The 57,671-nt window shown below is 60.3% G+C and carries 46 protein-coding genes and 2 pseudogenes (2 of these 48 running past the window's edge); 18 read left to right on the top strand and 30 right to left on the bottom strand.

The features are described from left to right. From AC1DWG_RS25270 to cmoB, 6 genes are all read left to right on the top strand, one after another. Positions 1 to 1,650, top strand: partial view of a glucose/quinate/shikimate family membrane-bound PQQ-dependent dehydrogenase gene (locus tag AC1DWG_RS25270; protein ID WP_477763326.1) — the 3' portion only. It extends 762 nt beyond the left edge of the window; 1,650 of the gene's 2,412 nt are visible here — the last part of the coding sequence; its start codon lies beyond the left edge, outside the window; it ends in the stop codon at positions 1,648 to 1,650. Positions 1,651 to 1,965: 315 nt separating this feature from the next. Further along, positions 1,966 to 4,383 (top strand): endopeptidase La, encoded by a 2,418-nt coding sequence (gene lon / locus AC1DWG_RS25265; RefSeq protein WP_477763325.1) that lies wholly within the window; start codon positions 1,966 to 1,968, stop codon positions 4,381 to 4,383. 218 nt (positions 4,384 to 4,601) lie between these two features. Further along, positions 4,602 to 4,994 (top strand): protease inhibitor I42 family protein, encoded by a 393-nt coding sequence (locus AC1DWG_RS25260; protein ID WP_477753492.1) that lies wholly within the window; start codon positions 4,602 to 4,604, stop codon positions 4,992 to 4,994. A 2-nt stretch (positions 4,995 to 4,996) separates the two neighbouring features. After that, positions 4,997 to 5,638, top strand: a complete 642-nt coding sequence (locus AC1DWG_RS25255) for a lysoplasmalogenase (protein WP_477788478.1) — start codon at positions 4,997 to 4,999, stop codon at positions 5,636 to 5,638. 166 nt (positions 5,639 to 5,804) lie between these two features. Further along, on the top strand, positions 5,805 to 6,548 hold the full coding sequence (gene cmoA, locus AC1DWG_RS25250) for a carboxy-S-adenosyl-L-methionine synthase CmoA (protein ID WP_477763322.1): 744 nt from the start codon (positions 5,805 to 5,807) through the stop codon (positions 6,546 to 6,548). After that, complete coding sequence (gene cmoB, locus AC1DWG_RS25245) at positions 6,545 to 7,501, top strand: tRNA 5-methoxyuridine(34)/uridine 5-oxyacetic acid(34) synthase CmoB (protein WP_477763321.1); 957 nt, start codon at positions 6,545 to 6,547, stop codon at positions 7,499 to 7,501. The genes cmoA and cmoB overlap by 4 nt, the downstream gene beginning before the upstream one ends. Positions 7,502 to 7,630: 129 nt before the next feature. Here cmoB and tadA read toward each other — a convergent pair whose 3' ends face one another. The 7 genes from tadA to treP all read right to left on the bottom strand — a co-directional run bounded on the left by tadA (position 7,631) and on the right by treP (position 17,153). Continuing rightward, positions 7,631 to 8,128, bottom strand: a complete 498-nt coding sequence (tadA, locus tag AC1DWG_RS25240) for a tRNA adenosine(34) deaminase TadA (RefSeq protein ID WP_477788477.1) — start codon at positions 8,126 to 8,128, stop codon at positions 7,631 to 7,633. Next, complete coding sequence (locus AC1DWG_RS25235; protein WP_477763319.1) at positions 8,128 to 9,504, bottom strand: multicopper oxidase family protein; 1,377 nt, start codon at positions 9,502 to 9,504, stop codon at positions 8,128 to 8,130. The genes tadA and AC1DWG_RS25235 overlap by 1 nt, the downstream gene beginning before the upstream one ends. 170 nt (positions 9,505 to 9,674) lie before the next feature. Further along, complete coding sequence (locus AC1DWG_RS25230; RefSeq protein WP_477763318.1) at positions 9,675 to 9,965, bottom strand: PTS sugar transporter subunit IIB; 291 nt, start codon at positions 9,963 to 9,965, stop codon at positions 9,675 to 9,677. A gap of 2 nt (positions 9,966 to 9,967) precedes the next feature. Next, positions 9,968 to 12,502 carry a phosphoenolpyruvate--protein phosphotransferase gene (gene ptsP / locus AC1DWG_RS25225; protein ID WP_477788476.1) on the bottom strand — a complete coding sequence of 845 codons (2,535 nt, stop codon included), beginning with the start codon at positions 12,500 to 12,502 and terminating at the stop codon, positions 9,968 to 9,970. A 145-nt stretch (positions 12,503 to 12,647) separates the two neighbouring features. Continuing rightward, positions 12,648 to 13,871, bottom strand: coding sequence for a carbohydrate porin (locus AC1DWG_RS25220; protein ID WP_477763316.1), 1,224 nt, complete (start codon positions 13,869 to 13,871; stop codon positions 12,648 to 12,650). A 107-nt stretch (positions 13,872 to 13,978) separates the two neighbouring features. Continuing rightward, complete coding sequence (treC, locus tag AC1DWG_RS25215; RefSeq protein WP_477763315.1) at positions 13,979 to 15,628, bottom strand: alpha,alpha-phosphotrehalase; 1,650 nt, start codon at positions 15,626 to 15,628, stop codon at positions 13,979 to 13,981. Between the two features lie 82 nt (positions 15,629 to 15,710). Next, positions 15,711 to 17,153, bottom strand: coding sequence for a PTS system trehalose-specific EIIBC component (gene treP / locus AC1DWG_RS25210; protein ID WP_477763314.1), 1,443 nt, complete (start codon positions 17,151 to 17,153; stop codon positions 15,711 to 15,713). 237 nt (positions 17,154 to 17,390) lie between these two features. Between treP and treR the strand changes: the two genes are divergently transcribed. Beyond that, positions 17,391 to 18,095: a trehalose operon repressor gene (treR, locus tag AC1DWG_RS25205; RefSeq protein ID WP_477753502.1), complete on the top strand. Its 705-nt coding sequence runs from the start codon at positions 17,391 to 17,393 to the stop codon at positions 18,093 to 18,095. Positions 18,096 to 18,201: 106 nt separating this feature from the next. On the opposite strand, the pseudogene AC1DWG_RS25200 reads toward treR, so the two are convergent. The 10 genes and pseudogenes from AC1DWG_RS25200 to AC1DWG_RS25155 all read right to left on the bottom strand — a co-directional run. Continuing rightward, positions 18,202 to 18,564 (bottom strand): annotated as a pseudogene (locus tag AC1DWG_RS25200) (Fic family protein); the annotation flags it as partial. Between the two features lie 42 nt (positions 18,565 to 18,606). Then, complete coding sequence (locus AC1DWG_RS25195; protein ID WP_477763313.1) at positions 18,607 to 19,299, bottom strand: hypothetical protein; 693 nt, start codon at positions 19,297 to 19,299, stop codon at positions 18,607 to 18,609. Between the two features lie 178 nt (positions 19,300 to 19,477). Next, complete coding sequence (guaA, locus tag AC1DWG_RS25190; RefSeq protein ID WP_008053207.1) at positions 19,478 to 21,055, bottom strand: glutamine-hydrolyzing GMP synthase; 1,578 nt, start codon at positions 21,053 to 21,055, stop codon at positions 19,478 to 19,480. Positions 21,056 to 21,154: 99 nt separating this feature from the next. Further along, a complete protein-coding gene (gene guaB / locus AC1DWG_RS25185; RefSeq protein WP_008053208.1) occupies positions 21,155 to 22,624 on the bottom strand; it encodes an IMP dehydrogenase in 1,470 nt (489 codons plus the stop codon). A gap of 190 nt (positions 22,625 to 22,814) precedes the next feature. Further along, the gene (locus AC1DWG_RS25180) at positions 22,815 to 23,363 is read right to left on the bottom strand and encodes a hypothetical protein (RefSeq protein ID WP_046040989.1); all 549 of its coding nucleotides are present in this window, start codon (positions 23,361 to 23,363) and stop codon (positions 22,815 to 22,817) included. A gap of 205 nt (positions 23,364 to 23,568) precedes the next feature. After that, entirely contained in the window at positions 23,569 to 24,750 is a 1,182-nt protein-coding gene (gene purT / locus AC1DWG_RS25175) for a formate-dependent phosphoribosylglycinamide formyltransferase (RefSeq protein WP_477788475.1), read from the bottom strand. A gap of 77 nt (positions 24,751 to 24,827) precedes the next feature. Continuing rightward, complete coding sequence (locus AC1DWG_RS25170) at positions 24,828 to 25,295, bottom strand: preQ0 transporter (RefSeq protein WP_477763311.1); 468 nt, start codon at positions 25,293 to 25,295, stop codon at positions 24,828 to 24,830. A 136-nt stretch (positions 25,296 to 25,431) separates the two neighbouring features. Further along, positions 25,432 to 25,647 carry a DUF1289 domain-containing protein gene (locus AC1DWG_RS25165; protein ID WP_477763310.1) on the bottom strand — a complete coding sequence of 72 codons (216 nt, stop codon included), beginning with the start codon at positions 25,645 to 25,647 and terminating at the stop codon, positions 25,432 to 25,434. Then, positions 25,644 to 26,168 (bottom strand): gamma carbonic anhydrase family protein, encoded by a 525-nt coding sequence (locus AC1DWG_RS25160; protein WP_218429474.1) that lies wholly within the window; start codon positions 26,166 to 26,168, stop codon positions 25,644 to 25,646. The genes AC1DWG_RS25165 and AC1DWG_RS25160 overlap by 4 nt, the downstream gene beginning before the upstream one ends. A 51-nt stretch (positions 26,169 to 26,219) precedes the next feature. Further along, on the bottom strand, positions 26,220 to 26,819 hold the full coding sequence (locus AC1DWG_RS25155) for a CoA pyrophosphatase (protein WP_477763309.1): 600 nt from the start codon (positions 26,817 to 26,819) through the stop codon (positions 26,220 to 26,222). A 147-nt stretch (positions 26,820 to 26,966) separates the two neighbouring features. Here AC1DWG_RS25155 and AC1DWG_RS25150 point away from each other — a divergent pair, with 147 nt between their 5' ends. From AC1DWG_RS25150 to AC1DWG_RS25140, 3 genes are all read left to right on the top strand, one after another. Further along, the gene (locus AC1DWG_RS25150) at positions 26,967 to 27,518 is read left to right on the top strand and encodes an NUDIX hydrolase (RefSeq protein WP_477753510.1); all 552 of its coding nucleotides are present in this window, start codon (positions 26,967 to 26,969) and stop codon (positions 27,516 to 27,518) included. Positions 27,519 to 27,639: 121 nt separating this feature from the next. After that, complete coding sequence (locus AC1DWG_RS25145; protein ID WP_477753511.1) at positions 27,640 to 28,143, top strand: L,D-transpeptidase family protein; 504 nt, start codon at positions 27,640 to 27,642, stop codon at positions 28,141 to 28,143. 303 nt (positions 28,144 to 28,446) lie between these two features. Continuing rightward, a complete protein-coding gene (locus AC1DWG_RS25140) occupies positions 28,447 to 34,191 on the top strand; it encodes a membrane-targeted effector domain-containing toxin (protein WP_477788474.1) in 5,745 nt (1,914 codons plus the stop codon). An 86-nt stretch (positions 34,192 to 34,277) separates the two neighbouring features. Here the strand turns inward: AC1DWG_RS25140 and AC1DWG_RS25135 are convergent, their stop codons facing one another. Together AC1DWG_RS25135 and purL are read right to left on the bottom strand one after the other, a co-directional pair. Continuing rightward, positions 34,278 to 34,589 carry an NGG1p interacting factor NIF3 gene (locus tag AC1DWG_RS25135; RefSeq protein ID WP_477788473.1) on the bottom strand — a complete coding sequence of 104 codons (312 nt, stop codon included), beginning with the start codon at positions 34,587 to 34,589 and terminating at the stop codon, positions 34,278 to 34,280. Between the two features lie 20 nt (positions 34,590 to 34,609). After that, positions 34,610 to 38,506 carry a phosphoribosylformylglycinamidine synthase gene (purL, locus tag AC1DWG_RS25130; RefSeq protein ID WP_477763306.1) on the bottom strand — a complete coding sequence of 1,299 codons (3,897 nt, stop codon included), beginning with the start codon at positions 38,504 to 38,506 and terminating at the stop codon, positions 34,610 to 34,612. A gap of 285 nt (positions 38,507 to 38,791) precedes the next feature. On the opposite strand from purL, the gene mltF reads away from it, so the two are divergent. Further along, a complete protein-coding gene (gene mltF, locus AC1DWG_RS25125) occupies positions 38,792 to 40,252 on the top strand; it encodes a membrane-bound lytic murein transglycosylase MltF (protein ID WP_477753515.1) in 1,461 nt (486 codons plus the stop codon). Positions 40,253 to 40,335: 83 nt separating this feature from the next. On the opposite strand, the gene pdxJ is transcribed toward mltF, so the two are convergent. From pdxJ to lptF, 8 genes are all read right to left on the bottom strand, one after another. Next, a complete protein-coding gene (pdxJ, locus tag AC1DWG_RS25120) occupies positions 40,336 to 41,082 on the bottom strand; it encodes a pyridoxine 5'-phosphate synthase (RefSeq protein WP_477753516.1) in 747 nt (248 codons plus the stop codon). Positions 41,083 to 41,134: 52 nt separating this feature from the next. Continuing rightward, a complete protein-coding gene (gene recO / locus AC1DWG_RS25115) occupies positions 41,135 to 41,824 on the bottom strand; it encodes a DNA repair protein RecO (RefSeq protein ID WP_477763305.1) in 690 nt (229 codons plus the stop codon). Between the two features lie 121 nt (positions 41,825 to 41,945). Continuing rightward, on the bottom strand, positions 41,946 to 42,848 hold the full coding sequence (era, locus tag AC1DWG_RS25110; RefSeq protein WP_007973959.1) for a GTPase Era: 903 nt from the start codon (positions 42,846 to 42,848) through the stop codon (positions 41,946 to 41,948). Continuing rightward, the gene (rnc, locus tag AC1DWG_RS25105; protein WP_008053221.1) at positions 42,841 to 43,530 is read right to left on the bottom strand and encodes a ribonuclease III; all 690 of its coding nucleotides are present in this window, start codon (positions 43,528 to 43,530) and stop codon (positions 42,841 to 42,843) included. Before rnc ends, era begins: the two co-directional genes overlap by 8 nt. A gap of 184 nt (positions 43,531 to 43,714) precedes the next feature. Next, positions 43,715 to 44,569, bottom strand: a complete 855-nt coding sequence (gene lepB / locus AC1DWG_RS25100; protein ID WP_477763304.1) for a signal peptidase I — start codon at positions 44,567 to 44,569, stop codon at positions 43,715 to 43,717. A gap of 5 nt (positions 44,570 to 44,574) precedes the next feature. Beyond that, positions 44,575 to 46,374, bottom strand: a complete 1,800-nt coding sequence (gene lepA / locus AC1DWG_RS25095; protein ID WP_477759833.1) for a translation elongation factor 4 — start codon at positions 46,372 to 46,374, stop codon at positions 44,575 to 44,577. A 171-nt stretch (positions 46,375 to 46,545) separates the two neighbouring features. After that, positions 46,546 to 47,607 (bottom strand): LPS export ABC transporter permease LptG, encoded by a 1,062-nt coding sequence (lptG, locus tag AC1DWG_RS25090; RefSeq protein WP_477763303.1) that lies wholly within the window; start codon positions 47,605 to 47,607, stop codon positions 46,546 to 46,548. After that, a complete protein-coding gene (gene lptF, locus AC1DWG_RS25085) occupies positions 47,600 to 48,718 on the bottom strand; it encodes an LPS export ABC transporter permease LptF (protein ID WP_477763302.1) in 1,119 nt (372 codons plus the stop codon). Before lptF ends, lptG begins: the two co-directional genes overlap by 8 nt. A 165-nt stretch (positions 48,719 to 48,883) precedes the next feature. On the opposite strand from lptF, the pseudogene AC1DWG_RS25080 reads away from it, so the two are divergent. The 4 genes and pseudogenes from AC1DWG_RS25080 to AC1DWG_RS25065 all read left to right on the top strand — a co-directional run. After that, positions 48,884 to 48,964, top strand: a pseudogene (locus AC1DWG_RS25080) (outer membrane lipoprotein carrier protein LolA); the annotation flags it as partial. Positions 48,965 to 49,113: 149 nt separating this feature from the next. After that, positions 49,114 to 50,604, top strand: coding sequence for a leucyl aminopeptidase (locus AC1DWG_RS25075; RefSeq protein ID WP_477763337.1), 1,491 nt, complete (start codon positions 49,114 to 49,116; stop codon positions 50,602 to 50,604). A 60-nt stretch (positions 50,605 to 50,664) separates the two neighbouring features. After that, positions 50,665 to 51,093 (top strand): DNA polymerase III subunit chi, encoded by a 429-nt coding sequence (locus AC1DWG_RS25070; RefSeq protein WP_477753523.1) that lies wholly within the window; start codon positions 50,665 to 50,667, stop codon positions 51,091 to 51,093. Between the two features lie 8 nt (positions 51,094 to 51,101). Continuing rightward, positions 51,102 to 51,497, top strand: a complete 396-nt coding sequence (locus AC1DWG_RS25065; protein WP_477753524.1) for a DNA polymerase III subunit chi — start codon at positions 51,102 to 51,104, stop codon at positions 51,495 to 51,497. Between the two features lie 56 nt (positions 51,498 to 51,553). Here AC1DWG_RS25065 and AC1DWG_RS25060 read toward each other — a convergent pair whose 3' ends face one another. Next, positions 51,554 to 52,318: a sulfite exporter TauE/SafE family protein gene (locus tag AC1DWG_RS25060; protein ID WP_477763301.1), complete on the bottom strand. Its 765-nt coding sequence runs from the start codon at positions 52,316 to 52,318 to the stop codon at positions 51,554 to 51,556. 83 nt (positions 52,319 to 52,401) lie between these two features. Here AC1DWG_RS25060 and xseA point away from each other — a divergent pair, with 83 nt between their 5' ends. The 3 genes from xseA to leuA all read left to right on the top strand — a co-directional run bounded on the left by xseA (position 52,402) and on the right by leuA (position 56,617). Then, positions 52,402 to 53,781, top strand: coding sequence for an exodeoxyribonuclease VII large subunit (gene xseA / locus AC1DWG_RS25055; protein ID WP_477788472.1), 1,380 nt, complete (start codon positions 52,402 to 52,404; stop codon positions 53,779 to 53,781). A 3-nt stretch (positions 53,782 to 53,784) separates the two neighbouring features. Then, complete coding sequence (locus AC1DWG_RS25050; RefSeq protein ID WP_477763300.1) at positions 53,785 to 54,606, top strand: peptidoglycan DD-metalloendopeptidase family protein; 822 nt, start codon at positions 53,785 to 53,787, stop codon at positions 54,604 to 54,606. A 331-nt stretch (positions 54,607 to 54,937) separates the two neighbouring features. After that, positions 54,938 to 56,617 carry a 2-isopropylmalate synthase gene (gene leuA / locus AC1DWG_RS25045; protein ID WP_477753528.1) on the top strand — a complete coding sequence of 560 codons (1,680 nt, stop codon included), beginning with the start codon at positions 54,938 to 54,940 and terminating at the stop codon, positions 56,615 to 56,617. 177 nt (positions 56,618 to 56,794) lie between these two features. Here leuA and AC1DWG_RS25040 read toward each other — a convergent pair whose 3' ends face one another. Both AC1DWG_RS25040 and AC1DWG_RS25035 read right to left on the bottom strand, forming a co-directional pair. Continuing rightward, positions 56,795 to 57,586 carry an amidohydrolase gene (locus AC1DWG_RS25040; RefSeq protein WP_477754691.1) on the bottom strand — a complete coding sequence of 264 codons (792 nt, stop codon included), beginning with the start codon at positions 57,584 to 57,586 and terminating at the stop codon, positions 56,795 to 56,797. Next, positions 57,574 to 57,671 carry the 3' end of a pyridoxal phosphate-dependent aminotransferase gene (locus AC1DWG_RS25035; protein ID WP_477788471.1) on the bottom strand. It continues 1,051 nt past the right edge of the window, so the window shows 98 of its 1,149 coding nt (coding positions 1,052–1,149); the start codon falls outside the window, past its right edge; the stop codon is at positions 57,574 to 57,576. The genes AC1DWG_RS25040 and AC1DWG_RS25035 overlap by 13 nt, the downstream gene beginning before the upstream one ends.

Genomic DNA, 57,671 nt, shown 5'->3' with positions numbered 1-57,671 from the left:
GACCCGCAGATCAAGAGCCCGGTGGGCTTCAAGGGCTTCGCCCACATGACCTGCCGTGGCGTGTCGTACTACGACGAAGCGGCCTATGCCAAGTCTGAAAACGCTGCCTCCGCAGTGATTTCCGAGGCCGGCAAAGCCGTCGCCCAGGCCTGCCCGCGTCGTCTGTACCTGCCAACCGCCGATGCACGCCTGATCGCACTCAACGCCGACACCGGCAAGGTCTGCGAAGGTTTCGGTAAAAACGGTGTGGTTGACCTGACTCAAGGCATCGGACCGTTCACCCCTGGTGGCTACTACTCCACCTCGCCAGCAGCGATCACCCGTGACCTGGTGATCATGGGCGGCCACGTCACCGACAACGAGTCGACCAACGAGCCATCCGGCGTGATCCGTGCCTTTGACGTACACGACGGTCATCTGGTGTGGAACTGGGACAGCAACAATCCCGACGCGACCGAACCGCTGCCAGAGGGCGAACACTACAGCCGCAACTCGGCCAACATGTGGTCGCTGGCCAGCGTCGACGAAAAACTCGGCATGGTCTACCTGCCACTGGGCAACCAGACCCCTGACCAGTGGGGCGCAGACCGCACCCCGGGCGCCGAGAAGTTCAGTGCCGGCCTGGTCGCGCTGGACCTGGCCACCGGCAAGGTGCGCTGGAACTACCAGTTCACTCACCACGACCTATGGGACATGGACGTCGGCAGCCAGCCAACCCTGCTGGACATGAAAACCGCCGACGGCATCAAGCCGGCTGTAATCCAGCCGACCAAGCAAGGCAGCCTGTACGTCCTCGACCGTCGCGACGGCACGCCGATCATCCCGATCAAGGAAATACCGGTTCCGCAAGGCGCCGTGAAAGGCGACCACACCGCACCGACCCAGGCCCGCTCGGACCTGAACCTGCTGGCCCCGGACCTGACCGAAAAAGCCATGTGGGGCGCCAGCCCGTTTGACCAAATGCTGTGCCGCATCCAGTTCAAGGAGCTGCGTTACGAAGGTCAGTACACCCCGCCGTCGGAACAGGGCAGCCTGATCTATCCGGGTAACGTCGGCGTCTTCAACTGGGGCGGAGTTTCGGTCGACCCGGTTCGCCAGATGCTGTTCACCAGCCCGAACTACATGGCCTTCGTCTCGAAAATGGTGCCTCGCGCCGAAGTCGCGGCCGGCAGCAAGCGCGAGAGCGAAACAGCGGGCGTGCAACCGAACACGGGCGCACCGTACGCGGTGATCATGCACCCGTTCATGTCGCCGTTCGGCGTACCGTGCCAGGCTCCGGCCTGGGGCTACGTGGCCGGCATCGACCTGACCACCAGCAAAGTCGTGTGGAAACGCAAGAACGGCACGAGCCGCGACAGCTCGCCATTGCCTATCGGCCTGCCACTCGGCGTGCCAAGCATGGGCGGCTCGATGGTCACCGCCGGCGGCGTCGGCTTCCTCAGCGGCACGCTGGATCAATACCTGCGCGCCTATGACGTCAACACCGGCAGCGAGCTTTGGAAATCGCGCCTGCCGGCTGGCGGTCAGGCTACGCCGATGACCTACACCGGCAAGGACGGCAAGCAGTACGTACTGCTGGTCGTCGGTGGCCACGGCTCACTGGGCACCAAAATGGGTGACTATGTGATCGCGTACAAACTGTCCGAGTAAGTTTTAGCGGCAGTAAAACAAAAGGCGACGCCCGTGAGGACGTCGCCTTTTTTGTGGCCGCAGATTTCAAATCCCCCCGGACCACTGTAGGAGCGGGCTTGCCCGCGAAAGCGGTGAGTCAGACGATGTAAATGCAGTCTGGCCCACCGCTTTCGCGAGCAAGCTCGCTCCTACAGGGGCCGTGTCGTGCCGAATCCCAGCTAACCTGTCTCTCTCCTGAACACGCCTGCGAAACACCGCTTCGCAGAAAATGACCGTTGAAACCACCGCCAACCTGCCCCATCTAAGACCCATACCCATTGCGCAGGTGCCCCCATGAGCGACCAGCAAGAATTCCCCGAAGACCCGAGTGAATACGCCGATCCGCAAAGCGCTCCACAACACAAACCCGGCAAAGGCCTGGCCTTGCCCGGCCAGAACCTGCCGGACAAGGTCTACGTCATCCCGATCCACAACCGACCGTTCTTCCCGGCCCAGGTCCTGCCGGTCATCGTCAACGAAGAGCCGTGGGCCGAGACGCTCGACCTGGTGGCCAAGTCCGAACACCACTCCCTGGCTCTGTTCTACATGGACACGCCCCAGGATGACCCGCGCCACTTCGATACCTCGGCCCTGCCGCTCTACGGCACGCTGGTCAAGGTGCACCACGCCAGCCGCGAAAACGGCAAACTGCAGTTCGTCGCCCAGGGCCTGACCCGCGTACGCCTCAAGACCTGGCTCAAGCATCACCGCCCGCCGTACCTGGTGGAAGTCGAATACCCGCACCAGCCCACCGAGCCGACCGACGAGGTCAAGGCCTACGGCATGGCGCTGATCAATGCGATCAAGGAACTGCTGCCGCTCAACCCGCTGTACAGCGAAGAGCTGAAGAACTACCTCAACCGCTTCAGCCCCAACGACCCGTCGCCGCTGACCGACTTCGCCGCCGCGCTCACATCGGCGACGGGCAGTGAGCTGCAGGAAGTCCTCGACTGCGTGCCCATGCTCAAGCGCATGGAAAAAGTCCTGCCGATGCTGCGCAAGGAAGTCGAAGTCGCGCGCTTGCAAAAAGAGATTTCTGCCGAAGTTAATCGCAAGATCGGTGAACATCAGCGTGAGTTCTTCCTCAAGGAGCAACTCAAGGTCATCCAGCAGGAGCTGGGACTGACCAAGGATGACCGCAGTGCCGATCTCGAACAGTTCGAACAGCGGCTGACCGGCAAAGTCCTGTCACCACAAGCGCAGAAACGCATCGAAGAGGAAATGAACAAGCTGTCGGTGCTCGAAACCGGCTCACCGGAGTATGCGGTCACCCGCAATTACCTCGACTGGGCGACCTCGGTGCCGTGGGGCGTCTACGGCGATGACAAACTCGACCTCAAGCACGCGCGCAAGGTGCTGGACAAACATCACGCCGGTCTCGACGACATCAAGGACCGCATCCTCGAGTTTCTCGCGGTCGGTGCCTATAAAGGCGAGATCAGCGGCTCCATCGTATTGCTGGTCGGTCCGCCGGGCGTGGGCAAGACCAGCGTCGGCAAATCCATCGCCGAGTCCCTGGGCCGGCCGTTCTATCGCTTCAGCCTTGGCGGCATGCGTGACGAAGCCGAGATCAAGGGCCATCGTCGCACCTACATCGGCGCACAGCCGGGCAAGCTGGTGCAGGCGTTGAAGGACGTCGAAGTGATGAACCCGGTGATCATGCTCGACGAGATCGACAAGATGGGTCAGAGCTACCAGGGCGACCCGGCCTCGGCGCTGCTGGAAACCCTGGATCCTGAGCAGAACGTCGAATTCCTCGACCACTATCTCGACCTGCGTCTGGACCTGTCGAAAGTGTTGTTCGTGTGCACCGCCAACACCCTCGATTCGATCCCCGGCCCGTTGCTGGACCGAATGGAAGTGATTCGCCTGTCGGGATACATCACCGAAGAAAAAGTCGCCATCGCCAAGCGTCACCTGTGGCCCAAGCAGCTTGAAAAAGCCGGCGTGTCCAAGGGCAGCCTGAGCATCAGCGACAGCGCGCTCAAGGCACTGGTCGACGGTTATGCCCGTGAAGCGGGCGTGCGTCAGCTGGAAAAAAACCTCGGCAAACTGGTGCGCAAAGCGGTGATGAAACTGCTCGACGAGCCGAAAGCGGTGATCAAGCTCGGGCCGAAAGACCTGGAGGCCTCGCTCGGCAAACCGGTGTTCCGCAACGAGCAGGTGCTGTCGGGTGTCGGCGTGATCACCGGGTTGGCCTGGACCAGCATGGGCGGTGCGACCCTGCCAATCGAAGCCACACGCATCCACACCCTCAACCGTGGGTTCAAGCTCACCGGGCAACTGGGTGACGTGATGAAAGAATCGGCGGAAATCGCCTACAGCTACGTCAGCTCGCACCTGAAGTCGTATGGCGGCGATCCGAAGTTCTTCGACGAAGCCTTCGTCCACCTGCACGTGCCAGAAGGCGCAACGCCGAAGGACGGCCCGAGCGCCGGCGTGACCATGGCCAGTGCCCTGCTGTCGCTGGCGCGCAACCAGCCACCGAAAAAAGGCGTGGCCATGACCGGTGAGTTGACGTTGACCGGGCATGTCCTGCCGATTGGCGGGGTGCGGGAAAAGGTGATTGCGGCGCGGCGGCAGAAGATATTCGAGCTTATCTTGCCTGAGGCCAACCGAGGGAGCTTCGAAGAGCTGCCGGAGTATTTGAAGGACGGTATTACCGTGCATTTCGCCAAGCGGTTTGCGGATGTGGCGAAGGTGTTGTTCTGACAGTCATGTAGCGCCAGTACCACCGCTTTCGCTGGCAAGCCAGCTCCTACAGTGGTTGGCGCTGTTCACACAATGTGTGTTCACTGCAAAACCCTGTAGGAGCTGGCTTGCCAGCGAAAGCGTCAGTCCTGGCACTGCAGCCCTTGGCTGGCCATCACACTTTGTCTCATCTTAAGTTATGCTCGCCGTTCGTCGTGAACGCCGGAGCCCCTGAGCCTATGTCCTCCATTCGCCTGCTTGCCCCCTTCGCCCTCGCCCTGCTGGCCGGATGTGCCACGCAACCTGCGCACAACGTGACAGTGGAAAACCAAAGCGAATGTCCGGTGAAACTCACCAACGGGCAAAACCTGATCCTGACCTTGCCGAGCAATCCGACCACGGGCTATCGCTGGGCGATCCAGGATTCGGCCGGCGGCGTGTTGCACGCCCTGGGGCCAGAGGTTTATCGAAACCCGGAAGATGCCGGCATCGTCGGCGCAGCCGGGGTCTCGACCTGGCGCTTTCAGGCTTTTGCGACCGGCACCGGGCGTTTGCGCCTGACCTCGCAACAGCCGTGGGCGCCGGAAGTGCTGCCGGTGGACTCGTTCGACTGCGCGATCTCGGTTAACTGACCGTGGGCTGGCTGATTCTGGCGCTGATGGGCGCGGTGACCTTTCTTTACGGCCTGAGCGTGCATGCGTCTCTGCTGTGCCTGCTGGTCAAACCGCTGCCCGTGCTGGCCTTGCTCGGCTGGTTGCATGACGCTCCGCCCGGTGAATATCGGCGCTGGATCAGCCTGGGGTTGATTTTCTCCCTGGTCGGCGACGTGTTGCTGGCGTGGCCGGGGGACTTGTTTGTATTTGGGCTGGGCGCGTTTCTGGTCGCTCATCTGGCCTATCTGAAAGCATACTTGAGCGACTGCCGGCGTCTGGCGCTGTTGTCGCTGATTGTCGCCCTCGGTGTTGGTGCCGTACTGCTGGGGATCCTGATCAATCATGGACTGGGGCCATTGCTGGTTCCGGTGATCGTCTACGGTCTGGCCATCAGCGCCATGCTCTGGCGCGCACTGGCCCGGCTCGGCACCGAGGTGCCCAAGCGTTCGGCGCTGTGGGCAGCAGCGGGCGCAGTGGCGTTCGTGTTCTCCGACAGCGTGATTGGCATCAGCCGGTTTGTGGTGCCGTTCGATGCCGCGCCTTATGTGATCATCCTCAGCTATTGGCTGGGGCAATGGGGTATCACTGCCTCGGCTTTCAGCAACAAAACGCAACCAGCATGAGAAAAAGATCGCAACCTGCGGCAGCTCCTACAGGGATCGCGTTTGCAGGGTAGGAGCTGCCGCAGGCTGCGATCTTTTGATTTGGCGCTTTATCAGACAACCCGCGCATCCCCGCGCCAACTTGGCTAAAATGCCGGCCTTTTCCACCTGCACCGCTGGAACCGCCGTGAGCAAAGAACCCGATCGCCTTTTCGCCCAGCCTTTGGCCCAGGTGCCTGACTTCGCCTTTAACGAGGACGTGGTGCGGGTGTTCCCGGACATGATCAAGCGCTCGGTGCCGGGCTATCCGACCATCGTCGAAAACCTCGGCGTGCTTGCCGCGCAGTTCGCCCAGCGGGACAGCGTGCTTTACGACCTGGGCTCGTCGCTGGGTGCCGTGACCCAGGCCCTGCGCCGGCACGTGCGCACCGATGGTTGCCGGGTGATCGCTGTGGATAACTCCGCGGCGATGGTCGAACGCTGCCGCGAGTACCTCAACGGGCAGGATTCGATGTTCCAGGAGTTGCTGCCGGTCGAGGTGATCGAAGGCGACATTCTCGCGCTGGAGTTCCAGCCGGCCTCGGTGGTGGCGCTGAACTTCACCCTGCAATTCATCGCCCCGGACCAGCGCACGGCGTTGCTGTCGCGCATCCGTCAGTCGCTGTTGCCCGGTGGTGCCCTGATCCTCTCGGAAAAACTGCGCTTCGAAGACGAGCAGGAACACGCACTGCTCACCGATCTGCACATCGCCTTCAAACGCGCCAACGGCTACAGCGAGCTGGAAATCGCCCAGAAGCGTAGCGCCATCGAAAACGTCATGAAGCCCGACAGCCTCGAAGAACACCGCGAGCGCCTGCTGGCCGCCGGGTTCTCGAAAGTCGTGCCGTGGTTCCAGTGTCTTAACTTTGCCTCGTTGATTGCCTTGCCATGATTGATCTGTCCCCCCTCGCCCGCCGTCTGGCCGGCACCCCGCTGGCCGACTGGGCCATCACCCTGCAGGCACAACTCGACAAGAAAATGGAAAAAGGTCATGGCGATCTGGAGCGCTGGCAAAGCGCACTGGACGCCCTGCCGAAGATCCAGCCGAGTGAAGTCGATTTGCTCAATGGCCTGAAGCTGGACACCGATTGCGACGATGAAACCCGCGCGCAAATGCGCACTGCGTTGATGGGCCTGTCGCCATGGCGCAAGGGGCCGTTCGACCTGTTCGGCGTGCACGTCGACACCGAATGGCGCTCGGACTGGAAATGGTCGCGGGTCGCCCCGCACCTGGACCTTGCGGGCAAGCGCATCCTCGATGTCGGCTGCGGCAACGGCTACTACATGTGGCGCATGCTCGGCGCCGGTGCCGACAGTGTGATCGGTGTCGATCCGAACTGGCTGTTCTTCTGTCAGTTCCAGGCGGTGCAGCGTTACCTGTCCGAGCCGAATGCCTGGCACCTGCCCTTCCCGTTCGAAGACCTGCCGCCAAACCTCGAAGGTTTCGACACAGTGTTTTCCATGGGCGTGTTCTACCACCGCCGCTCGCCGATCGAACATTTGCTGGCGCTGAAGGATTGCCTGGTCAAAGGTGGTGAACTGGTGCTGGAAACGCTGGTGGTCGAAGGCGACAAGCATCAGGTGCTGGTGCCGGAAGACCGCTACGCGCAGATGCGCAACGTGTGGTTCCTGCCGTCGGTGCCGGCGCTAGAGTTGTGGCTGCGTCGTGCAGGGTTCACGGACGTGAAGTGCGTGGATGTGAGCACCACCACGGTCGAGGAACAGCGCGGGACGGAGTGGATGAAGTATCAGTCGCTCAGTGACTTCCTCGATCCCGAGGATCACAGCAAGACCGTTGAAGGTTTGCCGGCGCCGATGCGGGCAGTGATTGTGGCGAAGAAGTAACCCAATCCCCCGAACACCGAATTACCCTGTAGGAGCTGGCTTGCCAGCGAAGGCGTCGGCAAATCAAACATTGATGTCGACCGATTCACCGCTATCGCTGGCAAGCCAGCTCCTACAGGGCTCACTGTCTTATTCAGAAGGTTTGGCGCGGCGGGCCTTGAAGAACTCGCTGAGCACCGCCCCACATTCCTCCGCCAACACCCCGCCTTCATACAACACCCGGTGATTCAAAAAGCCCTGGGTAAAGAACTGCCCCTGGCTCTGCACGATCCCGGCTTTCGGCTCCAGCGCGCCGTACACCACCCGCGCAATCCGCGAATGCACGATCAGGCCTGCGCACATGCTGCACGGCTCCAGCGTCACATACAGCGTACTGCCCGGCAGGCGGTAGTTGCTCACGGCCTGGGCGGCGGCGCGGATGGCGACCATCTCGGCGTGAGCGCTCGGGTCGCTGGCACTGATCGGGCAATTGAAACCGCGCCCGATGATTTCCCCGTTCTGCACCAGCACCGCGCCCACCGGCACTTCGCCAAGGGCCGCGCCTTGGGCCGCCAGTGCCAGGGCTTCACGCATGAAATCGCGATCACGGCTGCGGTCGATGATGGCGGCGGGTCGAATCTGACGCATCACGCCACCTCGATGGCGGCCATCAGGCCGGTTTCCATGTGGTCGATCACATGGCAGTGAAACATCCAAACGCCAGGGTTATCCGCCACCAGCGCCACTTGTGCGCGCTCGTTCTTGCCCAGCAGATAGGTGTCGGTGAAGTACGGAATGACCTTGTGCCGGTTCGAGGCGATGACCTTGAAGCTCATGCCGTGCAGGTGAATCGGGTGTTGGTACTGAGTCATGTTCTTCAATTCGAAAATGTAGCTCTTGCCCTTCTCAAGTTTGGCAATCGGGCGGTCGGCGCAAGTCTTGTCGCTGATGTCCCAGGCCTTGCCGTTGATCTGCCACAGGCTCGGCGGCTTGCCGTTATCAACGTTGACCGATACCGAGCCGACCCATTCGAAATTGAAGTTGAGTTTCTCGGCATTGGCCAGGTCCGGCTCGGCGATCGGGTTGGCCGGCAGTGCCGGCGGCCACTCGGTCGGCGCATCGGCATTGGCCACCGAACGGAACGTACCCAGGCGTACCGGGCCGTTGCGCAGCGACAACTCCTCACCGGCCGGCGGGGCCTTGATCGCCAGGCAAATACGCATGCCCGGACCGAGCCAGTACTCCTTGCCGAGCGGTCGTGGCTCGACCGGGTTGCCGTCCAGTGCATAGATCTGCGCTTCGACGCCGGGAATGTTCAGGCGATAAGTCAGGGTGTTATCGAGGTTGAGCAGGCGTACACGGGTGATCTGCCCGGCCGGCAAGTCGATCATCGCTTGCGGCACACCGTTGATGGTTGCCAGGCGCCCCGCCGTACCGCCACGGGCCGCTTCACGGGGAATGCTGAACTCGACGAAATTGCCGACGTCATCGACATGCCAGCTCTTGAGGCTCAAGGTCTTTTCATACTTGAAACCGGTCGGCTCACGCTCTTCGATGATCAACGGCCCCACCAGGCCACGGCCGAGCTCTTCGCTGCTGTTCACATGCGGGTGATACCAGTAGCTGCCGGCATCCGGCACGCGGAATTTGTAATCGAAGTATTCACCCGGCAGCACCGGCAGTTGCGAGACGTACGGCACGCCATCCATTTCCAGCGGCAGACGAATGCCGTGCCAATGGATGGTGGTGGCGACTGGCAGGTGGTTGATGAAGCGTACCCGCAACCATTCACCCTGGCGCACCCGCAACTCGGTCCCCGGTGCGGACGGGCCGAACGCCCAGGCCTGAGTCTTGTGCCCGGCCACCAGCTCAACGTCCAGCGGCGCAGCGATCAACTCGTAGTCATGACCGGCGTCAGCATCGGCCATCTTGCCCAGCCAGTAACGCGACGCGCCACCGGCTCCGACACCAACGACAACAAGACCGGCCAGGCCACCGAGGATTTGGCGACGGGTAAAGGACATGAACTCAACTACCTCACGTATCAACCACAGGCGAGGGGCCTGCAAAAGGCGAATACGATACACCTGCGGTTGAGAAACAGTAAGGGCAGCGCGGCGGATGATCACAGTCAGATCACAGGTGGCAATGCATCTGTGGCGAGGGGGCTCGCCCTCTCGCCACAGAATTACGGTTACGCCTGAAGACCGGTGATCAAATGAACCACTCCATCCTCCAGCGTCATCACCCCCGGCACCCCCGCCGCCGTCAACGCCTGCCGATCCATCCGCGCCACATCCCGCAGTTCAACCCGAACCCGGGTCAGCGCCACTGGCTGTTGCGTCTTGAGGTTATCCACACCGCCCAGGGCGGCCACGACATTCGGGGCCAAACCGCAAACAGGCTGAGCCACCACTTTCGGCTCATCCACCACCAGGTCCGGCGTCAAAGCTTTCCAGAACGCCCGCTGCATTTTCTCGAACATGCTCAGTTCTCCAGAACCAGTGAAGTATTGACCGTTGCCTCGTGGTGCTGCCGCAATGCCTCGCGTACCTGCTCGGCACTTTCCAGCCCCAGCACCTGCTGGGCGATGGCCTGACAATCCAGCAGGTCCACTTCGCGAACCGCCGCTTTGATCGCCGGAGTCAACGGTACGCTCACCGACAGCTCATCCACGCCAAGCCCCAGCAACAGCGGTACCGCCAGTTTTTCCGAAGCCAGGGCGCCGCACACCCCGACCCATTTGCCATGGGCATGAGCGGCTTTCACGGTGCTGGCAATCAAGCGCAGCACCGAGGGATGAAAACTGTCGGCCTGACTGGCCAGCCGTGGGTGATCGCGGTCCATGGCCAGGGTGTATTGGGTCAGGTCGTTGGTGCCGATGGAGAAGAAATCCACCTCGGGTGCAAACAGGTCAGCCATCAACGCCGCCGCCGGTACTTCGATCATGATCCCCAGTTTCGGCAGTTCCGTGAGCCCTGATGTCAGCGCCTCTTCTTCAAGCAGCTGACGGGCCAACCGCAACTCCGACAGCTGCGTGACCATCGGCAGCATGATGTGCAGGCGAGCCAGTCCGGCGCTGCTCAGAATTGCCTTGAACTGATCGCGCAACAGCTGCGGACGCTCCAGGCACAAACGAATCCCGCGCATACCCAAAAACGGATTGGTTTCGTGGTCCATCGGCACGTAGGCCAACGGTTTGTCACCGCCGACATCCAGGGTGCGCACCACCAGATTGCGCGCGGGCCCCAGGGCGCGGGCGATGGCGCTGTAGGTGGAAGCCTGCTCGTCATGGCTTGGCGCATGATTGCGATCCAGATAAAGAAACTCCGAACGCAACAGACCGACGCCCTCGCCACCCAGCGCCATCGCCTGTTCGGCTTCGGCTAGCGAAGCGATATTGGCGGTGATTTCAACGTGATGCCCATCACGGGTACAGGCAGCCAGCCCTGCATTGGCCAGCTCGTATTGCTGGCGTTTCTTTTGCTGCTGACGATGGGTTTGCAACTGCTCGATGGCGGTCAGTTCAGGATCCAGCTGCAACTCGCCCTTGTCGGCATCGAGCAACACCCGCGTGCCGTTGGCCAGTGCCAGCACCTGAACCGGCAAGCCGCAGATCGCCGGCAAGCCGAAGGCCCGCGCGAGAATCGCCACATGGCTGGTAGCTCCACCGCCGACCGTGGCGAACCCCAGCACCTTGCGCGTGTCCAGACCAGCCGTTTGGGAGGGCGTCAGTTGCTCGGCAATCAGAATCGCCCCGTCCGGCAACTCCATCGCACGATCTTCTACACCGAGAATCAACTTGAGTACCCGTTGACCGACGTCGGCCAGGTCGGCAGCCCGTTCGGCCAGCAAGGCATTGCCCAGGCTTTTGAACAAGGCTGCCGTCGACTCGGTGGCCGCACGCCAGGCGAAAGCGGCGCTTTTGCCTGCATCGATCAGTGCCAGTGCCTGATCCAGCAGGCCAGGGTCTTCGAGCAGTTCCTGATGCGCCTTGAAGATGTCTGCCTGAGCGTCGCCCGTGGCGTTGTCACGCAACTGCTGCAGGGCCAGAACCGCCGCCGCCAACGCCCGGGACAGGTGTTCGCGCTCAACCTGAGGGCTGACGCCGGACTCACTCACCTCGAGGGTCTGCTCCGCAATTTGCACCACCTGGCCAAACGCCGACCCCGGCGATGCACAGACGCCGCGCAGCACCTTCAGCGATGAGGCCTCAGCAGCAACCGTCTCAACCTCTGCCATCACCGTCACGACCTCCCCGCAACCGGCGGCCAGCAACTCGGCCAGCGTCTTGATCGCCATTTCGGCATCCGCGCCCTCTGCGCTGACCTGCAGGATGTCACCATGGCCGGTCTGCAAAGCCATGATCGCCACCAAGGATTTGGCGTTCGCGCTGTTCTGCTGTTTATGCAGGCAAATACTCGCCGAAAAGCCTTTCGCCGCTTGGGCAAACACTGCCGCAGGTCGAGCATGCAAACCGTTGGTATTGGGGAGCGTCACCGGTTTGGAGAACAGCGCTTCGCCCTCCTCCGGCATCGGCTCATCGGCCGCCTCTGCGGATGGATTCAGACTCAGCAGCGGCTGACCGCTTTCCACCACACCCGTTTCGGGTGTCAGCCAGGTGAACGGCTCACCGCTGACCACCAGCATCAAGGTCAACAAACTGCGGGCGTTCAAGGCGATGTAATCGGCGTCGAACTCGATCAGCGCCTGCCCCACTACTACCCGCTGACCTTCCTCCACCAACCGGGTGAAACCCTTGCCGGCCAGGTTCACGGTATCGAGGCCGATGTGCATCAGCACCTGCACGCCATTGTCGTCGGTGATGCTGACGGCATGCCCACTGACCTGCACATTGCTGATCACCCCGGCCAGCGGTGCGCACAAGGTTTGCGAAGTCGGATCAATGCACAGACCGTCGCCGATCACGCGACTGGAAAACACCTGATCGGGCACCATATCCAGCGGCATCAGCACGCCGGACAAGGGTGCCAGCAGTTGCAATTGTTGGGGTGTAGCCATGACGTCACCTGCTGTTTTGTTCTTTATAAAATACGTGCGGTACCCGGTAGGAGCTGCCGAAGGCTGCGATCTTTTGATCTTGGCGTCCTCAAGGACGCCAAAAGATCGCAGCCTTCGGCAGCTCCTACCCGGGGTCATGCGGCGTTTATTTCCACCAATACTCGACCTGCAATCCGACGTTCGAACCGTGTCGCGCCGTGCCGAAGGTGCCGGTGTCGGACAACGCCGAACCCGCCGCCAGTTCGTTGGCCGCCCGTTTGGCCGCCTCGTTCCAGCTGGCATAGGTGTAATACAGACGCACCTCGGGGCGCGCCCAGAATTCCGGGCCCTTGGGCGACCAGGTCGGGGCGAAGGTGAACTTGCTCAGCTTACGCGTCCCGCCCGTGGCTTCGACCTGATCGTGGCCCAGTTCGGTCAGCAGTTTGAACTGCTCGGTGAGCGCATACGCCGGGCGAATCCCAAGGGAAATCCAGTTCTGGTCAGCACCATCCGGGCGAATGTCTTTCTGATAGACCGCTTCGACCTGCCCGCCAAATCGTGGCGTCACTTGCCAGTCAAAGAACTCCACCACCCGGTAGCTTTTGCTGCTGTCGTCCAACTTCACGTTACCGGTATAGCCCAACCCGGTGCCGGGGCCTTCACCGTACTGAAAGGCCAGTTTGTTCTTGCCGCCCAGAAAGCCCTTCTGCACATGCTGGGTGGTGATCGCCCAACCACGATGAGCGTCGCGGCTGTCGGGTTTGTCGATGTAGCTCAGGCCCAATTCCAGTTCGCCGCCCGGGTTGGTATTGAAGCCGGCGACGTTGAAATCGTGACGGTTGATGTAGTCCTTCTGGTACAGGTTGTCCTTGCGCGAAAAAGCGTAGCTGTACTTCAGATCGCCGATCAGCACATCTTCGATACCGCCGCCGGTAGCGCTCTGGTTCCAGTAGTAGAAGTCGGAAATGTGGATATCGTTCCGTTTGTAGTAACGCCGACCGGCCCACAGCGAACCGCCGTTGAGGCTGGGCATGTTCCACCATTGCGCGTACATCTGGGGCATGCGCACCGAGCCGTTGTCACCGTTGAACGTCAGGTCCTTGTCGTACTGGTTATACAGCGATGCCATGCCGTCGACGCTGAGCACCGAACCATCGTCCAGGGTGTATAGATCCTGGCGCAGTTCAAGTTCAGCGTACTGCTCACATTCGTTACCCAGGCGGTATTTGGACTGCGCTCCCTGCAACTGGAAACACTGCTGCTCACCGCTGTTAACCGAGGTCCCGACGCCGCTACGCAAGTAACCGGAGAACTCCAGCGCCTGGGCCGACAGTGGTAATGCCAGGCACACGCCCGCCGCTACAAGGCTGCGATTTATTGTTGTTTTCAAGAACCACCTCATTATTTTTATTGTGTGATGCAGCAAAATCGGCGCGCAAAACTCCCCCGCGCAGCGTTCTGCGTGTTTTTTGAAACGGTGCTTTTATTGGTTAAGGGCTAGTGGTTAGTCAGGTGCAGCACGAACGACTCAAACGGCCGTAAAAACACCTGCTGATTGCGCAGCGGACAGTCCGGGTAGTTGCTGATCACCAGCCGTTGCGCCATCGCTTCGCTAATCACCTCATCCGGCATTTCGACTTCGCACGGCGTGCCGTAGAAGTTGTTCAGCACCAGCAAACGCTCGCCATGGCCTTCACGCACGTACGCCCAGATTTGCGTGTGCTGAGGCAACAACTGCCGATACACACCGTAGGACATCAGCGTTTCACGGCGGCGCAGGGCGATCAGCTGACGGTAGTAATGCAACACAGAATCCGGGTCGTCGAGTTGGTGGGCGACGTTGATCTGCGCCGCGTTGGCCGGCACCCCGATCCATGGTTCGGCAGCGCTGAAACCGGCGTTAGGCTCGGCGTTCCAGTGCATGGGCGTGCGACCGTTGTCCCGGGACTTCTGCATGATCGCCGCCATGTTGTCGGCGTCGCTCGCACCGGCCTCGCGCTTGAGCCGGTGAATGTTCAGGGTTTCGACATCGCGGTACTGATCGATGTGATCGAACCCCGGATTGGTCATGCCCAGTTCTTCACCTTGATACACAAACGGCGTGCCCTGCAGGAAATGCAGCGCCGTACCGAGCATCTTCGCCGACACCACCCGATGCTCACCGTCATGACCAAAACGCGAGACCACCCGTGGCTGATCGTGGTTACACCAGAACAGTGCGTTCCAGCCGCCGCCGGCCTGCATACCGGTTTGCCAGTCGGAGAGGATGCGCTTGAGTGCGAGGAAGTCGAAATCGGCGCGAATCCACTTTTGCAGGTTCGGGTAATCAACCTTCAAGTGATGAAAGTTGAAGGTCATCGAGAGCTCTTTCGACTCTGGCCGTGAATAGCGGATGCAGTGTTCCAGGCTGGTGGACGACATCTCGCCGACGTTGATCAGGTCATGGCCTTCGAACACTTCACGGTGCATTTGCTGCAAGTAGTCGTGGACGTTCGGGCCGTCGGTGTAGAAGCGCCGACCGTCGCTGTTGTCTTCGGGGAAGTCCGCCGGTTTGGAGATCAGGTTGATCACGTCCAGTCGGAAACCGCCCACGCCTTTGTCGCGCCAGAAACGCATCATCTTGAAGACTTCGGCACGCACCTGGGGGTTGTCCCAGTTCAGGTCGGCCTGCGTGTGGTCGAACAAGTGCAGGTAGTACTGACCGGTCTGGGCCTCGTACTCCCAGGCCGAACCGCCGAACTTGGATTCCCAGTTGTTCGGCTGGTCGCGCCAGATGTAGAAATCGCGGTAGGGGTTATCGAGGCTGCTGCGGGCCAGCTGGAACCAGGTGTGTTCGATCGAGGTGTGATTGACCACGATGTCGAGCATCAATTTGATCCCGCGCTTACCGGCCTCGGCGATCAGCAACTCGCAGTCGGCCATGGTCCCGTAGCTCGGGTCGATGGCGTAGTAATCGCTGATGTCGTAACCGTTGTCGCGCTGGGGTGAACGCAGGAACGGCGTGATCCACAGGCAATCGACACCCAGCCAGTGCAGGTAATCGAGCTTGGCCACGACGCCGAGCAAATCCCCCGTGGGGTTGCCGGCGTGGCTGTGAAAACTCTTCGGGTAGATCTGGTAGATCACCGAACGTTGCCAGTCTTGCATGGCGCTATTTCCTTTTTGAATATGTACTGGCCCTGTAGGAGCTGCCGAAGGTTCGGCAGCTCCTACAGGCGAATGCGATCTATCAGGCGACCCGATACCCGGGCCGGACAATCTTCATGCTCAACCCGCAGGTCAGAACAAACGGCACGACCATGGCAATCACCATCCCGATCACGAACATCGGAATGAACTGCGGAATGATCGAGATGAAACCGGGCAATCCGCCGACGCCGATCGCCGAGGCCTGGACCTTGTTCAGCGACAGGAAAATGCTGCCCAGCGCCGAGCCGATCAGGGCCGCATAGAACGGAAACTTGTAGCGCAGGTTGACCCCGAACATGGCCGGTTCGGTGATGCCGAAGTAGGCAGAAATCGCCGAGGTCGAGGCCATGCTCTTGTCCCGCACACTGCGGGTCATGTAGAACACCGCCAGTGCCGCGCTGCCCTGGGCGAGGTTGGACATGACGATCATCGGCCAGATGAATGTGCCGCCCTGAGTGGAGATCAGTTGCAGGTCGACCGCGAGAAACATGTGGTGCATGCCGGTGATCACCAGCGGTGCGTAGAGCAGCCCGAAAATCGCGCCGCCGACCATGGGCGCCAGGTCGAACAGGGTGACCACGCCTTCGGTGATGAGAATCCCCAGATGACGGGTTACCGGGCCAATCACCGCCAGCGCCAGCACACCGGTGACGACGATGGTGGTGATCGGCACCACCAGCAACTGCACCGCGTTAGGCACCCGCGCCCGCAGCCACTTTTCGATCACGCTCATCACGTAGGCCGCCAGCAGGATCGGCAGAATTTGTCCCTGATAACCGACTTTCTCGATCTGAAACATACCGAGGATGTCGAAGTACGGCAGGCTTTGCCCCTCCAGCCCCGCCACTGCTTTGCCGTAGTTCCAGGCATTGAGCAGATCCGGGTGCACCAGCATCAGGCCGAGCACAATGCCGAGGATTTCGCTGCCGCCAAAGCGTTTGGCCGCCGACCAGCCCACCAGCGCCGGGAGAAACACGAACGAGGTGTTGGCCATCAGGTTGATCAGGCTCCAGAGCCCGTCAAGCTTAGGGTAGGCATCGAGCAGGGTCTTGCCCTCGATGAACATGCCCTTGGCGCCGATCAGGTTGTTGATGCCCATCAGCAGGCCGGCAATGATCAGCGCCGGGAGGATCGGCATGAACACGTCGGAAAATACCCGCACCAATCGCTGCATCGGGTGGATCTTGTCGGCGCTTTTTTGTTTAACGTCGGCGATGGTCGAGGCGGCGAGACCGGTTTGACGGCGCAGCTCGGCGTAGACCTTTTCCACTTCGCCGGGGCCGATGACCACCTGGAACAGGCCGCCGGTAAAGAACGAGCCTTTGACCAGATCGATCTGGTTCAGCGTGGCGCTGTTGACCAGGCTCGGGTCCTTGAGGGCCAGGCGCAGCCGTGTGACGCAATGCGCGGCCTGCTCGAGGTTGTCGCTGCCACCGAGGCTGTGCAGCAGCTCAGTGACGATATTCGGATAGTCGTGGCTCATGCTTGTTCTTCCACTGTAGTTTTTTGTTATTGGCAGCACGCCGAAACGAAAAGTACTCGTCTGTACGAGTTATTGCAACAACTCGTACAGACGAGTTTGATTTTGTTTATCCTGAACCTGACAGGCAGCGATATTTCCTACATCCGAAGTCAAAGAAACCCAAAGCCGCATGGACAAACCCCTACCCTGCCCTTAAGGTTCGAAACCTTGAGCACAGCGCGGCATAGAGCCATCCCCATGAGTAAATACAACCAGATCTACAGCGATCTGCTTGCCAGCATCACGACCGAACGTCTGGAACGCGGCGCCCGATTGCCCTCCGAAACCGAACTGATGGACAGCTATCAAGCCAGCCGCGGCACCGTGCGCAAGGCCATCGAGCAATTGCAGGAGCGCGGTTTTGCGCAGAAAGTCCATGGCAAAGGCACCTTCGTGCTGTCGACCAACCCGATCGAATTTCAGCTCGGCGGTATCGTCAGCTTCCAGGAAACCTACCCGCGACTGGGCAACGACGTCAGCACCGAGGTGGTCGAATTCACCCAGATTCCCCTCGAAGGCCCACTGCTCGAACACATCAAGGCTGAAGAAGGCAGCCTGATCACGCGGATCAAGCGCGTGCGGCGAATCGACGGCAAACGGGTGATCCTCGACATCAACCATTTCGTCAGCGACGTGATTCCCGGCCTGTCCCGCGACATCGCCGAACAATCGATCTACGCCTTCATCGAGCAGACCCTGCAACTGCAAATCGCCTACGCCCAGCGCACCATCGAAGCGGTGCCCCTCAGCAAGGACGACCAGCAACACCTGGACCTCGACGGCCAGAGCCATGTGATCGTGGTCAGCAACCAGACGTTTTTGCAGGATGGGAGGCAGTTCGAGTACACCGAATCGCGGCATACCCTGGACAAGTTCTACTTTTCGGATGTGGCTCGGCGCTGAGATGCGCTACAGCCTGATAAGGGGAAATGAAGGCGGTCGCGTGCGTTTAACTTGCACGAACGAATAGGATGGGATGTGCTAGCTGCCTGACACTGGCAGTTAAAAATCAATCGATCTTGTAACCCCTGCGCTTATCGAACTCCTGATACTTCTGCGAAATGGCCGGGTCATCGAAGGTTCCTTCAATAGTGTCCACCGAAACGAGTCCATCAAGCCCCTTAACTGACTGAATGGCAGCTTCCCATTCGCCCGGATCCAGAGGCGGCTCGATAAAGTCTTTCAAGTAATCATCCAGGATTCCCTTGTCGGGCGTCTCGATCTCGCCACTTAACGCCGACAGGTAAGCGGACTTTGTCGTCCGGCTCCACTTGATAGAAAACCCTGCTCGATCACACAACACCGAGTGAACCACGAGCATTGTTCGGCCATTGCCATCCAGGAACGGATGACCATAGGCAAAAAAACCCATCCATTTCTGAGATATCCCTTCGCGTCGAAATCCTTGAATGGGTCAAACACTCTTTCTTTCTCTCAAATAGTTGGCGAGTAGATGAACCGCTTCTGTGCCAGTGACCTTTTTCTCTTTTTTCAACGCAATGACCAACTGCTCAATTGAGTCGGTACGAACATCATCCCCAGCCAATCTCGAGACATTCTCCGCCCATTCATCGGCATATGTTTTGATGTAGGAAACCTTGCTGAGCTCGGCCAGATCCAGCACGTACCGTTTGAGGCCAACAGTCGGAATGATCAAGTCACCGGTTTCAGGATGACGCCTTACTGTATTTTTCGCTTTCCGGGAGAGCGCTCGTTCATTGATGTAAACCACCGACCTTCCGCCCAACGACAATTTGCGACGGATTCGGCGATTGCCCTGCACGCATATTTTCGCTTCCTTGCGGGCGACCGAACGGCGCTGTTCTGAAGGCGTCGTTTGCACTGAAGCGCTCATGCCTAACCGTCTAAATGCTTCGACCGCCAGTGTTTCAAGATCCTCGACAGGCGTAATGAGTCCGGTGTCAGGATTTCTGAGGGCTTTAGCATAAACACCAATGCCCATCCGAACAATTACGCCCTTTTTCTGCAGCTCATCGAGAGCGACGGAAACTTGAGAGTGACCACCCAGCGATGCAACATCCGCGCGCAGGATCACATTACCCGACGTGCGCTGGATGGCCATCCGCACGCGTTCTTCAAGCTTCATGTTCAATCCTCCCGACAGCGAGCGAATACTTTACCACCTGTCGAAATAAAACTTCTGCTGGCCATGTCGCTCACTTTATACGTAACAGAAACAGACGTTTCAAAAGCAGTGAAACACAAAAAAGCCCCTGACCGAGACCGGTTCAGGGGCTTTTCGCAACGATGACTCTAGTGCGGGATCACTCCCACTCAATCGTCGCCGGCGGCTTGCTCGACACGTCGTAAGTAACGCGGGAGATGCCTTCGATTTCATTGATGATGCGGCCGCTGACAGTTTCCAGCAGTTCGTAAGGCAGGTGTGCCCAACGCGCGGTCATGAAGTCGATGGTTTCCACGGCACGCAGGGCCACGACCCAGGCGTAACGACGGCCATCGCCAACCACGCCAACCGATTTCACCGGCTGAAACACCACGAACGCCTGGCTGACCTTGTGGTACCAGTCGGCCTTGCGCAGTTCTTCGATGAAGATGTGGTCGGCGCGACGCAGCAGGTCGGCGTATTCCTTCTTCACTTCACCAAGGATCCGCACGCCCAGGCCCGGGCCCGGGAACGGGTGACGGTAGACCATGTCGTACGGCAGGCCCAGTTCCAGGCCCAGACGACGGACTTCGTCCTTGAACAGCTCGCGCAGCGGTTCAACCAGTTTGAGGTTCATTTCTTCCGGCAGGCCGCCCACGTTGTGGTGCGACTTGATCACGTGGGCCTTGCCGCTTTTCGCGCCAGCCGACTCGATCACGTCCGGGTAGATGGTGCCCTGGGCCAGGTACTTGATGTTGTCCAGCTTGCAGGATTCGGCATCGAACACGTCGATGAAGGTACGGCCGATGATCTTGCGCTTCTTCTCCGGGTCGGCTTCGCCGGCCAGGTTGCCCAGGAACTGCTCTTCGGCGTTGGCGCGGATCACCTTGACGCCCATGTTCTCGGCGAACATGGCCATCACTTGCTCGCCTTCGTGCAGGCGCAGCAGGCCGTTGTCGACGAATACGCAGGTCAGCTGGTCGCCGATGGCCTTGTGCAGTAGCGCGGCAACCACGGACGAATCCACGCCGCCGGACAGGCCGAGCAGGACGTTGTCGGTGCCGACCTGGGCGCGAACCTGGGCGATGGCGTCTTCAGCGATCTTCGACGGGGTCCACAGTGCTTCGCACTCGCAGATGTCGAGGATGAAGCGCGACAGGATGCGGCCGCCCTGCTTGGTGTGGGTCACTTCCGGGTGGAACTGCACGCCGTAGTAACGACGCTCGTCGCTGAACATGCCGGCGATCGGGCAGCTCGGGGTGCTGGCCAGGATGTGGAAGTCTTCCGGCATGCGGGTGACCTTGTCACCGTGGCTCATCCACACGTCGAGGCCGAACAGGCCGTCGGCGTCGATGTGGTCTTCGATGCCATCGAGCAGGCGGCTCTTGCCGACCACGTCTACGCGGGCATAACCGAACTCACGCAGCTCGGAACCTTCAACCTTGCCACCCAGTTGCTCGGCCATGGTCTGCATGCCGTAGCAGATACCGAAGACCGGCACGCCCAGATCGAAAACGGCTTGCGGGCAGCGCGGGCTGTTGGCTTCGTGAACCGACTCTGGGCCGCCGGCGAGGATGACGCCTTTAGGAGCGAATTCGCGGATCGCATCTTCGTCCATGTCGAACGGGTGCAGTTCGCAGTACACGCCGATTTCACGCACGCGGCGGGCGATCAGTTGGGTGTACTGGGAACCGAAGTCGAGGATCAGGATGCGGTGAGCGTGAATATCGAGGGCCATGATTCAGTCTCGTCTAAGTCATTCAGAAACAGTCGTGATTCAGAAACAACTCGGGGCTGAATAAAACAGCCCCGGTTGCTTAGCTTGTTGCTTGAAGGCTCAACCTACGCGGTAGTTTGGCGCTTCCTTGGTGATCTGCACGTCGTGAACGTGGGATTCGGCCATGCCGGCGCCGGTGATCCGCACGAACTCAGGCTTGGTGCGCATCTCTTCGATGTCGGCGCTACCGGTGTAGCCCATCGATGAACGCAGGCCGCCCATCAGCTGATGGATGATGGCGCTCAGGGTGCCCTTGTACGGAACACGCCCTTCGATACCTTCCGGAACCAGCTTCTCGGCGCCTGCCGAGGAGTCCTGGAAGTAGCGGTCGGAGGAACCCTGGGCCTGGGACATGGCGCCCAGCGAACCCATGCCGCGGTAAGCCTTGTACGAGCGACCCTGGAACAGTTCGATCTCGCCCGGCGCTTCTTCGGTACCGGCGAACATCGAGCCCATCATCACGCAGGAAGCACCGGCTACGATGGCCTTGGACAGGTCACCGGAGAAACGGATGCCGCCGTCGGCGATCAACGGTACGCCAGTGCCTTCAAGGGCAGCAGCAACGTTGGCGATGGCACTGATTTGCGGCACGCCGACACCGGCGACGATACGCGTGGTGCAGATCGAGCCAGGGCCGATACCGACCTTGACTGCGTCAGCGCCAGCTTCGGCCAGGGCCTTGGCGGCAGCGCCGGTGGCGATGTTGCCGCCGATGACCTGCACTTCAGGGAAATTCTGCTTGACCCAGCGAACGCGGTCGATCACGCCCTTGGAGTGACCGTGAGCGGTGTCGACTACCACCACGTCAACGCCAGCAGCGACCAGCGCGGCAACGCGGTCACCGGTGTCTTTACCGGTGCCGACTGCTGCGCCAACACGCAGACGACCTTGATCGTCCTTGCTGGCCAGCGGGTAAGCCTTGGCTTTTTCGATGTCGTTGACGGTCATCATGCCCTTGAGGGCGAACTTGTCGTCGACGATCAGCACGCGCTCGATGCGGTGCTTGTGCAGCAGTTCACGCACATCGTTCTTGTCGGCGCCTTCCTTGACCGTGACCAGACGCTCTTTAGGCGTCATCACTTCACGGACAGTGGCTTCCAGACGGTTCTCGAAACGCACGTCACGGGAGGTGACAATGCCGACCAGGTCGCCATTGTGCAGCACCGGAACGCCGGAGATGTTGTGCATGCGGGTCAGTTCGAACAACTCGCGCACGGTGGCGTCGGCGACGATGGTGATCGGGTCCTTGACCACACCGGCTTCGTAACGCTTGACCTTGCGGACTTCGGCAGCTTGCTGCTCGATGGTCATGTTCTTGTGGATGATACCGATACCACCTTCCTGAGCCATGGCGATTGCCAGACGGGCTTCAGTGACGGTGTCCATGGCAGCGGAAACCAGTGGAATATTCAGCTCGATGCCACGGGTAAGGCGGGTCTTGAGACTGACTTCGTTAGGAAGCACCTCGGAATAACCGGGTACTAGGAGAATGTCGTCGAATGTCAGAGCTTCTTGGCTGATACGCAGCATCGCGGGGGCTCCCGAGCGGGAAAATGGAAGCGCGCCATTATAGTCAGACACCCCCTCGGGTTCAATGTAAAACTCTATCTATTATCGACCTTATAGATATACGGAACATATCGCCCCTGTAGATCTTGTTTTTAACAAAAAATCAACAAATGATCGCAGCCTGCGGCAGCTCCTACAGGGGATGCAGTGTTCAAAGTTCGACTTTCACCCAGCTGACCGGCTGATCGAGCCAATCGGCGAATTCATCGATAAAGCTCTGCTTGAACCCGGCTTCGGCCCAGTTATTGAAGATGAAACCGAGGTTGGAGAAGCCGCATTCCTGCAGGAACAGGAAGCCGTTGATGTCGTCTTCATGCCCGCATTCGGGGCAGGTGAAGTTGTCGGTGCGCCCCGGCATCCAGTCTTCCAGGCTTTCGAACAGGGCTTCACCGACTTCCTTGCGGCACTCGGCGCAGCCCGCTTCTTCAAGGAAACCCTTGGCTGGCGTATAGATGCAGCGCTTGGTGATGATCTCCAGGCCATTGATCGGCTCGCCGAACGGCAGGGCTTCGGGGTGCAGGACCACTGCGCGGGCACCGTCGGCGATGGCGTGGGCCATGCGATTGCCGGTGCGGCCGCAAGTGGTCAGCTCCTCCTCGATGATGTTCTTGCGCACCAGCCAGCGCACGACGGCCCGGGCCCGGGGTTCGTGGACCGGCAGGGTGGAGATTTTCGGGACGATGATGCTTTGGGAGTTCATGGGTACAGGCCTGGAGCTTTAATGAAGGGTCTTGCGGGTAAATCTGATGCCGGTCGATCAACAACCCCTGTAGGAGCGAGCCTGCTCGCGATAGCGCAAAGCCTGTCAACATCAATGTCGACTATGAATTCGCTTTCGCGAGCAGGCTCGCTCCTACAGTGAATTGCGGCGAGCCCATAGAAGGTATAGCCCGCCGGAGAGTTTTTTACAGTTCTACGACAACCGCCTGCGAAGCACGGGTCGCCTTGGCGCGGGCGGTTTCGATCGATTCGTCGCGGGCCAGGGCCACGCCCATGCGGCGTTGACCGTTGACTTCAGGCTTGCCGAACAGGCGCAGCGCGGTATCCGGTTCGCTCAGGGCAGCGCCCAGGTTGGCGAAAGCGGTCTGCGTCGACTGCCCTTCCACCAGGATCACCGCCGAGGCCGAAGGCCCGAACTGACGGATCAACGGAATCGGCAGACCGAGAATGGCCCGAGCGTGCAGGGCGAACTGCGACAGGTCCTGGGAGATCAGGGTGACCAGGCCGGTGTCGTGCGGGCGCGGCGAGACTTCGCTGAACCACACCTGATCACCTTTTATGAACAGCTCGACACCGAACAGACCACGGCCACCCAGGGCTTCGGTCACGGCTTTGGCGACACGTTCGGATTCAGCCAGGGCAATCGGGCTCATGGCTTGCGGCTGCCAGGACTCCTGATAGTCGCCCTTCTCCTGACGGTGGCCGACCGGCGCGCAGAAGGTGGTGCCGCCGACGTGGCGCACGGTCAGCAGGGTGATTTCGTAGTCGAAATCGATGAAGCCTTCGATGATCACCCGACCTTTACCGGCACGGCCACCTTCCTGGGCGTAGTCCCAGGCTTTCTGCACGTCATCGACGCTGCGCAACAGGCTCTGGCCCTTGCCCGAGGAACTCATGACCGGCTTGACCACACATGGGAAACCGAGGTCATCGACGGCTTTGCTGTAGTCCTCGAAGGTGTCGGCAAAATGGTACGGCGAGGTTGGCAGGTCCAGTTCTTCAGCGGCCAGGCGACGGATGCCTTCGCGGTTCATGGTCAATTGCGCGGCGCGGGCAGTCGGGATCACGTTGAAACCTTCGGCCTCCAGTTCCACCAGGGTAGCGGTGGCGATGGCTTCGATTTCCGGCACGATGAAGTGCGGCTTCTCGGCTTCGATCACGGCGCGCAAGGCAGCACCATCGAGCATGTTGATCACGTGGCTGCGGTGCGCCACCTGCATGGCCGGCGCATTGGCGTAGCGGTCCACGGCAATCACTTCAACGCCCAGGCGTTGCAGCTCGATCACCACTTCCTTGCCCAACTCGCCACAGCCACACATCAATACGCGGGTCGCGGTGGGCGACAATGGAGTTCCGATACGGGTCATCTGAAAGTCCTCAAGGAGCGGATCATCGAGGGAAGCGCGCTTCCCATGGGGAGAAAGCGCGGCATTTTACATGAACTTCAGCTGACGACAGCCTGTTTGCGCAGGCGCCAGGCCATGATCAGCCACACGGCGGTGACCCCGGCGAACTTCGAACCCAGGGCGGTGAGGATCACCCCCGGCGTCAGGGCATCGATCATGCCGAAAAAGATAAAGGTATCGAGGGGAATACTCAGGGCCGAACTTATCCACAGGCGATCATGCAGCGCACGTTTGGTGATGCTGAACACCAGCCAGTCGATGCACTCGGAAACCGCGAAGGCCGTGGCGCTGGCCAGAGCGATGGACGGATCAGAGGTGACATAGGACAACACCAGTGCCGCCAGCATCGCCACGAGGGCGCCATGCCCGAAACGGGCTTGCACCATGTCGCGCAACACAAACACCAGCCCGCCCCAGGCCGACCAGATGATGTCCAGGTCCGGTGCGGTGGAAAAGGCATAGTTGATCAGCACGACGCTGCTGATGTAGGCGATCAGGAAGAGCATGGGGGCACCTGTCAGATTGGCGCACAGGTTACTTCAGCCAAACGCAAAATCAAAAGATCGCAGCCTGCGGCAGCTCCTACATTGGAATGCGATCCCCTGTAGGAGCTGCCGCAGGCTGCGATCCTTTGATCTTCAATTATCGACCAGGTGTCTTGCCGATCATCCAGACAAGCCCGCTGGCCTTGGCCCGCTCATGACACAACCCCAGCACCTTGCGCCGCTCGTCGTTGTCCATGCGGCTCCAGCGGGTAATCTCCTCCACCGTGCGTTGGCAACCGGTGCAGATATCATCGTCGTCCAGCGCACAAATGCTCACGCAGGGCGATGCCACCGGGCGTTCGGTGGCGGTCATTGTTCCTGCTCGGCCAGATCGCGGGCATAACGCTGCGAGTTGTGCACGTAGTGAGCAGCGCTGGCCTCCAGCATCCTGATTTGCGGCTCGGTCAGTTCGCGCACCACCTTGCCCGGTGAGCCCATGACCAGCGACCCATCGGGGATCTCCTTGCCTTCGCCGATCAGCGAGTTGGCGCCGATGATGCAGTTCTTGCCGATCTTCGCGCCATTGAGAATCACCGCGTTGATCCCGATCAGGCTGTAGTCGCCGACGGTGCAGCCGTGGAGCATGGCGTTATGGCCGATGGTCACGCCAGTGCCGATGGTCAGCGGGTAGCCCATGTCGGTGTGCATCACGGTGCCGTCCTGGACGTTGCTGTTCTTGCCGATCAGGATCAACTCGTTGTCGCCACGCAATACGGCGTTGAACCAGACGTTGGCGCCCTCTTCCAGCTTGACCTTGCCCACCAGCACGGCATTGGGTGCGACCCAGCTCTGTGGATGGGTTTCGACGCGGGCGTCGCCCAGGCGGTATTTCATCTGTGTTTCCTCAAGGCTCAGGCGGGCTTTTTGGCCATTCGAACGATGACTTCAGGTATTGATAAAGCTATTGGGAGGCTGATGCAGGCTGATTTTGGCGTCATACAGCAGGTTGATCAACTCGACGATCATGATCGCCGTCAGCCCCCAGATCTTGTATTCACCATAGCGATAGCTCGGCACGTACCAGCTGTGGCCCTGATAATCGATGCGATGGGTATGTTCGCGAGGGTCTTTGCGGAAGAACTCCAGGGGCACGCTGAACACCGCGGCAATCTCGGCATCGTTGGCCCGGTATTCGACAAAATCCGGGATCACCCCGACATAGGGCGTGACCTGGATGCCATGCAGGCTGATCAGCGGGCTGAGCGGGCCGATCACCTCGACCAGCCCCGGCGGCAGGCCGATCTCTTCTTCGGCTTCACGCAGGGCGGTGAAAATCAGGTCCGGGTCTTCAGGGTCACGACGCCCGCCGGGAAAGGCAACTTCGCCGCCATGGGTCGACAGGCCGCTGGCACGCAGGGTCAACACCAGCTCAGGCTCGTCACTGCGGGTGATGGGCACCAGCACCGCGGCCTCGGGAAAACGACGGTCGGTCTCCAGTGTGCGTGGTGTGTGGTTACTAACCCGATGCAGTAGCTCGTCCAGCATGAGTGTTCTCGATCTGTGCCCTACCCGGCATCATGCACCAATCGCTGCGGTCGCCCAACCCCCGCAGCAGCCCCATGTCGCGAAACGACAACTTGCCGACAGACACTGCCGCACGCCAAGATAGGCGCAGCATTCAGGAACCCCAGCATGAAATTTTGCAGCCAGTGCGGTAACCCGGTGACCCAGCGCATTCCCGAAGGCGATTCGCGCCTGCGTTTTGTCTGCGACAGCTGTCAGGCCATTCACTACCAGAACCCCAACATCGTCGCCGGCTGCGTGGCGACCTGGGGCACCCGGGTGTTGCTGTGCCGACGGGCCATCGAGCCACGTCGCGGCTACTGGACCCTGCCCGCCGGTTTCATGGAGAACGGCGAAACCATCGAACAGGCCGCCATTCGCGAAACTGCCGAGGAAGCCTGCGCCCGGGTGCGCAACCTGAGCATCTATACCCTGATCGACGTGCCACACATCAGCCAGGTGCATGTGTTCTTCCGGGCCGAACTGGCGGACCTGGACTTCTCTGCCGGCCCCGAGAGCCTGGAAGTGCAACTATTCGACGAAGCGGACATTCCATGGGATGAGCTGGCTTTCCGCACGGTGGGTCGTACCTTAGAATGCTTCTTCGCTGACCGGCGGACCGAGGTCTATCCCGTTCGGTCTGAATCGATCCCGCCACTTGCTCAGCCTGCCATTATCTGATGTCATCTCGGCATCACACAAAGGCACCGAAAGATCGCCCGAACGCGGCACGAGCCTGCGGCAGCTCCTGCAAAAACTTCTATACATAAATAGTCGCGACACCTCCTGGGGAATCGTTTCAATGCGCTGGTTGCTTGCCCTGTTCTGTTTGTCGTTTGTCACGGTGTCCCAGGCTTCTGCCGTGGAAACCCTGGACGGCAAGGTCATCGAGAAGATCCTGATTCTCAAGTCTTCCCATCAATTGCAATTGATCAATGACGGCAAGCCGCTCAAGACCTATCGCATTTCCCTGGGCAAGCGTCCCAAGGGGCCCAAGCTGATGGAAGGCGACAAGCGCACCCCGGAAGGTTTCTACTGGGTCGACTGGCGCAAGGTCAGCGACCGCTTCAACCTGGCGATGCACGTTTCCTACCCGAACATCAGCGACTCGGCCCGCGCCCGTCGTGAAGGCGTCGAGCCCGGCGGCATGATCATGATCCACGGCACCCCGGACAGCGAAGACACTCCGGAAGACCTGTTCCACACCCTGGACTGGACTGACGGCTGCATCGCCATGCGCAACATGGACATGCGCGAAGTCTGGAACCTGGTGCCCGACGGCACGATGATCGAAATCCGCCCGTAATCCCCCACGACCGTTGGTCGCCCGAAAAAATAAATTAAAAAGATCGCAGCCTGCGGCAGCTCCTACGGAGTTGATACCAATCCCGTAGGAGCTGCCGCAGGCTGCGATCCTTGCCTTCAAAATCCCCACCTCTAATACCACTTCAAACCAACCCCGAGTCTGTGATTGACAGGCCGTTATCGCGAGCAGGCTCCCAGCATGTATCGCGATACTCCCGCCAAATCGTGGCATACATATGTACCACCACCTCCTCCCTCTTCCTCGCCATGCTGCCGGCTCTTTCTACCGACTGAGACCGTTTCCATGAGCACACCCACCCCCCCACCGTCTTTTGAAGAAATCAAAGGCTACCTCAACCAAATCGGCCATCACCTGCTCAACGCCCAAACCCCACTGCTGCCCGACCATAAACCCACAGCCGAACAACGCTACCTGGAACGCCTGGACGGCATCCTCAAGCGCTACCGGGAACAGTTCCTGAGCAAGGCCAAAACCCACTATCAAGGATTAGCCAACAACGACCTGAAAACCTCGGAAGGCCAGACTCTGCTCACCACTCTCAAGAGCACCTTGAACACGCATCTGATGGACATGGACCTGCGTGGGCAGATCGATGGCAGGTCACTCAAATCCTACATGACCTTCGAAGCCGGGTTCACCGCCCTGGAGCATGAGGCCAGGCTCGGCGTCCAGGATCGCCTGCTGCACCCACAAGAAGGCACGATGCTCGAAAGCGTGGCGCTGCCCCCAAGCTTGCGTCCAGGCCTGTACGCCTTGCAGTTCAGTTACCAGGCGCAACAGGTCGAGCTGGCCGGTGCCTTTGTCGCCACAGAAAAAAACAGCGTTGTAGTCAACGACCTGATGAGCGCGCAGGACGTCGGCCAAGTCTTGCTGTTCACACCTGCGCGAGGGATCGAATCGTTCAACACCCTGGCCGAACTCAACACCCACTTGCGGCAAAACATGGAGCACGCCAGCGGGCGCAGTGAGTTCATCGACAGGTTGCCCACGCGCTACCACGCCTTGAGCCCCGCCGGAATCTGGCCCCTGGAACTATCACCCATCGACGACCAGCCGTTGTTCGAACACACCGTCGGTGCACTGATCGCCAAGCGCACCCAGGATATCGACCGGGCCCTGAGCCTGGTGGACAACCCGCAGCACGACCCTGCCCAATTGATCGCGGCCCTCGACCGCGCGATCCGCAGCGCCCTGCCCGACCTCGGTGCCCGTCTGGAACTGCGCGCCCAACGCCTGCTCGAACGGTTGCTGCGCTACAGCGCACCCGATTGGTATCGCAGCGCCAGCGAGGCACACCGGGCCACGCTGGCTGAACATCTGGCCAGTTACAACCAGGCACGCCAACACCTGCTCGATCTGTTGGGCCCCGCCGCGAACCCCCAAGCCCTGGCCCGTTTTCAATGGCTGGAGCGGTTGAGCGATGACCTGGAGATTCACGACCTGAACCCGGAGCACCTACAGGTCAAAACCCAACGGCTTGTGCCCAGCGTCGGCCACTATGAACACAATCGCAACCTGATCGACCTGGCCTTGCGGGGCCTGCATACCGGCGACGAACTGCCTGGCTGCGACTTTCTGACGAAGACCACCTTTACGTATAACGGAGCGCCCTTGCCCGATGCGTACCAAGACCTGACCCCAGCGTGGATCGTGCAACAGTTGATGACCCTGCAACCTCGGTTCGACTTTGCACAGGTGCAACGAGAACTGCACGCCCGGCCCGAGTTCAGCAGCGCCATCGAGCAGATGCTCGACCAGCGGATCAACGCCCTGGCCTACACCGCCTTCCTGCAAGGCCACATTCGCGAAGACGACTACCAGGCGATCCAGCGCCTGCGCCAGGGTACCGATGCGCGACTGAGCGCAGCCACCCAGGGCGCCAGCGTCCTATCGCTGCACGGCGCGCAACTTCAGGACCTCTGGGTGTTGCGCCAGAGCGATACTGACGGGACGATCAACCGCGTACTGCTCTGCACCCCCGAGGCACCACAAGAGCACCAGTTCCAGGTGTTCGACAGCGAGCTTGCGTGCCAGCAACACATCCTCGGCTGGACCCTGGACAACGGCCTCAAGGCCCCACCCGGCACCATGACCGACTACTTGATCCGCCAGGTACCACTGCGCCTTCGCAACTCGATGAAGCACCTCTTGAGCGGTCTGAGCCTGAAGTTTCACGCCCAGGATTACAACAAGATCACGTTCAACGCTGGCAACTATCGCCAGAGCCTGAAATCGATGGCTGATCATGTACTCGCCACACGTATCGATAACTACGAATTCAATACGCCGAGTTGGTATCGCTCAGCCACCATTGATGTCAGGCGAAGACTCTCGACCCTGGCCGGGGATGCAGAAGGCAGCTTGCAGATCTACAACGACCATCCACAGTCCGAAGCCCGCGTCCAAAGCTTCGATGCCTACCTGCATGAAAAGGCCAGGGAGCGCTTGAACCAACTGCTGGGTCGCCGTCAGAACGATGTCGACCCGGACACCGTATGGGCCTATTCACCCTCCGCACTCGGCACCCGGACACCGGCGCCCATGACGTATACCCAGCTCTACCGTGATGGCTACGCCGATGGCGTCGGTTTTCTCGACGAAAAATTCTCCCGCTCGGCAAGGTACAGGGGCCCGCAAGGAGTTGACCTGAGCACCCTGAACGCCAATCCAGAAGCCGTCGCGCGCTCGGTCACCGGCGTCTGGATTGGCCAGCGCTACGTCGACAAGGTCAAGGCCGAGTTGCTGGACCCGGGCAGCCCGGCGTTTACTTTCAGGCGCAATGCGGTGCTGGCTATTACTCAACGACAGATGCTCAGTGCCGCATTGGAGTGTCGCCTGCAAGGACACATCGCCGGAGTTGACCTGCAATGGCTTGAGCGCTGCATCGCCAGTATGGGCGACACGTCGCTGGAGACTCGCGGCAACTACGCCATCCATCGCCTGCTGGTCGACGGCGAATGGGTCATCGACACCTACCTGTTCAGCCACGCTGACAACCCGGTGCTGCTCTATACGCCCCATGCCCCCGACGGCATCACCTTTCGCGAGGCCAGGCAGTTCAATTACCTGCTGAAAAAACTCCCCGACTTCATCCGCTACCTCACCCTGCGTGTCGATGTTCAATCCCGGGGCCGGATCCAGGCATTTCTGGAGGCCGCCAAACAAGGGCTGCCTGAGGACCTGGATAAAACCACCCCCAGCCCCCCACGTTACGACTCGACCCGGGCACTGCCTCCGGTGCTTGACCTGCGCCGTTTGCTGTACAACATGAAGCTGCAACGCAAGATCGACGAAGTGACCGCCACCACCACTAACCGCACTCAGATGATCACCAGCATGCTCTGGACGTGCGTGGAGTTCGTGGCCGCCATCGCCACTGCGCCTTTCCCGGTTCTGAGTCTGAGTGTTGGCCTGCTACTGGCCTTCAAGGACGGCATGCTCGCCCTGCATGCGTACAACCAGGGCGACACCTCGGCCGCCCTTGAGCACTTCGCCGGGTATCTGTTCAACAGCGCCGGCGCCCTCTTCACCGACCTGCGTCCGGTCCTGCACTCGTTCAAACCCATCGGCAAATCCGTGCGCCTGGCAGTTGCCAGCACCGAGCAAGGCCGGGCGATGAAGCTGATCAGCCAGCTGGAAACCGCCCCCCCGGCACCTGCAGGCATGCAGCCTGTGTTGTTCAACGGCGAGGTGCTCTGGGCGCCGAAGACCCCGGATGTGATCGGTCGCTACTTGCTGTATCGCCATGACCCGGTCAGCGGCAAATGGGTCTCGACCACGCGCCTGGCCGCACCGAACGCCGAGGGCATCTGGACCCGCACCGGAGTTTCCGGCGGCGCGCCGAAATATGAAACAGTGCCTGAAACTCCCGGACCGTCAAAAGACTATGGGATGCCACAGAAGTACTGGAGCAGGCTTGAGCCGGTCATGGACCCGCAGATACGGGCGCTCATGATCAGCCAGGCAGCCGATATTGACCAAGGTTTAGTCGCCACTGTGCTGGGCAGTGCCGCCAATGAACTGCGTTCGTTACGCACGGTTTACCTGCAGCAGGTCGAACGCCTGACCAAGGACGCGGACAACTTCTTCCTCTACCTCGACACGCTGCCCGCTCGCGCCAGCGTGCCTGCCGTAGATGCCAGCACCCCGCTGGCCCGACTGGTCGTCAACGATGCCTTTGCCGGCAACAGGAACCTGGTCATCGGTGCCGTGCCAGGCTCCATCGCCAGCAAGCAGGCACTGATTACCAACATGGATGCCCTGGTCAAGCAAGGTTTCAAGCGCCTGTATGTGGAGTTCCTGCCAGGGGATGTTTTCAAGCTCAAGCTTGAAAAGTTCAACCAAGGGAAATCATGGCGGCACATCAAAGAACATTTGAAGGCCATAGACCGGTCCTTCGGCATCGCAAAAGACGCCGAGTACTCTTACTTGGCCCTCGTACGCAAGGCCAGGGAAAAAGGCGTGCAAATCAAGGCGCTGGACGCCTCGACCTCCTATCGACTGGACGATGTCCTGCTCATGGGCGATAGCTCGCCGACCACGCCCCAGCCCAACAGCCTGAGAAACTACTACTCGCACAAAGTCATTGAAGCCGACATGGCCGATGCACCGCACGAACGCTGGATCGCCCTGGTCGATCGCTCGCGCATGACCACATACAACGGGACACCTGGCCTGGCTGACTTGACCAATGCGGTTGCGCTGCGCATCGAAGACGTCGGCTTGAATCAATCGGTGGGCATCTGGTCAGACACCCCCGGCAAGATACCAGGTGATGCACTCGCCAAAGGTGACTACCACATGACCCTGCAAACACCGTACAAGACACCCGAACCCATCTCGGCGGCTGCCTCTACATCCGTCGTCAGCACTGGCCATTTCAACGACTTCGATATTGCACCGTCGCTAAGAGATGAGATCGCCCGCATGAGCGACCAACCGCGCGGCCTGGACTCTCGCTACGCACCGTCCCAGCCAACGCGAACTGAAGCGTTCTCTGAATTCATCAAGCTACGCAGAAACTTGAATACCAATGCCAAGAGCTTCTTTGCCGACTATGTTCCGCCTGCCAGGCCAACGTTGCCAACGATCAGCACCAGCACCACGCCCGAGTCGTTCCTGAAACAAATCAGCGAAAGCCGCCTGCCGGGGTTGGTGATTGGCGAGGCTCACTCGGCAGAGTCGAGCAAGGCATTTCTGATAAAGCAGATGAAGCAGCAGGGCTACAAGACGCTCTACGTCGAACACCTGCTCACCGACCTGCACCAGGCTGAACTGGAGGTGTTCCATCTAACCCAGCGGTTTCCCGACAACCTCAAGGCCTACCTGAAAGCCCAGGATCGGGGACATATGCCGTTCTACAATGGCTCTGACAACTACTCGGAAGTCATCCAGGCCGCCAACAAATATGGCATCCGCATCAGGGCGCTGGACTGTACCGCCAGCTATCACCTCAAGGGCTTGCCTGATCCGGAAAAAGCCCGCAACCAGATGTTCAACTACTTCGCTTCCCGGGTCATCCTGGCCGACCAGACGGCACACGGCCCCCATAAGTGGATTGCCTTCATCGGCAGCGCCCACACCAATAACTACCAAGGCGTATCGGGACTGGCCGAAATCCTGGGCACGGTCAGCCTGCATGTCAGGGATTGCGCGCCGTCACTGTCCAGAGGCATTCACCTCGGGTACTGGGAAACCGATCTCACGGGGCCTGGCTGGAGGGCGATACGCAGTGACTTCAAACTGGAAGTCAGCAACGCCCGGCAACGAGTTCCCGCGCCCTTTGCACCTGTCGACAGGTCAAGATTACGCCAGGCGGGGCACTTCCTGATCGAACGCCCCTCGGCTGTCGAGACCAACCTGTTGCACCGCTCCCGCAGCGGTGAAATTGTTTCCACACCGATTCAGGTGGACGATAACGGATTGTTCTTTATCGACCGCTGGGACATGTCGACACGACACTTCGAGTACCAAAACATGCTGATCGAAGCACTCAAGGCAGACGTTCCCCTGACGCCAGCGCCGTAATCGGCGCCAGTCACCTATTATCACGTCCAACAAAAAACCCGCTGAAATCTCTTTCAGCGGGTTTCTCATTTCAGCAGCCAGGAAGATCAGAAATCCTCCAACCGCCATACTTCATAAGCCGGCGTCTCGTAGGGATGACTCTGTTTCAAAGCCGCCACCACCGAGCGAATCAACTCATCCGCCACCACCAACTCGACCTTCCATTCCTCGACCTGTTCGACCTGCCCCGCTTGCCCAATGAACGGCTGGCTGCCGTCCAGTGGACGAAACTGACCCAGGCCCAACACCTGCCATGCGCAGTGATCGTAAGCACCGATCCGTCCGCCACCGGCGGCGAATACGGCGCTCTTCACGTCTTCGACATGACTGGTTGGAACAAAAAAGCTGAGCTTGTACACGGCGCTTAGTTCACCCGTTCTTAGTTCACCCAGACGCGAGCATTACGGAACATGCGCATCAGCGGTGCATCTTCGTTCCAGTCATCCGAACGCCACGAGTTCTGCACGGCACGGAATACACGCTCCGGGTGCGGCATCATGATGGTCACGCGACCGTCGCGGCTGGTCAGGCCGGTGATCCCGCGCGGCGAGCCGTTCGGGTTGGCCGGGTAGCTTTCGGTGACCTTGCCGTGGTTGTCGACGAAACGCATCGCCACACAACCCGACAGATCGGCTTCCAGCAGTGCTTCTTCGCTGGCGAACTCGGCATGACCTTCGCCGTGGGCGATGGCGATCGGCATACGCGAACCGGCCATGCCTTGCAGGAAGATCGAGTTCGACTCCTGGATCTGCACCATGGCAACACGGGCTTCGAACTGCTCGGAACGGTTGCGCACGAAGTGCGGCCAGAACTCGCTGCCCGGGATCAGCTCGTGCAGGTTGGACATCATCTGGCAACCGTTGCACACGCCGAGGGTGAAGCTGTCGTTGCGTTCGAAGAAGCCCTGGAACGCATCGCGGGCACGGCTGTTGAACAGCGCGGATTTCGCCCAGCCTTCACCGGCACCCAGTACGTCGCCGTACGAGAAGCCACCGCAAGCGACCATGCCCTTGAACTCGTTCAGGTCGACACGGCCGGCCAGAATGTCGCTCATGTGCACGTCGATCGCGTTGAAACCGGCGCGGTCGAACGCCGCCGCCATTTCCACCTGACCGTTGACGCCCTGCTCACGCAGTACGGCAACCTGTGGGCGAATGCCTTTCTTGATGTAAGGCGCGGCGATGTCCTGGTTGATGTCGTAGCTCAGCTTGACGCTCAGGCCCGGGTTGTCTTCTTCCAGCAGCACGTCGAACTCTTGCTCGGCGCAGTCGGCGTTGTCGCGCAGACGCTGGATCTGGTAGCTGGTCTCGGCCCACTGACGCTGCAGCAGACGACGCTGGCCTTCGAACACGGTTTCGCCGTTGAAGGTGATGCTGATCTCGCCGTTGTTCATCGGCTGACCGATCACCGACACGCAGTCACCCAGGCCGGCAGCGCTGAACTGCGCAAGGATGTCCGGCGTAGCGTCCTGGCGAACCTGGATCACGGCGCCCAGTTCTTCGTTGAACAGGATGGCGGCGATGTCGGCGGAGGTTTCTGCCAGACCGTCGAGGTTCAGGCTCAGGCCGCAGTGACCGGCGAACGCCATCTCGACAACGCTGGTCAGCAGACCACCGTCGGAACGGTCGTGGTAAGCCAGCAGGTGGCCGTCGGCGTTGAGGCCCTGGATCACGGCGAAGAAGGCTTTCAGGTCTTCGGCGTCATCGACGTCCGGAGCCTGCTTGCCGAGCTTGCCGTGAACCTGCGCGAGGATCGAGGCGCCCATGCGGTTCTGGCCACGACCCAGGTCGATCAGGATCAGGTCGGTGGTGCCCTTGTCCATGCGCAGTTGCGGAGTCAGGGTCTGACGGATGTCAGTCACTGGCGCGAAACCGGTCACGATCAGGGACATCGGCGAAGTCACGGACTTGTCCACGCCTTCATCGTTCCAGCGCGTGGCCATGGACATCGAGTCCTTGCCCACCGGAATGGTGATGCCCAGCTCAGGGCACAGCTCCATGCCGACCGCTTTCACGGTGTCGTACAGGCGTGCATCTTCACCCGGGTGACCGGCAGCGGACATCCAGTTCGCCGACAACTTGATGTCGGAGATCTTGCCGATGCGCGAAGCGGCGATGTTGGTCAGGGTTTCGCCGATGGCCATGCGGCCCGACGCCGGAGCGTCCAGCAGTGCCAGCGGAGTACGCTCGCCCATGGCCATGGCTTCACCGGTGTAGACGTCGAAGCTGGTGGCGGTGACGGCAACGTCGGCCACCGGCACCTGCCACGGGCCGACCATCTGGTCACGGGCCACGAGGCCGGTGATGGTGCGGTCGCCGATGGTGATCAGGAAGCTCTTGCTCGCCACGGCCGGGTGATGCAGGACGCGCTCGACGCAGTTGGCGATGTCGAGGGTCGACGGATCGAAATCATCGCCCAGTTCGTTTTCACGAACCACCGAACGGTGCATGCGCGGGGCTTTGCCCAGCAACACTTCCAGCGGCATGTCCACCGGGCTGTTGCCGAAGTGGCTGTCGGTGACGGTCAGCTGCGGTTCGGCAGTGGCTTCGCCGACTACGGCAAACGGGCAACGCTCACGTTCGCAGATCGCCTTGAAGCGCTCGAAGTCAGCCGGGCCGACGGCCAGGACGTAACGTTCCTGGGATTCGTTGGACCAGATTTCGTGCGGGGCCATGCCCGGCTCGTCGTTTGGAATGTTGCGCAGTTCGAAACGGCCACCACGGTCACCGTCGTTGACCAGCTCCGGGAAGGCGTTGGACAGACCGCCCGCACCCACGTCGTGGATGAAGCTGATCGGGTTCTTGTCGCCCAGTTGCCAGCAACGGTCGATGACTTCCTGGCAGCGACGTTCCATTTCCGGGTTTTCGCGCTGTACCGAAGCGAAGTCCAGGTCTGCCGAGCTTGTGCCGGTGGCCATGGAGGAAGCCGCGCCGCCGCCCAGGCCGATCAGCATCGCCGGGCCGCCGAGCACGATCAGCTTGGAGCCGACCAGGATCTCGCCTTTCTTGACGTGTTCTTCACGGATGTTGCCCATACCGCCAGCCAGCATGATCGGCTTGTGGTAACCACGAACTTCGTCGCCGTGCGGGGTGGTGATCGATTGTTCGAAGGTACGGAAGTAGCCGGTCAGGGCCGGACGACCGAATTCGTTGTTGAACGCAGCGCCGCCCAGCGGGCCTTCGATCATGATGTCCAGCGCAGTAACGATGCGCTCAGGCTTGCCGTACGGCACTTCCCACGGCTGTTCGAAGCCCGGGATCTGCAGGTTGGACACGGTGAAACCGGTCAGGCCAGCCTTTGGCTTGGCGCCACGGCCGGTCGCGCCTTCGTCGCGGATCTCGCCGCCGGAACCGGTGGATGCGCCCGGGAACGGGGCAATCGCGGTCGGGTGGTTGTGGGTTTCAACCTTCATCAGGATGTGCACCGGCTCCTGCACCGCGCCGTACTGGCGGGTCTCAGGGTCCGGGAAGAAACGACCGGCCACGGAGCCGACGATCACCGAAGCGTTGTCCTTATAAGCAGACAGGACACCTTCGCTGTGCATCACGTAGGTGTTCTTGATCATGCCGAACAGGCTTTTTTCCTGGCTCTGGCCATCGATGTCCCAACTGGCGTTGAAGATCTTGTGACGGCAGTGCTCGGAGTTCGCCTGGGCGAACATCATCAGTTCGATGTCGTGCGGGTTGCGCTTCAAGCCGACGAAGGCATTGACCAGATAGTCGATCTCGTCTTCGGCCAGGGCCAGGCCCAGCTCGGTGTTGGCTTTTTCCAGCGCGGCGCGGCCGCCACCCAGCACGTCGATGGCGGTCAGGGGTTTCGGTTCGGCGTGGCTGAACAGACCGGCGGCCTGTTCGAGGTTGCCCAGGACGATCTGGGTCATGCGGTCGTGCAGACCGTCGGCGATCAACCGAGCTTCAGCGTCGCTGAACTGGCCGGCCACATAGAACGCGATGCCGCGCTCCAGGCGCTGGATTTTCGCCAGGCCACAGTTGCGAGCGATGTCGCTGGCCTTGCTCGACCATGGCGAGATGGTGCCAAAACGCGGCAGCACCAGAAACAGACGACCGGTCGGTTCTTGTACCGGAACGCTTGGACCGTACTTCAGAAGGCGCGCAAGCACCTGCTGTTCGTCGCCGGTCAGGACGCCGGTAACTTCGGCGAAGTGAGCGAATTCAGCATACAGGCCACTGACAGCCGGAACCTTCTGGCTCAGTTGCTCAAGGAGTTTGCTGTGGCGAAAGGCAGAAAGGGCAGGAGCGCCGCGCAGGATCAACATCTTCGGGACAGCCTCGGGAAGGGGTGTGCTTTGAGGCCGTGCATTCTAGCCTAAACAGCCCGCGACAGCACCCGAAACGCTACGCACGGTTGCACTCGGGTCTCGATCTGTGTTTCTGCCTCTAAAGTCAGGTTAACCGGGTGTGTGACAACAGCTTATTTTTACTGCGAAAAAATGCAGGCAAGGCCCATTTCTGGGGGGTTTCAGCCGTTTTTGTGATCTCTAGCAGACAACCCCCTCACTGTCGAGATATGGCGCCCGTGGTCCTTTGCGTATACTGCGCAGATGTTTTTCCCAACGGCTTTGCGTCCGCGGTACGCCAAATGGCTGATCGCAACCGGACTCTTCCTGATGCTCGGTGGCTGTGTTGATAAACCCAACACGCTCGAGCGCGTAAAGGAGGATGGTGTGCTGCGGGTGGTTACCCGAAACAGCCCCGCCACCTACTTTCAGGATCGCAACGGTGAAACCGGCTTCGAATACGAGCTGGTGAAGCGCTTCGCCGACGATCTGGGGGTCGAGCTCAAGATCGAGACGGCCGACAACCTCGATGACCTGTTCAACCAGGTCGGCAAGCCCAATGGCCCGGTACTGGCGGCTGCCGGCCTGGTCAGCAGCGAAGAACGCAAGAAGCAGGTGCGTTTCTCGCACTCCTATCTGGAAGTCACCCCGCAGATCATCTACCGCAACGGCCAGTCACGGCCGACCGACGCAAAGGATCTGGTGGGCAAGAAGATCATGGTGCTCAAGGGCAGCACCCACGCCGAACAACTGGCGCAGCTGAAACAGAAATTTCCCGGCATCGAATACGAAGAGTCTGACGCAGTCGAGGTCGTCGATCTCCTGCGCATGGTGGACGAAGGACAGATCGACCTGACCCTGGTCGACTCCAACGAAGTAGCGATGAACCAGGTGTACTTCACCAACATCCGTGTCGCCTTCGACCTTGGTGACGCCAGCAACCAGAGCTGGGCCGTCGCGCCGGGCGACGACAACAGCCTGCTCAACGAAATCAACGAGTACCTCGACGAGGTCAAGAAAAACGGCACCCTGCAACGCCTCAAGGATCGTTACTACGGGCATGTCGACGTCCTCGGCTACATGGGCGCCACCACGTTTGCCCAACACTTGCAGCAACGCCTGCCCAAGTACGAACAGCACTTCAAGTCGTACGCCAAGAAAGAGAAAGTCGACTGGCGCCTGCTGGCGGCCATCGGATACCAGGAGTCGTTGTGGCAACCGGCCGTCACGTCCAAGACCGGCGTGCGCGGCCTGATGATGCTGACCCAGAACACCGCGCAGGCCATGGGCGTGTCCAACCGCCTGGACCCCAGGCAGAGCATCATGGGCGGCGCAAAGTACCTGGCCTACATGAAAGACCAGCTCGACGGTTCGATTCAGGAACCGGACCGTACCTGGTTTGCTCTGGCGGCCTACAACATCGGCAGCGGCCACCTGGATGACGCACGCAAACTGGCGGCCAAGGAAGGGCTGAACCCGGACAAATGGCTGGATGTGAAGAAGATCCTGCCGCGCCTGTCGGAAAAGAAGTGGTACAGCAAAACCCGTTACGGCTACGCCCGTGGCGGCGAACCGGTGCATTTCGTGGCGAACATCCGTCGCTACTACGACATCCTGACCTGGGTCACGCAGCCTCAGCTTGAAGGCGACCAGGTCGCCGAGGGCAAACTGCTTGTTCCGGGGATCGACAAGACCAAGCCGGCGCAAGAGCCTGCTCCGCTATAAAGCAAAAGATCGCAGCCTGCGGCAGCTCCTACAGGGAAACGCATTCCCATGTAGGAGCTGCCATAGGCTGCGATCTTTTGATCTTATGCCTTGGCAGCCGCCGCCAGAATCAGCGCCTTCATCTCCGAAACAGCCGACTTGAAGCCAACGAACAGCGCATGGGCCACCAGCGCATGGCCGATGTTCAGCTCGTTGATGCCCTTGATCGCCGCCACGGCTTCAACGTTGTGATAGTGCAGGCCATGGCCGGCATTGACGATCAGGCCCTGGGCCAGGCCGAAGGCCACGCCATCGGCCACACGCTTGAGTTCTTCGGCGACTTCGGTCGGCGTCTCGGCATCGGCATAACGCCCGGTGTGCAGTTCGATGGCAGGCGCGCCGACACGGCGGGAGGCTTCGATCTGGCGCTCATCGGCATCGATGAACAGCGACACCTCGGAGCCGAGCTTCGACAGGCGCTCGACCGCTGCCTTGATCCGCGCTTCCTGCCCCGCCACGTCCAGGCCACCTTCGGTGGTCAGCTCCTGACGGGTTTCCGGCACCAGGCAAATGTGCGCCGGGCGGATGCGCTCGGCGAACTGCATCATTTCTTCGGTGACACCCATTTCGAAGTTCATGCGGGTTTGCAGCACGTCCTTGAGCAGCAGAACGTCGCGCTCCTGAATGTGCCGGCGGTCCTCGCGCAGGTGCACGGTGATGCCGTCAGCGCCCGCCTCTTCCGCGTCCAGTGCTGCCTTGACCGGGTCCGGGTAACGGGTGCCCCGGGCCTGACGCAGGGTGGCAACGTGGTCGATGTTCACGCCAAGAAGAATGCGGGTGCTGGTGGTCACGGAAAGCGCTCCAGAAGAAGAGAAAGTTCGGTGCACAGCATACACGGGGAATTTACGGCTTTCGAAACAACTCTCGGGAAACCAGCGGTCGACCGCCCAGATGAACAGCCAGAGCTTGGCGCATCAGACGCTTGGCTGCCGATAGAGCACCCGGTGCGCTCCAGTCGGCTTCGGCCATGGCCAGCAGTTCAGTGCCATTGAACAGACCGGGTTGCAGCAGGTAGACACGTTCAAGCCCCGCATCCACTTGCAAACGATAGAGGCCGTCGGGAGCGATGGCATCACTGTGGATATCCGTGGTCAGTGAGAATCCGTATCCGAGGTCATCGAGCAGGCGCCACTCGAAGGAACGCAGCAACGGCTCCAGCGCGCGGCCCTCGGCCAAGGCGAGCAAAGTGGCGGCGTAATGATCGAACACGGCGGGGTGCGGATCTTCGGCGGGCAGCAGACGAATCAGCAGTTCATTGAGGTAAAGACCGCTGAACAGCGCCTCGCCATTGAGCCAGGTGGAAACGCCGGCACTTTCCATGCGCCCGACATTCTTCAGCTCACCCTTGCCCCGGAACTCCACTTCCAGCGGCACGAATGGCCGCGCCAACGTCCCGGCCTTGCCCCGCGCACTGCGCAACACCGCCCGCAGCCGGCCTTGCGGCGTCAGGAAATCCACCAGAGCACTGTTTTCACGGTAGGCGCGGGAGTGCAGGACGTAGGCGGGTTGGGCGATGGGCGGAGCAGTCGACATGGCGAAGATTTACCGGTCAGGAAACACAAAAAGATCGCAGCCTTCGGCAGCTCCTACATGGGTATTGTGTACACCCGTAGGAGCTGCCGAAGGCTGCGATCTTTTGATCGTTGAATCCTTGTTACAAGTCGCCATAACCCAACGAACGCAACGCACGCTCGTCATCGGACCAGCCGCCCTTAACCTTGACCCACAGGTTGAGCATGATCTTGGAGTCGAACAGCAGCTCCATGTCCTTGCGCGCTTCGGTGCCGATACGCTTGATGCGCTCGCCCTTGTCGCCAATGATGATTTTCTTCTGGCCGTCACGCTCGACGAGGATCAAGGCATGGATATGCAGGGTCTTGCCCTGCTGCTTGAACTCTTCGATTTCGACGGTGATCTGGTACGGCAGCTCGGCGCCCATCTGGCGCATGATTTTCTCGCGCACCAGCTCGGCGGCGAGGAAGCGGCTGCTGCGGTCGGTGATCTGGTCTTCCGGGAAGAAGTGATCGTTTTCCGGCAGGTGCTCGGCAATCACGCGTTCCAGTGCATCGAGGTTGTGCCCGTGCTGCGCGGAAATCGGGATGATCTGCGCATTCGGCAACTGTTCCTGCAACCAGCTCAGGTGCGGCATCAGCTCGGCTTTGTCTTCGATGCGATCGGTCTTGTTCAGCGCTACGATCAGCGGGCCGGTCACGTACTGGACGCGCTCGAGAACCATCTGGTCCTCTTCGGTCCATTTGGTGCGGTCGACCACGAAGATCACCACGTCGACGTCTTTCAACGCCGCCGAAGCGGTCTTGTTCATGTAGCGGTTCAGAGCCTTTTCGCCGCCCTTGTGCATGCCAGGGGTGTCGACGTAGATCGCCTGCACGTCGCCCTCGGTCTTGATGCCGAGCATGTTGTGACGAGTGGTTTGCGGTTTGCGCGAGGTGATCGCCAGCTTCTGACCCAGGATGTGGTTCAGCAGCGTGGACTTGCCCACGTTCGGACGGCCGACGATGGCAACATAGCCACAGCGAGTTGCATTTGTATCAGTCATTGCCATTCTCCACACCCAGGGCAATCAGTGCTGCGGCGGCCGCTACCTGTTCGGCAATACGACGACTCACACCCTGACCTCGGCTTTTTTCATTCAGTAAGATGATTTCGCATTCGACGAAGAACGTCCGGCAATGCGGCTCACCCTGGATATCCACCACTTCGTAACGCGGCAGCTCACAACCCCGGGACTGCAGGAACTCTTGCAGGCGGGTCTTTGGATCTTTGTTGGTGTCGACCAGCGTCAAACCTTCGAACTCGCCGGCCAGCCAGGCGAGCACACGCTCACGGGCCATTTCCATACCGGCATCGAGGTAGATCGCACCGATCAGCGCTTCCAGTGCATCGGCCAGAATCGACTCGCGACGGAAACCGCCGCTTTTCAGCTCGCCCGAACCCAGGCGCAGGTATTCGCCCAAATCGAAACCACGGGCCAGAACGGCCAGGGTCTCACCTTTGACCAGGCGCGCGCGCAAACGCGACAACTGGCCTTCGCGGGCCAGCGGGAAGCGCTCGAACAGCGCCTCGCCAGCGACGAAGTTGAGGATGGCGTCACCGAGGAATTCCAGGCGTTCGTTGTTACGCCCGGCAAAGCTGCGGTGAGTCAGGGCCAGGACCATCAGCTCCTGATCCTTGAAGGTGTAGCCGAGCTGACGCTCTAGACGGCTTAAGGAGACGCTCACGATTTACCCACGCTGAGTTCGTGGCTGGATTCCACCGCCATCGCCGTGAGGCGGCGCAGGCTTGGGACAATTAACGCTGTGTTCAAAAATAACATCCTGAATATCATTGTTTTCATGCGTCTGGCGCCCATTGTGCCGGTTCCAGAAATGCATTCGGCGCTGTGTTCAACAGCGCCGTGTCTGATTACTTGATCAGGCCAACCCGCGAGAAATTCGGCAGGTGGCTGAGTTTGGGTTCCGGCCAGCTCATCCAGACCGCGAAGGCCTTGCCGACGATATTCTTGTCGGGAACCATGCCCAGCAGATCCTTGGGAATGCTTGGATCATCCCAGTAGCGACTGTCGTTCGAGTTGTCGCGGTTATCGCCCATCATGAAGTAGTGCCCGGCCGGCACGGTCCACGAATGGTCCGGCATGGCGCGGTAGCGGCTCATTTCCTTGCGGATCATGTGCTCGGCCGCACCGAGTTTTTCCTTGTAGAGCTCAGCGCTGCCCAGCGTGCCCGGCTCGGCGCCGACCAGTTGCTCGGCAATCGATTGACCGTTGACGAACAGGCGCTTGTCGGCGGTGTAGCGAACCGTGTCGCCCGGCAAACCAACTACACGCTTGATGTAGTTGACGTTCGGGTCGCTCGGGTAGCGGAACACCATCACATCGCCGCGCTGTGGATCACCGACTTCGATGACTTTCTTGTCGATCACCGGCAAGCGGATCCCGTAGGAAAACTTGCTCACCAGGATGAAGTCGCCGACATCCAGGGTTGGCTTCATCGAACCGGAAGGAATCTGGAACGGTTCCACCAGGAACGAACGCAGCACCAGCACGATGAACAACACCGGGAAGAACGACTTGCCGTATTCAACCAGCAGCGGTTCCTTGCTCAGTTTCTCGACCACTGCGCCATCAAGCTGGCTCACACTGCCCTGATAGGCATTGATGGCAGACCGGCGCCGTGGCGCCAGGAACAACAGATCGAGCAACGCCAAAAGACCGCAGACGAATACGGCGATGACCAGCAACAGCGGGAAATTTAGTGACATAGGACCTAACTATCCAACCTGAGCACTGCAAGGAAGGCTTCCTGTGGAATTTCCACGTTGCCGACTTGCTTCATGCGTTTTTTACCGGCCTTTTGCTTTTCCAGCAGCTTCTTCTTACGGCTGACGTCACCACCGTAGCATTTGGCCAATACGTTCTTTCTGAGCGCCTTGACGGTTGTCCGCGCCACAATCTGCCCGCCAATGGCGGCCTGGATTGCCACGTCGAACATCTGCCGCGGAATCAGTTCCTTCATTTTCTCGGTCAACTGGCGACCTTTGTAGTGCGAATTGTCGCGGTGCACGATCAGCGCCAGGGCGTCGACCTTGTCACCGTTGATCAGCACGTCCAGTTTCACCAGACTAGCCGATTGGTAACGATCGAAATGGTAGTCCAGCGAAGCATAGCCGCGACTGGTGGATTTCAGGCGATCGAAGAAGTCCAGCACCACTTCGTTCATCGGCAGGTCGTAGGTCACTTGTACCTGGGAGCCGAGGAACAGCATGTCGACCTGCACACCGCGTTTTTCGATGCACAGGGTAATGACGTTGCCCAGGTGCTCTTGCGGCACAAGGATATTGGCGCGCACGATCGGCTCGCGCATGTCTTCGATGGAAGACAGATCCGGCAGCTTCGACGGGTTATCGACGTAGATCGTCTCGCCGGTCTTGAGCAGCAGCTCGAAGATTACCGTCGGCGCCGTGGTGATCAGGTCCAGGTTGTACTCGCGCTCCAGGCGCTCCTGGATGATTTCCATGTGCAGCATGCCGAGGAACCCGCAACGGAAGCCGAAGCCCAGGGCGTCGGAGCTTTCCGGGGTGTACTGCAGGGACGAGTCGTTGAGCGTGAGCTTTTGCAGGGCCTCACGGAAATCTTCGAAGTCGTCGGAGCTGACCGGGAACAGACCGGCGTAAACCTGCGGCTGAATGCGTTTGAAGCCTGGTAGTACATCAACGTCCGGCGTCGAGCTCAAGGTCAGGGTGTCACCGACCGGTGCACCGTGAATGTCCTTGATACTGGCGATGATGAAGCCCACTTCACCGGCCTTCAGGTCAACGGTAGGGGTGTGTTTCGGGTTGAATACACCGACGCTGTCCACCAGGTGGATCTTGCCGGTGGATTTGACCAGGATCTTGTCGCCCTTCTTCACACGACCGTGGCGCACGCGTACCAGGGAAACAACGCCCAGGTAGTTGTCGAACCAGGAGTCGATGATCAACGCTTGCAGCGGATCTTCGTAGTTACCGGTTGGCGCAGGAATGGTGGCGACCAGGCGTTCGAGTACTTCGTCGACGCCCAGACCGGTCTTGGCAGAGCACTCGACTGCATCGGTAGCGTCGATGCCGATGATTTTTTCGATTTCTTCTTTAACACGGTCCGGATCGGCCTGTGGCAGGTCGATCTTGTTCAGCACCGGCATCACTTCCAGGCCCTGCTCGATCGCCGTGTAGCAGTTGGCAACCGACTGAGCTTCAACGCCTTGACCGGCATCGACCACCAGCAGCGCGCCTTCACAGGCGGCCAGCGAACGGCTCACCTCATAGGTGAAGTCAACGTGGCCGGGGGTATCAATGAAGTTCAGCTGGTAGTTGATACCGTCGCGAGCCTTGTAATACAGGGTGACGCTGTGCGCCTTGATGGTGATCCCGCGTTCACGCTCAAGGTCCATGGAGTCCAGGACCTGGGCTTCCATTTCGCGCTCGGCGAGGCCGCCACACATCTGGATGAAGCGATCGGCCAGCGTCGACTTGCCATGGTCAATGTGGGCGATGATGGAGAAATTGCGGATATGACTCAAATCACTCACGGATCAACACTCAAAAAGGCTGCAGGCATGGCCCGCCGAAAAATAGCCGGGAATTGTACCTGATCCACGGCGCAAGCGTCACGTTTGCAGGTCAGACGGTGCCTACAAAAACGCCCCGGTCTTGCGACCGGGGCGTTCTAAATCGTCAAAGCGGTCGGAAAATGCCCGCCATCAGCCTGCTCGACGCAACAACCAGAGCCCCGCCAAGGCACAAATACCCGCCGGCAGCAGCACCGAAAGCAACGGCGGGAAGCCGAATACCAGGCTGGAAGGCCCCAGCAAATCCTGGACGATGCGGAAGGTGAAGCCCACCAGCACACCGGTGAATACACGCTGGCCGAGAGTTACCGAACGCAATGGACCGAAAATGAAGGAAATGGCCATCAACACCAACGCGGCAGTGACCAACGGCTGCAACACCTTGACCCAAAATGCCAGCCAGTAGCGGCCATTGTTCAGCCCCTGGTCTGCCAGATAGTGGATGTAACCCCACAAGCCGCTGATCGACAGCGACTCCGGCACCATGACCACGGTGTTCAGCAACTGCGGACTCAATGCGACTTCCCAACGCTCGATCGGGGTCGAAACCACTTCGGTGCTGCGCTCGTGGAACAGCGTGGTCGTGACGTCCGTCAACTGCCAGTGATCGGTGTCGAACTCGGCACGCTTGGCGAAGCTCGCCGACAGCATGTGCCGTTCGTTGTCGAAGCGATAACGGGTCACGCCATACAGGATGCCATTGGGTTGTACCGAGTTGACGTGAATGAATTCATCGCCCTGGCGGTGCCACAAGCCGTGCTTGGCGCTTTGTGCATCACCGCTGCCCTGGGCCAACGAGCGATTGGCTTGCGCGGTGGTTTCGGCAGGCGGCGCGATGTACTCGCCGACCAGCACACCGGCGAGCATCAATACCAGCATCGGCTTCATGACCGCCCAGACGATCCGGCCAATCGACACACCAGCGGCACGCATGATGGTCAGTTCACTGTTGCTGGCCAGGCTGCCCAGACCGATCAGGCAACCGATCAGCGCGGCCATCGGCATCATTTCGTACATCCGGCGCGGCGCGGTCAGCGTCACATAACTCAGAACATCGACCAGGGTGTAGGTATCGTTGACTTCACTCATCTCGTCGATGAAGGCAAACAGTGTCGCCAGACCAAGAATGATCCCGAGCACCGCCAGAATCGCAATCAACACACTGCTACCAATGTAGCGATCCAGCTTAACCACGGGCCACCTCCAGCGCGCTGCGGCGACTCGCCCTCTTCAAACGCAGGGGTTCCCAATAAAGCAGGCCCAGGCCAATGGCCAGGAAAATCCCGTGCACCCACCACAAGCCCAGCACCGCGGGGATCTTGCCCTTGTCGAGGGCACCGCGGGCGGCAATCAGAATGGTCAGGTAAAGCATATAAAGAAGAATCGCCGGCAGTAATTTGAGGAATCGGCCCTGACGCGGATTGACCCGCGACAGCGGCACCGCCATCAAGGTCACGATGAACACCAGCAATGGCAGTGACATGCGCCATTGCAACTCGGCGCGCAGGCGAATATCTTCACTGCCGATCAACTTACTGGTCGGCATCGCATCACGGTCGGTGACTTCGTCGCTGACGTCCGGTTTTGGCAGCAACACACCGTACTCGTCGTACTTGATCGCCCGGTAGTCGGCCTGCCCTGGATTACCGTCATAGCGATAGCCGTTATCAAGGATCAGGTAGCGGTTGCCGTCCGGGCGAATTTCCTGACGCCCCTTTTCTGCTACCAGGACAGAAATACCGCGATCCTTGTTATTGGAACTGATGTTTTTTTGCGAGATGAACACGCCCCCCAGATTGACGCGGTCATCGGTCATGCGCTCTGTGTAGGTGACCCGGGTACCGTCTCGCAGGGCCTGGAAACGCCCTGGCTCCAGGGTATCGAATTCGGTCAAGGCATCCTGCTTGTTCAGTAGCAACTGAAACTGATTGGCCCCCTGCGGCGCCAGGCTCAGGCTCAGCCACGCCACGATCAGTGCAACCAGGGTGGCCGGAAACATTGTCATCCAAACCAGCCGCTGCTGGCTCATGCCGGTGGCCGAGAGCACGGTCATTTCACTTTCGAGGTACAGGCGCCCGTAGGACAACAGGATCCCGAGAAACAGCCCCAGCGGCAGGATCAGCTGGAGGAAGCCCGGCAGACGAAAGCCCATGATCAGGAACAGCGACCCCGGATCCAGCAGCCCCGAGGCCGCCTGGGCGAGGTATTTGATGAAGCGACCGCTCATGATGATGACCAGCAGCACGGCGCTGACGGCGCTCAAGGTCAACAGGACTTCGCGGGATAGATAACGGAAGACGATCAAACCAGACACTCCAGGATTGTCAGGCTAAGGCGGCCAAACAAGCAAACGTATCGGACAGCCCGCAAGGCAGAGCCGCCGAAAAAAGATGGCGCATTATCCTGTGATTGGGTGCACCTGTCACTGCGCAATGCATTGGGGGTAGGTGTAGGAGCGAGCTTGCTCGCGATGGTCGTCAACGATTACGCGATAAGCCTCAAACCCCGAGACGGCCTCAGGTTCTTCGCTAGCAGGCTCGCTCCTACAATCGTACAACCGAGGGTTGTCAGCCGCCGGTAGCGAGGTTCAAACTGCGGCCTTTGTCGCCGGTCGATCCTGGCGCCTTTCTGTTTATAAGCAATCGACGCACATAAAGTGTCGGGCGCATGCGTGATAACCATCAATTCAGGGACCCGGACATGGAACTGGTTGTAAAAAGCGTCAACCCCGAAACGTTGAAGACCGCCACTCTCGTGGTCTCCGTCGGCGAAGGCCGCAAGCTGGGCGCGGTTGCCAGACAACTCGACGAACTGAGCGGCGGCGCGATCAGCGCAGTGCTCAAGCGCGGCGACCTGGCCGGCAAGGTTGGCCAGAGCCTGTTGCTGCACAGCCTGCCGAACCTCAAGGCCGAGCGCGTGCTGCTGGTCGGCGTTGGCAAAGACGACGAACTGGGTGACCGCCCGTTCCGCAAAATCATCGCCGGCATCCTCAATACCCTCAAAGGTTTGGGCGGCAACGACGCTGTGCTGGCCCTGGATGAAGTGGTCGTCAAAGGCCGCGACAGCTACGGCAAGACCCGCCTGCTGGCCGAAACCCTGATCGATGGCGAATACCAGTTCGACCAGTTCAAGAGCCAGAAAGCCGAACCCCGCGCCCTGAAGAAAATCACCCTGCTGACCATCAAGGCGGCTCAAGCTGAAGTGCAGCGCGCCGTGGCCCACGCCACTGCCATCGCCAACGGCATGGCTTTCACCCGCAACCTGGGCAACCTGCCGCCGAACATCTGCCACCCGACCTTCCTCGGAGAGCAGGCGAAAGACCTGGGCAAAGAATTCAAGGACCTGAAAGTCGAAGTCCTCGACGAGAAGAAGATCAAGGCCCTGGGCATGGGCTCGTTCTACGCCGTCGGCCAGGGCAGCGCCCAGCCGCCGCGCCTGATCGTCATGCAGTACAACGGCGGCAAGAAATCCGAGAAGCCGTATGCGCTGGTCGGCAAAGGCATCACCTTCGACACTGGTGGCATCAGCCTCAAGCCGGGCGCCGGCATGGATGAAATGAAGTACGACATGGGCGGCGCCGCCAGCGTGTTCGGTACCCTGCGTGCCGTGCTTGAGCTGAAGCTGCCGATCAACCTGGTGTGCATCCTGGCCTGCGCCGAAAACATGCCGAGCGGCAACGCTTCGCGCCCGGGCGACATCGTCACCACCATGAGCGGCCAGACCGTGGAAATCCTCAACACCGACGCCGAAGGCCGTCTGGTGCTGTGCGATGCACTGACCTACTCCGAGCGCTTCAAGCCGCAAGCGGTCATCGACATCGCGACCCTGACCGGCGCCTGCGTGGTCGCGCTGGGTTCCCACACATCGGGCCTGCTGGGCAACAACGACGAACTGATCGACCAACTGCTGAGCGCCGGTAAGGCTGCCGACGACCGCGCCTGGCAACTGCCGCTGTTCGATGAGTACCAGGAACAGCTGGACAGCCCGTTCGCCGACATCGCCAACATTGGCGGCCCGAAAGCCGGCACCATCACCGCGGCCTGCTTCCTGTCGCGCTTCACCAAGAACCTGAACTGGGCGCACCTGGACATCGCCGGCACCGCCTGGACCAGCGGCGGCAAGGACAAGGGCGCCACTGGCCGCCCGGTTCCCCTGCTAACCCAGTACCTGCTGGACCGCGCCAAAGCCTGAAACCGATGATGGGCGGCGGCGTCACTTTCCGGTGACGCCGTTTGCCGCTCTGGAACCGCAATGACCAAAGTCGACTTCTATATCCTGCCCAGCGCCGATCCTTCGGCACGCCTGGACTTTGCCTGCAAGCTCACCGAGAAAGCCTGGCGCATGGGCCACCGCATCTACCTGCATTGCAGCGATGCGGCCCAGCGTGACGATCTCGATGCGCGGCTGTGGACGTTCAAGGGCGAAAGCTTCGTGCCCCATGGCCCTGCCGACAGCGAACCTGACGGCTTGATTGTTTTGGGGGTGGGCGATGACTGCGGTCAGCATCAGGATTTGCTGGTCAATCTCGACCTGAAAGTCCCGGCCTTCGCCAACAGGTTCGCCAGAGTGGCGGAAGTGGTGGTGGAGGATCCAACGATCAGAGCGGCCGCGCGGGAGAGTTTCCGTTTCTACCGCGAACAGGGCTATCCTCTGCAAGATCACCGTTTACAGCGACTCTGAGCCTTCCAATGGACACTCCAAAACCGCTGCAACAGTCCGCGCACCTGCTGGACGACCTTGAGTCGATCCGCCAATTGCTCGGCGATGACAACCTGCAACCGCCCCTGCTGACCGACACGGTCGAGGACGGCGACCAGGAACAGATTCCGATGTTGTTCGACGCCGTGAGCGAGCCTTCGCCACCTGTCGAACCAACACCTGCTGCTCCCGCCGTAGAACCAGCAGCGACGCCAGTCGCCAGCAAGAAGCCGGACGACTTGCTGCACCTGGACAGCGAATTGCGCGCTGCCGCGGAGCTGATCATGCAAGACGTGATCGACGACTTCGCTCCGCATATCGAAACCGAAATCAAACGCCGACTCAGTGCACGGCTTGAGCGGTTGTTGAGCCAGTACAACGACTGAACAGCTTGCGGGGGGAGCTCGCTCCCACAAAAAGCTCCCCGCCACAGGTTGAATCTTCAGGTACTGAGATAGCGCCCGATCAACGCGATCCCGCTGGCAAGTACCAGCCACGTCACCAGGCGTATGAACGCCTCGCGGGACAAGCGCATGGTCAGCCTTCGACCGAACCACAGCCCCAGCACCATGGCCGGCAACAGACAAACCGCCAGCGCCAGCAAGGGCAGATCGGCATACACACCGGCGATGGCAAACAGGCTCAAACGCACCACCGTACTGCAACTGATCAGCGCACTCTGGGTGGCCCGGGCCGCCTCCTTGGGCAAACGGCTGTTCAAATAGATCGCATAGAGAAAGCCGCCGCTGCCAAACAACGCGCCAAACATTCCGCCCACCGTCCCCATCGGCAGCGCCCATACGGCAGACAATTGCGTCGGGCGGGTTTTGATCCACAGGCTGTAAATCGCATAGGCGCTGATAAACACCCCCATCAACAACAGCAACAGATCGGACTTGAGGTTCAGCAGGAAAATCACCCCCAGCGTGCACCCCACCGCCATGCAGGGCAGTAACCGCAACAGCTCCGGCCTGGCGACATCACGCCGCGAAGGCAACAGATTGCCGAATGCCGCGACGAAATCGAGCAGCACCAGCAAGGGCACGATCTTCGACAGCGGCATGAACAGAATCAGGATCGGCCCCGCCACCAGCGCGGTGCCAAAACCGGCGATGCCGAACACGATGTAGGCCAGGGCGATGCCCGCACCGATGATCAGCCAGTCCATGGCGCTGAAGGGCCATTGGTTTAACAATTCAACCAGCATTTCACTCAATCCCTGTAGGAGCTGCCGAAGGCTCCTACAAGGGATCGTGCATTCAGTTGGAAAATGCCTTTAAACTGCGCCCCATGATTAAAGATCCCTTTTCAAGACTCGGCCTGGACCGTGAGGTCCTGACCGTCAGCCAGCTCAATGGCCGCGCGCGGGTGTTGCTCGAAGACGTGTTCAGCAACATCTGGGTCGAAGGTGAAATCTCCAACCTCGCCCGTCCGGCTTCGGGCCATGTGTACTTCACCCTCAAGGACAGCGGCGCCCAGGTCCGTTGCGCACTGTTCCGGCAGAACGCGGCACGGATTCGCCAGGCACTGAAGGACGGGCTCGCGGTCAAGGTGCGCGGCAAAGTCTCGCTGTTCGAAGGGCGCGGTGATTATCAACTGATCCTCGATACTGTGGAGCCGGCCGGTGATGGCGCCTTGCGCCTGGCCTTCGACGCACTCAAGGAAAAACTCAGCGCCGAAGGCCTGTTCAGTGCCGAGCGCAAGGTCCCGCTGCCGGCGCACCCGCAACGCATCGGCATCATCAGTTCGCCCACCGGGGCGGTGATCCGCGACATCATCAGCGTGTTCCGCCGTCGCGCACCGCAGGTGCAGTTGACCCTGATCCCCACCGCCGTACAGGGCCGCGAAGCCACCGCGCAGATTGTCCGTGCCCTGAAACTGGCAGATGCCCGGGGTTTTGACGCACTGATCCTGGCCCGGGGCGGCGGTTCGCTGGAAGATCTCTGGTGCTTCAACGAAGAAGCCGTGGCCCGCGCCGTAGACGCTTGCGTGACGCCGATTGTCAGCGCGGTCGGCCATGAAACCGACGTGTCGATCAGCGACTTCGTGGCCGACGTTCGCGCGCCCACCCCTTCCGCTGCCGCCGAATTGCTGGCACCGGACTCCAGCGATCTGGTGCGTCGGGTCGAAAGCCTGCACCGACGGTTGGTGATGCGCATGCGTGACCGCTTGATGCGCGATCGACTACGCCTGGAAGGCATTTCCCGGCGCCTGCGTCATCCCGGCGAGCGCCTGCGCCAGCAAGCACAACGCCTGGATGACCTGGACATGCGCATGCGCCGCGCGTTCGAGCGCAGCCTCAACACCCGTCGCGAACGCTTGATCCGCCTGGAAACCCGTCTGGCCGCACAACATCCCGGCCGGCAACTGGCAATGCTTCGCCAGCGCCTCGACAGCCTGGCCGAGCGCTTGCCGCGCGCCATCCGCGAAGGGCTGAAGAACCGTCGCCTGCAATTGCACAGCCAGATGCAGACACTGCATGTGGTCAGCCCGTTGGCGACCCTCGGCCGTGGTTACAGCATTTTGCTGGACGAGCGCGGCAACGCGATCCGCAACGCTGCGCAAACCCATAACGGCCAGCGTCTCAAGGCCAAGTTGGGCGAAGGCGAACTGCAAGTGCGGGTCGAAGACAATCACCTGACGCCCGTCACCCTTTCTTTATTGGATTAATCTATGCCGCGTTTTCTCAGCGTCCTGTTTCTGCTATGCCTGACGTTCAATGCCCACGCCGACAGTTACATCACCCGCCTGCTGAACAAACCAGTGCCCGGTGGAGTTGCGGTGGTCAATCTAGGCCCGTCAGCACAAGCACCAAAAGTCAGTTACCAGGGCAAAGCCGTGCTGGTGGTCAAGGAGCAGAACGACTGGCTTGCGATTGTCGGCGTCCCCCTGACCGTCAAACCCGGCAGTCAGCAGATCAGCAGCGGCGATCGCAACCTGGCGTTCAACGTCGGTAGCAAGAAGTACCCCGAACAGCACATTACGTTGAAGAACAAGCGCCAGGTCAATCCGAACCCGGACGATCAGAAACGCATTGATCAAGAAATCCCTTTGCAACTGGGTGCCTACCGAAGTTTCAGTCCCAATACCCCCAGCAACCTGTTGTTGGACAAACCCGTTAACGGACCACTATCGAGCAAGTTCGGCGTACGCCGGTTCTTCAACGGCGAAGAACGCAATCCCCATGCAGGACTGGATTTCGCCGTGCCAACCGGTACCCCGATCAAGACCCCCGCCGGCGGCAAAGTGATCCTGACAGGCGACTACTTCTTCAACGGCAACACCGTATTCGTTGACCACGGCCAGGGTTTTATCAGCATGTTCTGCCACATGTCGAAGATTGACGTAAAAGTTGGCCAGCAACTGGCCCGAGGGGAAGTGGTGGGGAAAGTCGGTTCGACCGGCCGCGCGACTGGGCCGCACTTGCATTGGAATATCAGCCTCAATGAGACTCGGGTGGACCCGGCTATTTTCATCGGCGCATTCCAGCCATAGATGTCACGATGTGGATTGCGCATGACGAACTGTCTGCGCAATACCCATAAACAATCCCATAGAAACAGAAGATAAAATCTCGCAAAAAAAGACTTTTCGAGTATTCCTCTCAATTTTTTTCGACTGCTTGCCAACCTTCACCCCCGCGGTTAGGGTTGAAGGCATGAAAACCTCTCACACCCTCATTCAGCTCCGCCAGCACCGCAGCCTGTGCCTCGTCAGTGCACGACTGCCGGGCTGAATCGTGGTGCCTCGTCCCAAGCGTTACTCCAAGAACTTTTGATCCACCGGCAGGCCGCCTTTTTTCGGCCCACACAATAAGGATTTCCTGATGAGCATGCTCAAAGACCCGTCTTCGAAATACCGCGCGTTCCCGACCATCGACATTCCGGACCGCACCTGGCCGTCGAAAACCATCACCGCCGCGCCGATCTGGTGCAGCTCCGACCTGCGTGACGGCAACCAGTCGCTGATCGAGCCGATGGACGCCGTCAAAAAGCTGCGCTTCTGGAAAACCCTGGTGCAGGTCGGCGTGAAGGAAATCGAAGCGTCGTTCCCGGCCGCCTCGCAAACCGACTTCGACTTCGTTCGCACCCTGATCGAAGGCAAACACATCCCGGACGACACCACCATCCAGGTGCTGACCCAGGGTCGTGAAGACCTGATCGAACGCACCTTCGAATCCCTGCGCGGCGCGAAGAAAGCTATCGTTCACCTGTACAACGCGACCTCCCCTTCCTTCCGCCGCATTGTCTTCAACCAGGACAAGGACGGGGTCAAGGCCATCGCCGTGAACGCCGCCAAGCTGTTCGTCAAATACGCGGCCATGCAGCCGGACACCGAGTGGACCTTCGAATACTCGCCAGAAACCTTCAGCGCCACCGAAATGGAGTTCGCCAAGGAAGTCTGCGACGCGGTGATCGAAGTCTGGAACCCGACGCCCGAGCACAAGATGATCCTCAACCTGCCGGCCACGGTGGAATGCGCGACGCCGAACATCTATGCCGACCAGATCGAATGGTTCGGCCGTCACATCAACCGTCGTGACAGCGTGATCATCAGCCTGCACACCCACAACGACCGTGGTACTGGCGTTGCCGCCACCGAACTGGGCCTGATGGCTGGCGCCGACCGTGTCGAAGGCTGCCTGTTCGGCAACGGCGAGCGTACCGGTAACGTCGACCTCGTGACCGTGGCCCTGAACCTCTACACCCAGGGTGTGAACCCTGAGCTGGACTTCTCCGACATCGACGGCGTGCGTAAAGTCGTCGAAGAGTGCAACCAGATCCAGGTGCACCCGCGTCACCCGTACGTCGGCGACCTGGTGCATACCGCGTTCTCCGGCTCGCACCAGGACGCGATCCGCAAGGGCTTCGCCCAGCAGAAACCGGATGCACTGTGGGAAGTGCCATACCTGCCAATCGACCCGGCCGACATCGGCCGCAGCTACGAGGCGGTCATCCGCGTCAACAGCCAGTCGGGCAAGGGTGGTATCGCCTACCTCCTGGAACAGGAATACGGCATCAGCCTGCCGCGTCGCATGCAGATCGAGTTCAGCCAGGTCGTGCAGCGTGAAACCGACCGCCTGGGTCTGGAAATGACCGCCCAGCAAATCCACGCATTGCTGCACAGCGAGTACTTGCAGGCCAACACCCCGTACGCGCTGGTCAGCCATCGCCTGCAGGAAGAAAATGGTCACAGCGCCGTTGAAGTGGAAGTGGCCAGCCAAGGCCAGGGCGAGACCAACCTGCACTGGCGTGGCAAGGGCAACGGCGCCCTGGAAGCGCTGGTGGCCGGCTTGCCGGTACCGGTGGAAATCATGGACTACAACGAGCACGCCATCGGCGCGGGCACCAATGCCAAGGCCGCGGCCTACATTGAACTGCGTGTGAACGGTGAACGTGCGGTGCATGGCGTCGGCATCGACGAAAACATCACCACCGCCAGCTTCAAGGCCCTGTTCAGTGCGCTGAACCGTTCGCTGAGCCAGCCGGAAGCGAAAGCGGCGTAACCATCGCTGAAATGCAAAAGGCCCCGGGGTGTGAACCTCGGGGCCTTTTTTGTTTGTGCGATTTTAAGATCAAAAGATCGTCCGAACGCGGCCCGAGCCTTCGGCAGCTCCTACATTGGAATGCGATCCCCTGTAGGAGCTGCCGAAGGCTGCGATCTTTTTGGACTCACCGAAATATCAGGTGAACTCGAAGGTATCGGCATCCAGATTCGCCGGAAACCGCGTGCGATACGCCGCCAGCTCCACCGCATCCAAAGTCACCTTGAACACCCCATCAGCCTCTCCCGCACTGAGCAACGTCTCCCCCTGAAAATCCAGCACCTGGCTGTCACCGGTGTACGCGAAGCCTTTGCCATCCGTGCCAATGCGGTTCACTGCTGCCACATAGCACAGGTTCTCGATCGCCCGCGCCGGCAGCAAGCGGTTCCAGTGCTGGCGCCGTGCTCCTGGCCAGTTGGCGGTGTACAGCAGCAGATCAGTGTCCTGGGCGTCACGACTCCACACCGGGAAACGCAAGTCGTAGCAAATCAGCGGTCGCACGCGCCAGCCCTTGAGCTCGAACTGCACCTGGCGCTCGCCGGGGGTGTAGTGGTTGTGCTCGCCGGCCATGCGGAACAGATGACGCTTGTCGTAATGCAGCACCTCACCGTCCGGTCGCGCCCACAGAAGGCGATTGCGATGGCTGCCATCGGCTGCCTGAACGATCACGCTGCCGGTAATCACCGCATCAAGTTTCGCCGCCTGAGCCCGCAGCCATTTGCTGGTCGGACCATTTTCCGCTTCAGCGAGGGTTTCGGACTCCATGGAAAAACCGGTGGTGAACATCTCCGGCAGGATGATCAGGTCAGCGCCACGAGCCTGCTCCAGCAATGGCTCGAAATGCTCCAGATTGGCCTGACGGTCGTGCCAGGCCAGGGACGTCTGGATCAGCGCCACGTTCAGATTGGGCAATGCACTCAGATCACGCATAGTTTTTCCGCTGCCTCCCGCAGGGTCTCCTCACGCTTGGCAAAGCACAGCCGCACCAGGCGCTGGCCGACCGGTGGCGCCTGGT

It is taken from the genome of Pseudomonas sp. P4_B3 (genome assembly GCF_056402295.1).
This window is presented reverse-complemented; position numbering and strand designations above follow the sequence as displayed.

What these genes read in the sequence shown, in the direction of transcription:
- lon (WP_477763325.1), top strand. Translation starts at nt 1,966, where the DNA reads ATGAGCGACCAGCAAGAATTCCCCGAAGACCCGAGTGAATACGCCGAT.
- AC1DWG_RS25260 (WP_477753492.1), top strand. Translation starts at nt 4,602, where the DNA reads ATGTCCTCCATTCGCCTGCTTGCCCCCTTCGCCCTCGCCCTGCTGGCC.
- cmoB (WP_477763321.1), top strand. Translation starts at nt 6,545, where the DNA reads ATGATTGATCTGTCCCCCCTCGCCCGCCGTCTGGCCGGCACCCCGCTG.
- tadA (WP_477788477.1), bottom strand. Translation starts at nt 8,128, where the DNA reads ATGCGTCAGATTCGACCCGCCGCCATCATCGACCGCAGCCGTGATCGC.
- AC1DWG_RS25235 (WP_477763319.1), bottom strand. Translation starts at nt 9,504, where the DNA reads ATGTCCTTTACCCGTCGCCAAATCCTCGGTGGCCTGGCCGGTCTTGTT.
- AC1DWG_RS25230 (WP_477763318.1), bottom strand. Translation starts at nt 9,965, where the DNA reads ATGTTCGAGAAAATGCAGCGGGCGTTCTGGAAAGCTTTGACGCCGGAC.
- ptsP (WP_477788476.1), bottom strand. Translation starts at nt 12,502, where the DNA reads ATGGCTACACCCCAACAATTGCAACTGCTGGCACCCTTGTCCGGCGTG.
- treC (WP_477763315.1), bottom strand. Translation starts at nt 15,628, where the DNA reads ATGCAAGACTGGCAACGTTCGGTGATCTACCAGATCTACCCGAAGAGT.
- treP (WP_477763314.1), bottom strand. Translation starts at nt 17,153, where the DNA reads ATGAGCCACGACTATCCGAATATCGTCACTGAGCTGCTGCACAGCCTC.
- treR (WP_477753502.1), top strand. Translation starts at nt 17,391, where the DNA reads ATGAGTAAATACAACCAGATCTACAGCGATCTGCTTGCCAGCATCACG.
- AC1DWG_RS25195 (WP_477763313.1), bottom strand. Translation starts at nt 19,299, where the DNA reads ATGAAGCTTGAAGAACGCGTGCGGATGGCCATCCAGCGCACGTCGGGT.
- guaA (WP_008053207.1), bottom strand. Translation starts at nt 21,055, where the DNA reads ATGGCCCTCGATATTCACGCTCACCGCATCCTGATCCTCGACTTCGGT.
- guaB (WP_008053208.1), bottom strand. Translation starts at nt 22,624, where the DNA reads ATGCTGCGTATCAGCCAAGAAGCTCTGACATTCGACGACATTCTCCTA.
- AC1DWG_RS25180 (WP_046040989.1), bottom strand. Translation starts at nt 23,363, where the DNA reads ATGAACTCCCAAAGCATCATCGTCCCGAAAATCTCCACCCTGCCGGTC.
- purT (WP_477788475.1), bottom strand. Translation starts at nt 24,750, where the DNA reads ATGACCCGTATCGGAACTCCATTGTCGCCCACCGCGACCCGCGTATTG.
- AC1DWG_RS25170 (WP_477763311.1), bottom strand. Translation starts at nt 25,295, where the DNA reads ATGCTCTTCCTGATCGCCTACATCAGCAGCGTCGTGCTGATCAACTAT.
- AC1DWG_RS25165 (WP_477763310.1), bottom strand. Translation starts at nt 25,647, where the DNA reads ATGACCGCCACCGAACGCCCGGTGGCATCGCCCTGCGTGAGCATTTGT.
- AC1DWG_RS25160 (WP_218429474.1), bottom strand. Translation starts at nt 26,168, where the DNA reads ATGAAATACCGCCTGGGCGACGCCCGCGTCGAAACCCATCCACAGAGC.
- AC1DWG_RS25155 (WP_477763309.1), bottom strand. Translation starts at nt 26,819, where the DNA reads ATGCTGGACGAGCTACTGCATCGGGTTAGTAACCACACACCACGCACA.
- AC1DWG_RS25150 (WP_477753510.1), top strand. Translation starts at nt 26,967, where the DNA reads ATGAAATTTTGCAGCCAGTGCGGTAACCCGGTGACCCAGCGCATTCCC.
- AC1DWG_RS25145 (WP_477753511.1), top strand. Translation starts at nt 27,640, where the DNA reads ATGCGCTGGTTGCTTGCCCTGTTCTGTTTGTCGTTTGTCACGGTGTCC.
- AC1DWG_RS25140 (WP_477788474.1), top strand. Translation starts at nt 28,447, where the DNA reads ATGAGCACACCCACCCCCCCACCGTCTTTTGAAGAAATCAAAGGCTAC.
- purL (WP_477763306.1), bottom strand. Translation starts at nt 38,506, where the DNA reads ATGTTGATCCTGCGCGGCGCTCCTGCCCTTTCTGCCTTTCGCCACAGC.
- mltF (WP_477753515.1), top strand. Translation starts at nt 38,792, where the DNA reads ATGTTTTTCCCAACGGCTTTGCGTCCGCGGTACGCCAAATGGCTGATC.
- recO (WP_477763305.1), bottom strand. Translation starts at nt 41,824, where the DNA reads ATGTCGACTGCTCCGCCCATCGCCCAACCCGCCTACGTCCTGCACTCC.
- era (WP_007973959.1), bottom strand. Translation starts at nt 42,848, where the DNA reads ATGACTGATACAAATGCAACTCGCTGTGGCTATGTTGCCATCGTCGGC.
- lepB (WP_477763304.1), bottom strand. Translation starts at nt 44,569, where the DNA reads ATGTCACTAAATTTCCCGCTGTTGCTGGTCATCGCCGTATTCGTCTGC.
- AC1DWG_RS25075 (WP_477763337.1), top strand. Translation starts at nt 49,114, where the DNA reads ATGGAACTGGTTGTAAAAAGCGTCAACCCCGAAACGTTGAAGACCGCC.
- AC1DWG_RS25070 (WP_477753523.1), top strand. Translation starts at nt 50,665, where the DNA reads ATGACCAAAGTCGACTTCTATATCCTGCCCAGCGCCGATCCTTCGGCA.
- AC1DWG_RS25065 (WP_477753524.1), top strand. Translation starts at nt 51,102, where the DNA reads ATGGACACTCCAAAACCGCTGCAACAGTCCGCGCACCTGCTGGACGAC.
- AC1DWG_RS25060 (WP_477763301.1), bottom strand. Translation starts at nt 52,318, where the DNA reads ATGCTGGTTGAATTGTTAAACCAATGGCCCTTCAGCGCCATGGACTGG.
- xseA (WP_477788472.1), top strand. Translation starts at nt 52,402, where the DNA reads ATGATTAAAGATCCCTTTTCAAGACTCGGCCTGGACCGTGAGGTCCTG.
- AC1DWG_RS25050 (WP_477763300.1), top strand. Translation starts at nt 53,785, where the DNA reads ATGCCGCGTTTTCTCAGCGTCCTGTTTCTGCTATGCCTGACGTTCAAT.
- leuA (WP_477753528.1), top strand. Translation starts at nt 54,938, where the DNA reads ATGAGCATGCTCAAAGACCCGTCTTCGAAATACCGCGCGTTCCCGACC.
- AC1DWG_RS25040 (WP_477754691.1), bottom strand. Translation starts at nt 57,586, where the DNA reads ATGCGTGATCTGAGTGCATTGCCCAATCTGAACGTGGCGCTGATCCAG.